Source organism: Pseudomonas canadensis (genome assembly GCF_030980095.1).
Taxonomy (GTDB): domain Bacteria; phylum Pseudomonadota; class Gammaproteobacteria; order Pseudomonadales; family Pseudomonadaceae; genus Aquipseudomonas; species Aquipseudomonas canadensis.
Window position 1 is genome coordinate 1,701,731 of record NZ_CP133298.1, and the last position, 55,505, is coordinate 1,757,235.

56 protein-coding genes and 4 pseudogenes (2 of these 60 running past the window's edge) are annotated in these 55,505 nt (G+C 58.4%); 36 read left to right on the top strand and 24 right to left on the bottom strand.

The annotated features are described in order from the left end of the window. From RB216_RS07915 to RB216_RS07985, 15 genes and pseudogenes are all read left to right on the top strand, one after another. Positions 1–410, top strand: the final stretch of a protein-coding gene (locus tag RB216_RS07915) for a baseplate assembly protein (RefSeq protein WP_308908514.1). Its footprint begins 478 nt before the window's first position; 410 of the gene's 888 nt are visible here — the last part of the coding sequence; the start codon falls outside the window, past its left edge; the stop codon is at positions 408–410. Beyond that, positions 407–1,012: a phage tail protein I gene (locus tag RB216_RS07920; protein WP_308908515.1), complete on the top strand. Its 606-nt coding sequence runs from the start codon at positions 407–409 to the stop codon at positions 1,010–1,012. The genes RB216_RS07915 and RB216_RS07920 overlap by 4 nt, the downstream gene beginning before the upstream one ends. Continuing rightward, positions 1,009–3,075 carry a phage tail protein gene (locus tag RB216_RS07925; RefSeq protein ID WP_308908516.1) on the top strand — a complete coding sequence of 689 codons (2,067 nt, stop codon included), beginning with the start codon at positions 1,009–1,011 and terminating at the stop codon, positions 3,073–3,075. The genes RB216_RS07920 and RB216_RS07925 overlap by 4 nt, the downstream gene beginning before the upstream one ends. Before the next feature lie 3 nt (positions 3,076–3,078). Then, the gene (locus RB216_RS07930) at positions 3,079–3,750 is read left to right on the top strand and encodes a tail fiber assembly protein (RefSeq protein WP_308908517.1); all 672 of its coding nucleotides are present in this window, start codon (positions 3,079–3,081) and stop codon (positions 3,748–3,750) included. A 98-nt stretch (positions 3,751–3,848) separates the two neighbouring features. Continuing rightward, positions 3,849–5,015 (top strand): phage tail sheath subtilisin-like domain-containing protein, encoded by a 1,167-nt coding sequence (locus tag RB216_RS07935; RefSeq protein WP_308908518.1) that lies wholly within the window; start codon positions 3,849–3,851, stop codon positions 5,013–5,015. A 13-nt stretch (positions 5,016–5,028) separates the two neighbouring features. Next, entirely contained in the window at positions 5,029–5,532 is a 504-nt protein-coding gene (locus RB216_RS07940; RefSeq protein ID WP_068932994.1) for a phage major tail tube protein, read from the top strand. 14 nt (positions 5,533–5,546) lie between these two features. Beyond that, positions 5,547–5,819 (top strand): annotated as a pseudogene (locus RB216_RS07945) (phage tail assembly protein); the annotation flags it as partial. 24 nt (positions 5,820–5,843) lie between these two features. Further along, entirely contained in the window at positions 5,844–6,149 is a 306-nt protein-coding gene (locus tag RB216_RS07950; protein WP_236321008.1) for a phage tail assembly protein, read from the top strand. Between the two features lie 140 nt (positions 6,150–6,289). Beyond that, a complete protein-coding gene (locus tag RB216_RS07955; protein ID WP_308908519.1) occupies positions 6,290–8,770 on the top strand; it encodes a phage tail tape measure protein in 2,481 nt (826 codons plus the stop codon). Positions 8,771–8,779: 9 nt separating this feature from the next. Next, positions 8,780–9,625 (top strand): phage tail protein, encoded by an 846-nt coding sequence (locus RB216_RS07960; protein WP_308908520.1) that lies wholly within the window; start codon positions 8,780–8,782, stop codon positions 9,623–9,625. Beyond that, positions 9,600–9,806, top strand: coding sequence for a tail protein X (locus tag RB216_RS07965; protein ID WP_074900729.1), 207 nt, complete (start codon positions 9,600–9,602; stop codon positions 9,804–9,806). The genes RB216_RS07960 and RB216_RS07965 overlap by 26 nt, the downstream gene beginning before the upstream one ends. Positions 9,807–9,822: 16 nt before the next feature. Then, complete coding sequence (locus RB216_RS07970; protein ID WP_308908521.1) at positions 9,823–10,866, top strand: phage late control D family protein; 1,044 nt, start codon at positions 9,823–9,825, stop codon at positions 10,864–10,866. 63 nt (positions 10,867–10,929) lie between these two features. Beyond that, positions 10,930–11,493 carry a glycoside hydrolase family 19 protein gene (locus tag RB216_RS07975; RefSeq protein ID WP_308908522.1) on the top strand — a complete coding sequence of 188 codons (564 nt, stop codon included), beginning with the start codon at positions 10,930–10,932 and terminating at the stop codon, positions 11,491–11,493. Continuing rightward, positions 11,475–12,017 (top strand): lysis system spanin subunit, encoded by a 543-nt coding sequence (locus RB216_RS07980; protein WP_236321005.1) that lies wholly within the window; start codon positions 11,475–11,477, stop codon positions 12,015–12,017. The genes RB216_RS07975 and RB216_RS07980 overlap by 19 nt, the downstream gene beginning before the upstream one ends. A gap of 149 nt (positions 12,018–12,166) precedes the next feature. After that, positions 12,167–12,961, top strand: coding sequence for a DNA adenine methylase (locus RB216_RS07985; RefSeq protein WP_308908523.1), 795 nt, complete (start codon positions 12,167–12,169; stop codon positions 12,959–12,961). 123 nt (positions 12,962–13,084) lie between these two features. Here the strand turns inward: RB216_RS07985 and RB216_RS07990 are convergent, their stop codons facing one another. Further along, positions 13,085–13,834: an SOS response-associated peptidase family protein gene (locus RB216_RS07990; protein ID WP_308908524.1), complete on the bottom strand. Its 750-nt coding sequence runs from the start codon at positions 13,832–13,834 to the stop codon at positions 13,085–13,087. Positions 13,835–13,935: 101 nt separating this feature from the next. Here RB216_RS07990 and RB216_RS07995 point away from each other — a divergent pair, with 101 nt between their 5' ends. Together RB216_RS07995 and umuC are read left to right on the top strand one after the other, a co-directional pair. Beyond that, on the top strand, positions 13,936–14,361 hold the full coding sequence (locus RB216_RS07995; RefSeq protein WP_044286813.1) for a LexA family protein: 426 nt from the start codon (positions 13,936–13,938) through the stop codon (positions 14,359–14,361). Next, positions 14,354–15,631 (top strand): translesion error-prone DNA polymerase V subunit UmuC, encoded by a 1,278-nt coding sequence (gene umuC, locus RB216_RS08000; protein WP_308908525.1) that lies wholly within the window; start codon positions 14,354–14,356, stop codon positions 15,629–15,631. Before RB216_RS07995 ends, umuC begins: the two co-directional genes overlap by 8 nt. A 169-nt stretch (positions 15,632–15,800) precedes the next feature. Here umuC and RB216_RS08005 read toward each other — a convergent pair whose 3' ends face one another. Further along, complete coding sequence (locus tag RB216_RS08005) at positions 15,801–17,231, bottom strand: IS1182 family transposase (protein WP_068932268.1); 1,431 nt, start codon at positions 17,229–17,231, stop codon at positions 15,801–15,803. A gap of 142 nt (positions 17,232–17,373) precedes the next feature. Continuing rightward, positions 17,374–17,592: a hypothetical protein gene (locus RB216_RS08010; RefSeq protein ID WP_068937482.1), complete on the bottom strand. Its 219-nt coding sequence runs from the start codon at positions 17,590–17,592 to the stop codon at positions 17,374–17,376. 267 nt (positions 17,593–17,859) lie between these two features. Here RB216_RS08010 and RB216_RS08015 point away from each other — a divergent pair. Next, positions 17,860–18,290: pseudogene (locus RB216_RS08015) on the top strand (bleomycin resistance protein). Between the two features lie 447 nt (positions 18,291–18,737). Here RB216_RS08015 and RB216_RS08020 read toward each other — a convergent pair. Beyond that, entirely contained in the window at positions 18,738–20,675 is a 1,938-nt protein-coding gene (locus RB216_RS08020; RefSeq protein ID WP_308908526.1) for an LTA synthase family protein, read from the bottom strand. 900 nt (positions 20,676–21,575) lie between these two features. Between RB216_RS08020 and RB216_RS08025 the strand changes: the two genes are divergently transcribed. Next, the gene (locus RB216_RS08025; protein ID WP_308908527.1) at positions 21,576–21,761 is read left to right on the top strand and encodes a DUF3606 domain-containing protein; all 186 of its coding nucleotides are present in this window, start codon (positions 21,576–21,578) and stop codon (positions 21,759–21,761) included. 34 nt (positions 21,762–21,795) lie between these two features. On the opposite strand, the gene RB216_RS08030 is transcribed toward RB216_RS08025, so the two are convergent. From RB216_RS08030 to RB216_RS08045, 4 genes and pseudogenes are all read right to left on the bottom strand, one after another. Beyond that, complete coding sequence (locus RB216_RS08030) at positions 21,796–22,554, bottom strand: COG4705 family protein (protein ID WP_308908528.1); 759 nt, start codon at positions 22,552–22,554, stop codon at positions 21,796–21,798. Between the two features lie 497 nt (positions 22,555–23,051). Next, positions 23,052–23,267 carry a hypothetical protein gene (locus RB216_RS08035; protein WP_308908877.1) on the bottom strand — a complete coding sequence of 72 codons (216 nt, stop codon included), beginning with the start codon at positions 23,265–23,267 and terminating at the stop codon, positions 23,052–23,054. Between the two features lie 291 nt (positions 23,268–23,558). Next, positions 23,559–23,842, bottom strand: a pseudogene (locus tag RB216_RS08040) (type II toxin-antitoxin system RelE/ParE family toxin). Next, positions 23,832–24,074, bottom strand: a complete 243-nt coding sequence (locus RB216_RS08045) for a CopG family ribbon-helix-helix protein (RefSeq protein WP_028619439.1) — start codon at positions 24,072–24,074, stop codon at positions 23,832–23,834. Before RB216_RS08045 ends, RB216_RS08040 begins: the two are co-directional and overlap by 11 nt. Positions 24,075–24,362: 288 nt before the next feature. Here RB216_RS08045 and RB216_RS08050 point away from each other — a divergent pair, with 288 nt between their 5' ends. Together RB216_RS08050 and RB216_RS08055 are read left to right on the top strand one after the other, a co-directional pair. Continuing rightward, positions 24,363–24,653 (top strand): DUF6124 family protein, encoded by a 291-nt coding sequence (locus RB216_RS08050; RefSeq protein WP_028619440.1) that lies wholly within the window; start codon positions 24,363–24,365, stop codon positions 24,651–24,653. 145 nt (positions 24,654–24,798) lie between these two features. Next, positions 24,799–25,020, top strand: coding sequence for a hypothetical protein (locus RB216_RS08055; protein ID WP_058424535.1), 222 nt, complete (start codon positions 24,799–24,801; stop codon positions 25,018–25,020). A 94-nt stretch (positions 25,021–25,114) separates the two neighbouring features. Here RB216_RS08055 and RB216_RS08060 read toward each other — a convergent pair whose 3' ends face one another. Continuing rightward, positions 25,115–26,302: an MFS transporter gene (locus RB216_RS08060; RefSeq protein ID WP_308908529.1), complete on the bottom strand. Its 1,188-nt coding sequence runs from the start codon at positions 26,300–26,302 to the stop codon at positions 25,115–25,117. A 482-nt stretch (positions 26,303–26,784) separates the two neighbouring features. Between RB216_RS08060 and mqo the strand changes: the two genes are divergently transcribed. Then, positions 26,785–28,431, top strand: a complete 1,647-nt coding sequence (mqo, locus tag RB216_RS08065) for a malate dehydrogenase (quinone) (protein WP_068936096.1) — start codon at positions 26,785–26,787, stop codon at positions 28,429–28,431. A 65-nt stretch (positions 28,432–28,496) separates the two neighbouring features. Here the strand turns inward: mqo and RB216_RS08070 are convergent, their stop codons facing one another. Further along, positions 28,497–29,168, bottom strand: coding sequence for an NADPH-dependent F420 reductase (locus RB216_RS08070; protein ID WP_028619443.1), 672 nt, complete (start codon positions 29,166–29,168; stop codon positions 28,497–28,499). 99 nt (positions 29,169–29,267) lie between these two features. Between RB216_RS08070 and RB216_RS08075 the strand changes: the two genes are divergently transcribed. Then, positions 29,268–30,164 carry a LysR family transcriptional regulator gene (locus RB216_RS08075; protein ID WP_122686613.1) on the top strand — a complete coding sequence of 299 codons (897 nt, stop codon included), beginning with the start codon at positions 29,268–29,270 and terminating at the stop codon, positions 30,162–30,164. 177 nt (positions 30,165–30,341) lie between these two features. Continuing rightward, the gene (locus tag RB216_RS08080) at positions 30,342–30,671 is read left to right on the top strand and encodes a YXWGXW repeat-containing protein (protein ID WP_028619445.1); all 330 of its coding nucleotides are present in this window, start codon (positions 30,342–30,344) and stop codon (positions 30,669–30,671) included. A 25-nt stretch (positions 30,672–30,696) separates the two neighbouring features. Here the strand turns inward: RB216_RS08080 and RB216_RS08085 are convergent, their stop codons facing one another. From RB216_RS08085 to RB216_RS08095, 3 genes are all read right to left on the bottom strand, one after another. Beyond that, on the bottom strand, positions 30,697–31,071 hold the full coding sequence (locus RB216_RS08085) for a hypothetical protein (protein ID WP_308908530.1): 375 nt from the start codon (positions 31,069–31,071) through the stop codon (positions 30,697–30,699). Between the two features lie 71 nt (positions 31,072–31,142). Beyond that, a complete protein-coding gene (locus RB216_RS08090; RefSeq protein WP_028619447.1) occupies positions 31,143–31,538 on the bottom strand; it encodes a type II toxin-antitoxin system VapC family toxin in 396 nt (131 codons plus the stop codon). Continuing rightward, positions 31,535–31,792, bottom strand: coding sequence for an AbrB/MazE/SpoVT family DNA-binding domain-containing protein (locus tag RB216_RS08095; protein ID WP_028619448.1), 258 nt, complete (start codon positions 31,790–31,792; stop codon positions 31,535–31,537). The genes RB216_RS08090 and RB216_RS08095 overlap by 4 nt, the downstream gene beginning before the upstream one ends. A gap of 145 nt (positions 31,793–31,937) precedes the next feature. Here RB216_RS08095 and RB216_RS08100 point away from each other — a divergent pair, with 145 nt between their 5' ends. Next, positions 31,938–32,330, top strand: a complete 393-nt coding sequence (locus tag RB216_RS08100; RefSeq protein ID WP_236320029.1) for a RidA family protein — start codon at positions 31,938–31,940, stop codon at positions 32,328–32,330. Position 32,331: 1 nt separating this feature from the next. Here the strand turns inward: RB216_RS08100 and ppnN are convergent, their stop codons facing one another. Both ppnN and RB216_RS08110 read right to left on the bottom strand, forming a co-directional pair. After that, complete coding sequence (ppnN, locus tag RB216_RS08105) at positions 32,332–33,705, bottom strand: nucleotide 5'-monophosphate nucleosidase PpnN (RefSeq protein WP_025856956.1); 1,374 nt, start codon at positions 33,703–33,705, stop codon at positions 32,332–32,334. Positions 33,706–33,855: 150 nt separating this feature from the next. Then, positions 33,856–34,680, bottom strand: a complete 825-nt coding sequence (locus tag RB216_RS08110; RefSeq protein WP_068936103.1) for an aspartyl/asparaginyl beta-hydroxylase domain-containing protein — start codon at positions 34,678–34,680, stop codon at positions 33,856–33,858. A 309-nt stretch (positions 34,681–34,989) separates the two neighbouring features. Here RB216_RS08110 and fabV point away from each other — a divergent pair, with 309 nt between their 5' ends. Then, positions 34,990–36,183 (top strand): enoyl-ACP reductase FabV, encoded by a 1,194-nt coding sequence (gene fabV / locus RB216_RS08115; RefSeq protein ID WP_016975302.1) that lies wholly within the window; start codon positions 34,990–34,992, stop codon positions 36,181–36,183. 155 nt (positions 36,184–36,338) lie between these two features. Continuing rightward, complete coding sequence (locus tag RB216_RS08120) at positions 36,339–36,962, top strand: HAD family hydrolase (protein ID WP_308908531.1); 624 nt, start codon at positions 36,339–36,341, stop codon at positions 36,960–36,962. Here RB216_RS08120 and RB216_RS08125 read toward each other — a convergent pair. After that, positions 36,959–37,864: a LysR family transcriptional regulator gene (locus RB216_RS08125; protein ID WP_068936109.1), complete on the bottom strand. Its 906-nt coding sequence runs from the start codon at positions 37,862–37,864 to the stop codon at positions 36,959–36,961. The genes RB216_RS08120 and RB216_RS08125 overlap by 4 nt on opposite strands. A 102-nt stretch (positions 37,865–37,966) precedes the next feature. Between RB216_RS08125 and RB216_RS08130 the strand changes: the two genes are divergently transcribed. Then, positions 37,967–39,136, top strand: coding sequence for an aspartate aminotransferase family protein (locus RB216_RS08130; protein ID WP_308908532.1), 1,170 nt, complete (start codon positions 37,967–37,969; stop codon positions 39,134–39,136). Here RB216_RS08130 and punR read toward each other — a convergent pair. Then, positions 39,117–40,040: a DNA-binding transcriptional activator PunR gene (punR, locus tag RB216_RS08135; protein WP_028619453.1), complete on the bottom strand. Its 924-nt coding sequence runs from the start codon at positions 40,038–40,040 to the stop codon at positions 39,117–39,119. The genes RB216_RS08130 and punR overlap by 20 nt on opposite strands. 167 nt (positions 40,041–40,207) lie before the next feature. Between punR and punC the strand changes: the two are divergent. Continuing rightward, a pseudogene (gene punC, locus RB216_RS08140) lies at positions 40,208–41,248 on the top strand (purine nucleoside transporter PunC); the annotation flags it as partial. A 141-nt stretch (positions 41,249–41,389) separates the two neighbouring features. On the opposite strand, the gene RB216_RS08145 reads toward punC, so the two are convergent. Beyond that, positions 41,390–42,223, bottom strand: coding sequence for a nucleoside-binding protein (locus RB216_RS08145; RefSeq protein ID WP_308908535.1), 834 nt, complete (start codon positions 42,221–42,223; stop codon positions 41,390–41,392). Between the two features lie 158 nt (positions 42,224–42,381). Here RB216_RS08145 and RB216_RS08150 point away from each other — a divergent pair, with 158 nt between their 5' ends. Then, positions 42,382–43,884 (top strand): nucleobase:cation symporter-2 family protein, encoded by a 1,503-nt coding sequence (locus tag RB216_RS08150; RefSeq protein ID WP_308908536.1) that lies wholly within the window; start codon positions 42,382–42,384, stop codon positions 43,882–43,884. A 43-nt stretch (positions 43,885–43,927) separates the two neighbouring features. Here the strand turns inward: RB216_RS08150 and RB216_RS08155 are convergent, their stop codons facing one another. Both RB216_RS08155 and RB216_RS08160 read right to left on the bottom strand, forming a co-directional pair. Then, entirely contained in the window at positions 43,928–44,860 is a 933-nt protein-coding gene (locus RB216_RS08155; protein ID WP_028619457.1) for a proline iminopeptidase-family hydrolase, read from the bottom strand. Positions 44,861–44,951: 91 nt separating this feature from the next. After that, positions 44,952–45,716, bottom strand: a complete 765-nt coding sequence (locus RB216_RS08160) for a LuxR family transcriptional regulator (protein WP_028619458.1) — start codon at positions 45,714–45,716, stop codon at positions 44,952–44,954. 184 nt (positions 45,717–45,900) lie between these two features. Between RB216_RS08160 and RB216_RS08165 the strand changes: the two genes are divergently transcribed. From RB216_RS08165 to RB216_RS08190, 6 genes are read left to right on the top strand one after another with little or no spacing between them, the layout of a single operon-like run. Next, entirely contained in the window at positions 45,901–46,788 is an 888-nt protein-coding gene (locus tag RB216_RS08165; protein ID WP_028619459.1) for a proline iminopeptidase-family hydrolase, read from the top strand. A 3-nt stretch (positions 46,789–46,791) separates the two neighbouring features. Then, positions 46,792–47,739: an ABC transporter permease gene (locus RB216_RS08170; RefSeq protein WP_236318890.1), complete on the top strand. Its 948-nt coding sequence runs from the start codon at positions 46,792–46,794 to the stop codon at positions 47,737–47,739. After that, on the top strand, positions 47,736–48,593 hold the full coding sequence (locus tag RB216_RS08175) for an ABC transporter permease (protein WP_308908537.1): 858 nt from the start codon (positions 47,736–47,738) through the stop codon (positions 48,591–48,593). Before RB216_RS08170 ends, RB216_RS08175 begins: the two co-directional genes overlap by 4 nt. Continuing rightward, complete coding sequence (locus RB216_RS08180; protein ID WP_308908538.1) at positions 48,590–49,546, top strand: ABC transporter ATP-binding protein; 957 nt, start codon at positions 48,590–48,592, stop codon at positions 49,544–49,546. Before RB216_RS08175 ends, RB216_RS08180 begins: the two co-directional genes overlap by 4 nt. After that, on the top strand, positions 49,543–50,514 hold the full coding sequence (locus RB216_RS08185) for an ABC transporter ATP-binding protein (RefSeq protein ID WP_308908539.1): 972 nt from the start codon (positions 49,543–49,545) through the stop codon (positions 50,512–50,514). The genes RB216_RS08180 and RB216_RS08185 overlap by 4 nt, the downstream gene beginning before the upstream one ends. Before the next feature lie 35 nt (positions 50,515–50,549). Next, positions 50,550–52,064 carry an ABC transporter substrate-binding protein gene (locus tag RB216_RS08190; RefSeq protein WP_308908540.1) on the top strand — a complete coding sequence of 505 codons (1,515 nt, stop codon included), beginning with the start codon at positions 50,550–50,552 and terminating at the stop codon, positions 52,062–52,064. Positions 52,065–52,263: 199 nt separating this feature from the next. Here RB216_RS08190 and RB216_RS08195 read toward each other — a convergent pair whose 3' ends face one another. The 4 genes from RB216_RS08195 to RB216_RS08210 all read right to left on the bottom strand — a co-directional run. Beyond that, positions 52,264–53,004, bottom strand: coding sequence for a YciK family oxidoreductase (locus tag RB216_RS08195; RefSeq protein ID WP_122686636.1), 741 nt, complete (start codon positions 53,002–53,004; stop codon positions 52,264–52,266). Between the two features lie 156 nt (positions 53,005–53,160). Further along, positions 53,161–53,832, bottom strand: a complete 672-nt coding sequence (mupP, locus tag RB216_RS08200) for an N-acetylmuramic acid 6-phosphate phosphatase MupP (RefSeq protein ID WP_028619466.1) — start codon at positions 53,830–53,832, stop codon at positions 53,161–53,163. A 4-nt stretch (positions 53,833–53,836) separates the two neighbouring features. After that, positions 53,837–54,535, bottom strand: coding sequence for a bifunctional 2-polyprenyl-6-hydroxyphenol methylase/3-demethylubiquinol 3-O-methyltransferase UbiG (ubiG, locus tag RB216_RS08205; protein ID WP_003189760.1), 699 nt, complete (start codon positions 54,533–54,535; stop codon positions 53,837–53,839). A 64-nt stretch (positions 54,536–54,599) separates the two neighbouring features. Continuing rightward, a protein-coding gene (locus RB216_RS08210; RefSeq protein WP_028619467.1) for a TRZ/ATZ family hydrolase crosses the window boundary here: on the bottom strand, positions 54,600–55,505 show its 3' portion. The gene runs 426 nt beyond the window's last position; only the last 906 of its 1,332 coding nucleotides appear in the window; its start codon lies beyond the right edge, outside the window; its stop codon occupies positions 54,600–54,602.

The window sequence follows — 55,505 nt, forward strand, 5'->3', positions numbered from 1 at the left end:
CCGTAGTGGTGGTGACTGTGCTGAGCCTCGCCGGCAAAGGCAAAGCCGACCAGGCTCTGCTCGACCAGGTATACGCCAAGCTTAGTGATGATGACATTCGTCCGGTGGGCGACCGCTTGACAGTGCAAAGCGCACAGATCCTGGAGTACCGGATTGATGCGGTGTTGCATATGACCGGTGCCGGTCCTGAAAACGACGCCTTCTTGGCTGAGGCGATCAAGCGCCTCGCGGCCTGGATCAATCCGCGTAAACGCCTGGCTCTGGAAGTCGCCCGATCTGCTATCGACGCGCAGCTGCATGTCGGTGGCGTCGGCCGAGTCGAGCTTAAAAACTGGGTCGACCTGAAACCGACCAAGTTCCAAGCCGCCTATTGCACAGGTTTCAGCGTCGTCCTAGGGGGCTCCACATGACCAGTCTGCTCCCCTTGAACAGCACGCAACTGGAGCGCGCCATTGAGGCCGCCCTGGCCGAGAAAACCGAGATCCCGCTGCGTACCCTGTACAACCCGGATACCTGTCCGGCGCATCTGCTGCCTTGGCTGGCCTGGACCTGGTCGGTCGACCGCTGGGACAACAAATGGACGGAAGCCGTCAAGCGCTCGGCCATCCGCTCCGCGTTTTACGTGCATGCGCACAAGGGCACCATTGGCGCGTTGCGCAGGGTGGTCGAGCCGCTCGGCTACCTGATCGAGGTGCTGGAGTGGTGGCAGACCACGCCCAAGGGTATTCCCGGCACCTTCGCGTTGAAGGTTGGCGTACTGGACACCGGCATCACCGAAGAGATGTACCTGGAGCTGGAGCGTCTGATCGACGACGCCAAACCCGTTAGTCGGCCGCTGACAGGACTCGCGATCAGCCTCGAAACCCAAGGCGCCATAAACATCGGTGTCGCCCTCTACGAAGGCGACGTAATCGACGTCTACCCACCCGTGCAACGTGACATCGAAGTCACGGGCTACATCGGCGTGGTCGGGCGCGAACACAGCATAGACACTCTGGACGTTTACCCATGATTGATCGCAACTCGCAATTTATGGCGATCCTCACCAACGTGGGGGCCGCGAAGCTGGCGAACGCCAACGCCCTGGGCATTCCCTGGAACCTCACTGCGCTGGGGGTAGGGGATGCCAACGGCACCGACCCAATCCCCAGTGCAACCCAGACCAAGCTGATCAACGAGCAGCGGCGGGCGCCACTGAATCAACTGCGCGTCGATCCGGTTAACGCGGCGGTGATCATTGCCGAGCAGGTGATCCCGGCAGACGTCGGCGGCTGGTGGATTCGCGAAATCGGTGTGTACGATTCGGACGGCGACCTGGTCGCGGTTTCCAATTGTGCGCCTAGCTACAAATCGTTGCTGGACCAGGGATCAGGCCGCACGCAGATTGTGCGGATGAACTTCATTGTTTCCAGCATCAACAACATCGTGTTGAAGATCGACCCCGCCATCGTCCTGGCGACTCGCGAGTACGTTGATTTAGCGATCACCGAGGCGATCAACAAGCAAGACTTCAAGCATTCGGTGCTTGTGGCTACCACGGCAAACATTGCCCTGACGGGTATCCAGACAATCGACGGTGTGTTGTTGTCGGCTGACGCCCGTGTTCTGGTGAAGAATCAGGCCCAGGCGAAGGACAACGGTATTTACCTTGTGCCGGCCAGCGGTGCCTGGAAACGTGCCCAGGATGCTGACACTAGTATTGAAGTGACGCCGGGCCTGTTTGTGCATGTCGAGAAGGGCACGGCCAACGGCGACAGCGTTTGGCAACTGGTGACGGATGCGCCGATTATGCTTGGCACCACTGCGCTGACCTTTGAAATGGTTGCGGGGCGTACAGGCATTGGCGCTGGCACCTACCGTAGCGTGACCGTGGACAAGCTCGGTCGCGTTATTGCGGGAACGAACCCCACGACACTCGCTGGCGCGGGTATTACGGATGCCATGCCGATTGGGACGGGTGGTTTGATGACCAGCGCTCCGATGGTCGCGGGCGCAATCTCAGGCCTTCCTACAACTCAGTTTTTTGCGGCTTCGGAAGGTAACACTACTGATATTCCGGCAAGTATGACCTATGCAGTAGGTCTGCATATAAAGTATCCGGGTCCGGCTGGGGCTTACTGTCTCGATATTGTATCAAGTGTTACTGCGGAGGATTTTAGAATTAGGTACACGGGCGCCGGTGGGCCCGCTGCTTATCGTGTTCTGTGGCACTCTGGCAACTTTACTCCGGACTCAAAAGTAAACGGGGATGACGCTACTGGCGTAGGGTTTGCGTCGGCAAACATTGAATACCCGTACATTTGGAGCAAGACTGCCAATGCTGCTATTTTTTTGCAAAGGCGTCTTGACTTTACACCTGTTCAACAGGGCGGCGGGATTGGGCAGGCCACTAATAAAGTTAAAATTGGGTGGTCCTCTAATGGACTTAAAGCAACAGTAGATGAAAGCGATCTTGGATTCATTTGGTGTGAAAACAACTTCAAGCCATCTGAATACATTAAAAAAGGACAAAACGTCCCCTCGTTTTCAAATCCGACCTTTGGTTCGGGGAATACTGGCGCTATAGGTACAGTTAACACGGTTAATACGGGTTCTTTTCAAGTTTCCAACGAGGGCAATGCAGCCGCATCAGCGTCTATATGCTTTCACCGTGCGGGCGTCTATGCAGCCTATTTGGGTCTTGATACGGACAATCAGTTTAAGGTTGGTGGCGCATCTATGGGCCTGGTGGCCCACACGCTTTGGCACTCCGGTAACAGGCCGAAAGACACTGCGCTTCTCGCTGCTAACGGCTGGAGTAAGAACGCAGACACTGGAGAAATCAAGCAATGGGTTGAGGTCATAGTCGATGATATTTCATCTACAAAAACCTTGAGCGTAGCGTGGCCTTTTAAATTTCCTACCCGATTTTTAAATGCGCAGATTACTTTTAGGATTCCTTCAAGTACTGGCTGGTGTACGGCAGTAGGCACTTATTATGATGCTACCCCCACGGGTTGCATGATGCGCGTGGAGGAGTGGGCGTCGGTGCTTCAAACGGGGATGGTTGCAATTGTTGAGGCGCGAGGTGATTAACACGTGAAAATATTCTATAGCTGTAAAGAAAATGCGTTCTTCAACGAGGTGTTACACGGAACTCGAACAATTACAGTTCCCGATCCGAATTGGATACAGCCAATTACCCGCGTTCCCGATCCTGAGTGGATTCAGCCAACTGTTTCAGTTCCAAACCCTGCTTGGATCGAGGGGGATGAGTCAGTAGGTCAAACTATTTTTGTGCCTGATCCTGACGCAGTGGTGCCGTTAATTGAAACGCCAGATTACAGCGCTGTACCGCCGTTGATTGTAGTGCCCAACCCCAAGTGTTTGTTGCCGCCAGAATCCGAGCTAGTGGACGTTTCTCAGGAAGAACATGACGAAATCTACCGGGTACTTTCGCTGGGCGGGTCGATCCTTGTACCTGACAAAAAGGGTCGTCCGAGTACAGCACCAGCGCCGCCGCCTACAGTAGAGGATCTGAAAAACCGCGAGCGTGCCCTCCGTGACCGGGCGTTGCTGCAGACTGATCCGCTGATCTCGCGTCATCGTGACGAACTGGAGGCCGAGCGCCCTACAACCCTCACTGCCGAGCAGTACAAGCAGTTGCAGGGCTACCGCCAGGATCTGCGCGACTGGCCCGAATCGGAACATTTCCCGGCAGTCGAGTACCGGCCGGTACAGCCGGCATGGCTGGCTGAGTTGATCCAATAACGCCCCGCACTGACGGGGCGTTTTCTTTTCCGTTACGCGTAACACGAACAACCTACGGCCTCGCTTATGCGGGGCTTTCTCGTTTCTGGAGTTCAATCATGAGTGGATTCTTTCACGGCGTCACCGTGACCAACGTCGACACCGGCACGCGGCCTATCGCGGTGCCGTCCTCGTCCATCATCGGGCTTTGCGACACCTTCACGCCTGGTCCCAATGCCAGCGCCTTGCCCAATCAACTGATGCTGATCACCCGCGAAAGCGAAGCCATCGCCGCCTGGGGGCCAGATGCGGCGATCACCAAGGCGGTCAAGGCCATCTATGTTCGCTCCAAGGCCGTGATCGTCGCCTGCGGCGTGGAGAAGCTGGCCGACGCCGCCGCGCAGACCTCGGCCATCATTGGTGGGGTCTTGGCGAACGGCACCCGTACCGGCATGCAGGCGCTGCTCGACGGCAAGAGCCGCTTTAACGCGCAGCCTCGTTTGCTGACCGCGCCCAAACACACCGCGACGCTGGCCGCCGCCACGGCGCTTGTCGCCCTGAGCGACAAGCTACGTGCCCTGGCGATCATCGACGGCCCCAACACCACTGACGAAGCGGCCATGGAGTACCGCAAGAACTTCGGCAGCAAGCGCGTGTTCCTGGTCGACCCTGGCGTGCAGTACTGGGACACCGCGCTCAGTGCCACCATCGACGCACCCAGTTCTGCCTGGGTCGCTGGGCTCTTCGCTTGGGCCGATTCGGAGTACGGCTTTTGGGCTTCTCCGTCGAACAAGGAGTTTGTTGGTCTCACCGGCACCGGTCGCCCAATCGAGTTCCTGGATGGCGACGAAACCTGCCGGGCGAACCTGCTCAACAACGCGCAGATCACCACCATCATCCGTGATGACGGCTACCGCCTGTGGGGCAACCGCACCTGTTCCAGCGATCCGAAGTGGGCGTTCGTAACCCGTGTTCGGACCATGGACATCGTCATGGATGCGATCCTGTACGGCCACAAATGGGCGGTTGACCGCTCGATCACCAGGACCTACGTCAGCGACGTGACCGAAGGCCTCGCGGCGTTCATGCGTGACCTGAAAAACCAGGGGGCGGTGATCAACTTCGAGGTGTTCGCTGACCCCGTACTGAACACGGCAAGCCAGTTGGAGCAGGGCAAGGTGTACTGGAACATTCGCTTCACCGACGTTCCGCCGGCAGAAAACCCCAACTTCCGCGTCGAGGTCACCAACCAGTGGCTGACCGAAGTTCTCGATACCAACGCATAAAGGAGAGCCGCCGATGGTTCCGCAAACGCTCTACAACATGAACGCCCATATCGATGGCGTCAGCTTTGCCGGGGATATCACCAGCGTGACCCTTCCCAAGATGACCCTGAAAACCGAGGAGCATCGCGCCGGGGGCATGGATGCTCCGGTCGAGATGGATCAGGGCATGGAGAAACTGGAGGCCAGTTTCGCCGGCAAGGGCGTACGCCCTGAGGCCATGAAGTTTTACGGCCTGGCTGATCAGACCGCCTTCAACGCGGTGTTCCGTGGCTCCTTTAAAGGTCAACGAGGCGCTACCACTGCGGTGGTTGCCACCCTTCGCGGCATGCTCAAAGAGATCGATCCAGGCGACTGGAAAGCCGGTGAAGCCGGCGAGTTCAAGTACGCCGTGGCGGTCAGCTATTACAAGCTCGAAGTCGCCGGTCGGCTGATGTACGAGATCGATCCGGTCAACTGCGTCCGGGTCATCAACGGTGTCGATCAACTTGCCAGCGTCCGTCGCGACCTGGGTCTGTAACGGAAAGGTATCTCATGAAAAAGCTGAAACAGCTTCCATCCTGGCTCACGGTCACCTCCGATAGTGCAACGGTCGTCCTCACTCGTCCAGCCGATATCAACGGCGAGAGGCTCGAGCAGTTGAGCCTACGCGCACCGACTTTGCGGGAAGTACGCGCCTCGGACGCGATAGGCGGCGATGACGCGGTATTGCGTGAAGTGACCTTGTTCGCCTCGCTGACTAATGCGGGCACCAAGGACATTGATGGTCTCACGTTGGTTGACTACGGACGGGTGCAGTCGGCCTATTCCCGCATACTTCAGGACAGCGGTATTCCTGAGAGGAAGGATGAAACACCTGGCTGGTTGGCCGTTGATCTTGAGCGGGCGGTGGTGACGTTGTCCAAACCCTGCGAGATCAAAGAGGTGAAGGTAGACCGCCTGATTCTGCGCGCACCCACGGTTCGCGACGTGCGCGCTGCAGCGTCCGCCTCCAATGGCGATGACGAACAACGCGAGACCATCCTCCTGGCCAACCTTACTGAAACCGACATCAAGGATCTGGAGGGGCTCAAGCTGACGGACTACCAGCGGCTACAAGCCGCCTACTTTCGCCTGGTGCAGGATGACGGGATTTAACGCCTCCCTGCAGAAGCGGGCCGCGAAACGCCTGGCTGCGGAGTTCTCCTTCGCGGCCAGCGAAATCGAGACCATGCCCTTTTCCACGATGATCTGGTGGCTCACGGACTGAGCCCCGCATCCCTGCCCGGAGTAATCCCATGGCAAACAACCTGGCGCTCGGCCTGGTCATCGGCGGCGCCGTCAGCTCCACAGTCGGCGCGGCCTTCAAGGACGTTGAAGGCCGTATCAAGAAACTCGGCGAAACCGGCACCAAGGCCCGCGTGCTGCAGAGCACCATCGGCGACACTATCCGCCTGCGGGACGAATGGAAAAAGGCCCACGACACCGGCGCCGCGTCAGCTGACGGCCTGCTGCGAAAGCTGGAAGGCAACCTCAAAACCCTGAAAGAGCAAGGTATTGAAGTTGGCAAACTGCGCAAGGAATACCAAGCCCTCGGCCAGGTAGCGCGTGGCGCGGAACTCAAGGCGCTGGGCCATACACAGATCCAGCAAGGCAAAGAGGGGATGAAGAACTCCCTCGGCAAAGCTGCGGCATTGACGGCATCGCTGGCGATTCCGACCAAGGTCTCCGGCGATTACCAGGCGCAGATCCGCCAGATGTCGTTGTGGGCCCACACCGCCGGTACCGACGATGAGGCCGAACTGGCAGCGAGCATCAGCAAGGTCGCGGCGGAGAAGGGCATGAGCCAGCAACTGCTGGCGAAGTCGGTCGGCGCCTTGATCGAAAAGGGCGTGGATTGGGATGTGGCCACCGCCTATGCGGGGCAGATCGCCGACCTGATCGACGGCCAGGGCATGGAGCCTGAAACCATCGCGACCCTGATCAACTCCTTCAAAGAGGCCGGGGTCAAGCAGGGGGATATGGCGGCGATGTTGGGCCAGGTTGCAGCGGCAGGCGACATTGGCGCATTCGGTCCCAAGGACATGGCGCGGTATCTGCCGTCCATGCTCGGCAACATCAAGCGCCTAGGCATGGAAGGCCCTGAAGCCGTGCGCTTCCTCGGTGCAAGCCTGCAGTCGCAGTTCTCGCAAACCCAGGACGCGGCGGCAGCGGCCACCAATATGGACAACTTGCTCAACGCCGTGATCAGCAGTACCAGCCAGGAACGGTTTGCCAAGGAAGGATACGACCTGGCCGGCTCGATCCTCGCCGCGACCAAAAGCGGCAAGGCAGCCAACCCGGTTGATGCTTTTATCATGCTCAGCGAGCAGTTGATCAGAAAGCAGGACCCGGCCAAGGCCAAGAAAATCGAGGTGCTCAAGGCCAAGATCAAGGCCTCGGCGGATGGCAGTGCCGAAGAGGAGCAGGCCATGATCGCCCTGACCGAAGCTGCCGGGTTGGCGAACATCGTCAGCGATCAAAGCGCCAGTGCGGGTCTGCTCGCGCAGATCAAATATGGCGACAAAATCAAAGCGGATATGTCGACCATCAAGGACACGGATGGCAAGGCCAAGATCGAGGCAGACGCGGCGAAAGCGCGAGAAACGTCCAACCGGAAGTGGGCCTCCGCGACTGCCGGCATTGAATCATCGATGACGCGTATCGGTGATGCGGTGCGGCCGCTGACGGACATTGCGGCAGACGGTCTGGCGAAAGTGGCGTATTGGCTTGGGGAGTTGGCAGGGAAGTTTCCGACCGTGATCAGCGGGGCTACGGTGCTGGCGGCTGGTGTTATCAGCCTCGGTGCTGCGATCAATGCGATCAAGATCGGTAAAGGTCTGCTCAACGTAGGACGTGGCTCGCTGATGGGCAACCCCAATGTGATCCAGCGGGTGTTCGTCACCAACCCATCCAGCGGCACGGGCGGAGTTGATGTCGGCGATGGGAAGCGTCGCCGTGGCAAGGGTAAGCGTGGTCGCGGTGGTCGAGGTCCTATCCCCGGCCCGGTACCCGCAACCCCGGTCGGAGCCGTCGCCAGTCGATTCGCGCCAAATGCCATGATGGGTAAGGGTCTTGGGTTCGCCAAGGTCGGCGCACCCATGGCGCTGATCGAGGCTGGATTGATTGCTGCGGACACTTATCAGAACGCCGATACCCGCGACGAAAAAGCCGAGGGCTACGGCAACGCCGCCGGTACCTTGGCTGGCACACTGGCCGGTGCTGCAGCTGGGGCCGCGATTGGTTCGGTGGTCCCGGTGATCGGCACGGTGGTTGGCGGACTGATCGGCGGATTCCTCGGGAGTTGGGGCGGCGGTGAACTAGGCAGTGCTGTGGGCAAGGCTGCGTTTGGTGGGCCTGATACGCCGATAGAACGCTTGGCTCAGCCTTCGCCGTTGCTGCTGCCGAAACCAAGCGGGCCGGGTATCTCCCGACTCGCGCAATTGGCGCCGACTCCTAACTCCGGCCCACTTATGGGAGATGTCGCTCGCTCGCTAGTGACGGCTCCCCCTGCAGCGGCAGTGCCCGCATTGCTCAGTGCCGGCGCAGCAGCAAAACCGGACCCGGCTCGCGTCGAGCAGGCCTGGACGTTCGCTCCAACCATGCCGGTGACCGTGCAGGGCGACGTCAAGGATCCACGGCAACTGGCGCAGGAAATGATGCCGTACATGCGTCAGCTGTTCGAGGAGTTCAGCCGGGAGCAGGCGCGGCGCAATCTGTTCGATGCCCCTCACGTTTAAGGAATAGCCATGGCTTATATGGAGCAACTGCAATCCGGCTTCAAATCCCTGGTCCAGGCCGGGGAGGCGGGCCGGCATAGCATCGACGGCATGATCGGCCCGGTGAACGGCGCCATTGGCGAAATTACCGGCGCGGCTGATGAGCTGTCCAGCATTCCTGGTGTGCCGCCGGCCGTTGGCGAAAAGTTGCAGCGGGTGATGCGCGGGATCGATGCGGCGCAGTCCAAGGTCGGCGCGGTCTTGTCGACCTACAGCAAAACGACCCGTGCGATATCGGCCATTGATGAACGCCTGGGCACTTTGAAGGAACAAGCCGCTCGAGCCAGCACGGCAATCAACCAGATCGTCGGCAAGGTCAGTCCGAGCCTGGCGAACATCTTACCCACCAGCGCCCTGGCGCCGAATGCCACGCCCTTGGCGGAGGCGGTCAAACCGTTCCCGCACCTGCTGATCCTGCAACCGCTGCAAACCAATGCCCAGCCGTTCTACTTCAACCTGGATACGGCGGCCTTCGACGAACTGCGCCGACAGACGGAATTCCGCTGGGCCTCGCAAGAGCGCCTTAGTCGTCGGCCGGCGCAGCAAGCCGTTGGGATGGGGGAGGAGAAACTCAGCCTTAAGGGGGCGATTTTTCCCACATTCAAGGGCGGCCTCAAGCAGTTGGACACCCTGCGTTCCATTGGTGCCCAACTGCTGCCGTTGAACCTGACCACGGGCTACGGTGTAGTCCTTGGCACCTGGTGCTTGCGCAGCCTGGAGGAGGAGCAGGGCGCTTTGCTGGCTGGCGGGATCCCGCGTAAGCAAACCTTTAGTTTGGAGTTCACACGTTATGGCGATGATATGCAGAGCGTCTGACGGCGACCTGCTGGATACGTTGTGCTACCAGCATTACGGGCACCTCAATGGCACGGTCGAGGCGGTGCTGGCGGCCAATCGATTGTTGGCGGATGAGCCGCAGCCTTTGCGTACGGGGCTGCTGATCACCTTCCCAGATCTCCCTGAGCCTTTGGGCGAGCAGGTGCAGTTGTGGGATTGAACCTCGGAGAGTATCCATGAAACCCATCTTTCGAATTGTGGCTGATGGGGCAGACATCACTGCCCTGATCAATGACCGCCTTTTGCTGCTGCGTACATTGGATAAGCCCGGCATGGAGTCGGACGAGTTCGAGTTGCGCATTGATGACCGCGACGGCGCCGTGTCCCTCCCCAAAAAAGGGGCAGCGATACAGATCTACTTGGGGTACGACAGCAAAGCACTGACCCGCCAGGGCCGCTACACGGTCGATGACATCGAGGTTTCCGGCCCGCCTGATACCCTGGTCATTCGCGGCAAGGCCAGCGACATGCGAGGCAGCGGCAAGACCACTCGTAGTGGTAGTTGGGAAAATATGCCGTTGTCCAGAATCGTCAGCGACATTGCCGCTCGCAACGGCTGGAAGCCTGAATGCCCGGTTGCTACGGTGGTGCCTCGGGCTGATCAGTTGAACGAGTCAGACTTCAACTTCATCACCCGGCTCGCCAAGGATCACGACTGCACGGCTAAGGTCGCCGACAGCAAGCTGCTGGTGCTGCCTCGCCAAAGCGGACAGACCGCCAGTGGCAAGAACCTGCCGGCGATCACTATCCGACGCAGTGACGTCAGCCGCTGGCAATTTCGCTTTACTGATCGCACCACGCAGAAAGCCGTAAAGGCCAGGTACCAGGATAAGAAAACCGGCGAGCTGGTCAATCTGACCCTGGACAACGACGACGTGCCTGCAGGGCTGCCACCCATTCATACCGACCGGCATATCCACCCGAACAAATCCGCTGCAGAGCAGGCTGCCAAGGCTCGACTCGCGGCGTTCAACCGCTCGACCGCCGAGGTTCGCCTGGAGATGGTAGGGCGCACCGATCTGTTTGCTGAGCGGCAGATCAACGCGCAGGGCTTCAAGGAAGGTTTGGACGGCGAGTTTCTTGTCGACTCGGTGGAACAGGTATTCACCCAGTCCGGCTGGAGCACCACAGCGGAATGCAACGCAGGGAAGAAGGGTAAGGCCAAGGCGGCCGGTAAGAAAACGAAGAAGTCCAAGGAGGTCAAAGTCCTGGGGCTGTAATTGGCCGTACCTACTTCATCACCCGCCGCCTTTGAGCGGTCTTTTTTTGCCTGGGGAAAAGCGATGTCCATTACCGAGCAACAACTCCAACGCATCATGCCCAACGCCCGCCGCCAAGCGGGCGTTTTTGTATCCGCGCTAAATGCAGCCATGACCAATCGCAAGATCGATACGCCAAAGCGTCAGGCAGCATTCCTCGCCCAGGTCGGTCACGAGTCCGGCCAACTGCAGTACGTGCGTGAACTGGGGAGCGATCAATACTTCAGCAAGTACGATACCGGCCCACTGGCTGCAAAGCTGGGGAACACGCCTGCTGCTGATGGTGACGGGCAGCGTTATCGCGGCCGTGGGCTGATCCAGATTACCGGCCACGACAACTATCTGCGTTGCAGCCTGGCGCTGTTCGGCGATGAGCGATTGCTGCGCACGCCGGAGCTGCTCGAACTACCGCAATGGGCCGCCGAGTCGGCCGCGTGGTTCTGGTCTATTAACGGATTAAACGCGCTCGCGGATCAAGAGCAATTCAACACCATCACCCGGCGGATCAACGGCGGGCTCAACGGCCTGGAGGATCGGCTGCAACTCTGGGCCAGGGCGAGGGCGGCGTTATGCGTCTCTTCGACCTGATTCCCGCGCAATACCGGATTGCGGCGGTCGGCCTGCTGCTGGTGATGTTGACCGCCGGATCTGCTGCCCTGGCCTGGACCGCTCAAGACTGGCGCTATGGTAAGCAGCTGGAGCACCAGGCCCGGCTCCATGCCGACACCCTCGGCGAGTTATCCCAAGCCGCTGCCGCCCTGCAGCGCAAAGAGCAGGACAAGCGATTTGCCCTGGAGCAGCGCCTGCACAACAACGACGAAACCCACCACAAGGAATTGACCGATGAGCAAACGAAGCAGGCTCGTCTGCGTGATCGCCTGGCTACTGCTGATCTGCGGCTGTCAGTCGTTCTCGCCGCCACCGAAACCACCGGCAACTGTGCAGTGCAAACCACCACCGCCACCGCCCGCGTGGTTCATGGCCCCACAAGAGCCCAACTTGACCCAGCGCATGCTCAACGAATTATCGGAATCACCGATGCCGGCGACCAAGGATTGATCGCCCTGCGGGCCTGTCAGGCCTACGCAAAAGAAGTCTCTACATCGAAGTAAAAGGAGCGGCCGGGCAGGATGCGTCAACATCCAACCCGGCCACCTTCCCCGCAGATCGACCCTGCAAGTCCAGCCAAGGCTCCTGCTTCGTGCACAAAGCGGAGCGAGCCTAGCACTGTTTATCCATACAGCAAAGGTCTTGCTTAAACATGTCCACACCCATCATCCCTTGGATGGGCGGCAAACGCCGTCTGGCCGACCGCCTTATTCCGCTCTTCCCACCCCACGAATGCTACGTCGAAGTCTTTTCCGGCGGCGCCGCGCTTTATTTCATGCGTCCCCAGGCTGCACCGGTTGAAGTCCTCAACGACATCAACGGCGACCTGGTGACGCTATACCGCGTCGTGCAAAACCATCTGGAGGAGTTCGTGCGCCAGTTCAAATGGGCGCTCAGCTCCCGCCAGGTATTCGAGTGGCAGAAGATGACCCGCCCTGAAACCCTCACCGACATCCAGCGCGCCGCCCGGTTTTTCTATCTGCAGCACCATGCTTTTGCCGGCAAAGTCACTGGGCAGACGTTTGGTACCGCGACCACAGGCCCGGCCATCAACCTGCTGCGGATCGAGGAGAACCTTTCTGCAGCTTGGCAGCGGTTGTCCGGCACCTATGTGGAGAACCTGCCGTGGCTGGACTGCGCTGAGCGCTATGACCGTGCACACACTTTCCACTACATGGATCCGCCTTACTGGCAGACGGCGGGTTATGGTGTGGATTTCCCCTTTGAAAACTACGAGCGCATGGCCGACTTCATGCGACGGTGTAAAGGAAAGGTGATGGTCAGCATCAACGACCACCCGGATATCCGTCGCGTGTTTGAAGGCTTTCACTTCGAGACGGTAGATATTCGATACAGCACAGCTAACCAGCGCCAAGGCAAAGCCGAGATCAGCGGTGAGTTGGTAATCATGAATTGGGAGTCGGCAGCGTTGGGTGGGCTGTTCTGATAGGTGCCCCCGTTTTGAACGGTGGCGCGTTGCCCTCACTGAACTAAAGTTGCCCCTGTAGCTCGTATTGCAGTCTTTTAACCTCACATTGGGTAGCAGATGGATAAGCAACTCGCGGGTCTTTCATTTCTGCTTACCCTGGTGTGGATCTCTGCAGTCGCCTTCGTGATGTGGTATCTGAGCTGATCTGTCTGGCTCAATCAGTTCTGGGCCCTGATTTCTAACATTCCCTACGGTCTTGCCTACGGGAAACCATTCAAACTCTTCCGTGGGTTGGCACAGCTCCTTTGCAATTTCCTCCGCTCGCGATGGGGTTATGCCGGGATCAAGCCACTCGTTGGCATGCTCTGGCGTCAGCACCAAAGGGCGCCGGTCGTGGATATCGACCATGCCCTGATCGCTTGCGGCGGTTATAATGACAAAACCATCGCCCTCATGAGGCTCCAACCCTGGATTGACCTGGGCAAGCGCTCCGAAGAACATCGGACGCCGGCTCTTCAGGCGGATAAAGTAGGGCTGCTTCTTCTTCGGATCGTCCGGATCTTTTACCCATTCATACCAGCCTTCACTGGGCACAATGGCCCGGCCATTCGGCCAGAGCTGTTTGAAGAACGTCCCGGTGGTGACCGTCTCAACCCTAGCGTTAATCGGATCCGGACGTTTTCCCTTCGCCCAGAATGGCGCCCATCCCCATTTCACTGCATCGATATGCAGCCCATCCTCTAAAGTGTGTAGAACCTGCACCCGCGTCGACGGTGCGACGTTGTAGCGATCAATAGGCTGAGCGTCATACCCGCTGAACAGCTCTATCTGCGGGCTCAGCTCTTCAATGAAGGTCGCCATCCCTTCGTATTGCACGAATCGCCCACACATACGCACTTCTCCGCTTGTCGAAATCCCCTACAGAAAAATTGACCGCAGGCGTCCTACAAAGTTAACTGTACATTCATACAGTAATTGTAAAAGGCCGCATCATGAGCTTCACCATTCTAGGTCCCATCGCTGAGGTCGGCGCGAAGTTGCCGTTGTGCTCGTTCCAGGTTCCGGCCGGCTTCCCGTCGCCGGCAGCGGATCACATTGAGCAGCACATCTCATTGGATGAGGTCCTGAATATCCGTGCGCCCCACGTGTACCTGGTGGCAATCACCGGTGAGAGCATGCAAGGCGTCGGGATCTTCGATGGTGACTTGGCCGTGGTGGATCGTGCCATCGAGCCGATCCATGGGCACGTGGTCGTGGCGCTGCTCAACAACGAGCCTGTGTGCAAGCGCCTATGCAAGCGCGGCCGGGAGGTGGTCCTGCTTTCCGAAAACCCCAAGTTCCCGGCGCGCTACGTTCTCGAAGGCGACGAACTGTCGATCTGGGGCGTGATCACCAGCACAGTGCGCAGCCATGTCTAAGCAGCAGCCAACCTTTGCGCTGATCGACTGCAATAGCTTCTATGCCAGTTGCGAGCGAGTATTCCGGCCCGACCTGACGAAGGTGCCCATTGTGGTGCTGAGCAACAATGATGGTTGTGTCATCGCCCGTAGCTACGACGCAAAGCCCTTCATCAAGATGGGCGAGCCGTATTTCCAGATCAAGCACAAGCTCAAGCAGCACGGCATCGTCGCGTTCTCCTCCAACTATGCACTTTACGGCGACATGAGCGAGCGCGTGATGAGCCTGATCGAGGCGATGGTGCCGGCGGTGGAGGTGTACAGCATCGACGAGGCGTTCGCCGACCTGACTGGTATCGGTGAGCTGGATGCATTAGGCCGGCAGATTCGCGCTCAGGTGCTTCGCTGCACCGGTATCCCTGTCGGCGTTGGTATCGCTCACACAAAGACGCTGGCGAAGCTGGCAAACCACACCGCGAAGCGCCTGCAGGCCCAAACCGGTGGAGTGGTCAACATCACCGATTCGGTTAAGCGTGACTGGGTGCTACGCAATACGGACGTGGCGGAGGTGTGGGGTGTCGGTCGCAAGATGAAACTCCATCTTGATGCCATGGGTATCAAGTCGGCTATGGACCTGGCTAAGGCCGATCCGTGGACGCTCCGTAAGAAGTTCAGCATTGTGATTGAGAAGACCGCCAGGGAGTTGGGCGGCACGCCTTGCCTGGAGCTGGATGAGCCAGATCCGCCAAAGCAGGAGATATGCTGCAGCCGCATGTTCGGCACGCGGCTGACCGAGCTGTCGCCCCTCAAGGAGGCGGTTGCCACCTACATGATGCGCGCCTCTGAGAAGCTCCGCGCCCAGGGCTCGCTGTGCAAGAAGGTGCGGGTGTGCATCCGCACTGGCATGTTCAACCCAGAGGAGGTGAAGTATGCCAATGGGGTGGTGGTGGATATGCCATATCCCACTGATGACGTACGGCTACTTACTCAAGCAGCGGTAGGAACGCTTGATCAAATATTTCGACCAGGCTTTAAGTACAGCAAGGCTGAGGTAATGCTGCTCAATCTTTGTCAGCCAGGTGAGTACACCGATGATTTGTTTGCTATATCTCAGCCGGCTGAGGCAACTCGGGTGATGACAGTCATGGACCAGATCAATGAGCGATGGGGTAGGGGCACTTTGCGTTCGGCTTGTGTGCCGGCAGATCCTGATTGGGGCATGCGTCGCGATATGATGAGCCAGAGTTACACGACGAAGCTTGATCAGCTCTGGTCTGTAGTCTGTAGGTAGCGGCAGCTTTCGGCCCAGAGTGTGTAAAAACGCTCATAACCTGATCGTCTTGGGTCATTTACGTTCGTGGCTGAGCGATCGCACGGTCAATGTCGCGGGTCGCATCAGTCGTAACTTGGAACACACCAGCCTGTTCTTACAGCTTCTGGGATGGGCCAAATCGGCCTTTTTAGGCAGTCAGCGCTTTCATCAAACCGTTGGCACCCATGATCTTCATGACCCGTTTCAAGTTGTAGGCGAGCACACTCAAGCTCATCTCTGCACTCACCCCGGCCAGCTTTCGCGTCAGGAAGTGCGCCGCACCCATCCATTGTTTGAGCGTCCCGAAGGGATGCTCAACCGTCCGTTTTCGGACTCGCATCATCTCTGGCGCGTTGCTCAGCCGAAGCTGCATTTCCTCTAAGACGGCTTCATGCTCCCAGCGTCGAACTCGTCGTTCCGTGCTCGGCGTGCACTGTGCTTTCAACGCGCAGCCCTGGCATTTCGAACTCCAGTAACGATGCAACTTCAGGCCTTTTTCAACGTTGGAATAGCGCCAGATCAGCGCCTCGCCAGCCGGGCAAATGTATTGGTTTTTTTCCGCGTCATAGATGAAGGCATCGTTATTGAAACGCCCGTCAGCCTTGGCTCCAGAGGTCATCGGCTTGGGCACGTAGGCGGTGATGCCTGCATCGTGACAAGCCAGGATTTGTTCGCTTTTGAAGTAACCTCGATCCGCCACCACCGACAATGTTTCTGACGCTATGGCCTCGCGGGCCTGCTTGGCCATTGAGCTGAGTTGATCGCGGTCGGAACCAACGTTGGTCACCTCATGTGCAACGATCAAATGGTGCTGCGTATCGACCGCTGTCTGCACGTTGTAGCCGACGATTCCCGTGCCGCGCGTCATCATGGAGCGAGCATCTGGGTCGGTCAGTGAGACCTGTTTATCAGGCGATTCATTGAGCTGGATTTCGATCGCCTGAAGCTCCTTCATTTGAGTTTTGAGCTTGGCGATTTTTTCTTCCAGCCGCACGACACTGGGCTCGGAAGCTGTTGGTTCTTGCCGATCGGCAGCATCGAGTGCCGTCAGGTAACGGTTGATGCTCGATTCAATTTCTTCCATTCGCCGCTTCAGTTTGGCGCTGGTGAAATTGCGGTCACGATTGTTGACGGCTTTGAATTTACTGCCATCGATGGCGACCAGATTTTCTCCGAACAGTCCCAACTGCTGACACAGCACAACGAATTGGCGACAGACGCCTCGGATGGCCTTGCTATTGTCTTTTCGGAAGTTGGCGATGGTCTTGAAGTCCGGCATCAAACGCCCGGTCAACCACATCAGTTCGACGTTGCGTTGGGCTTCTCGCTCCAAACGTCGGCTCGACTGGATGCGGTTGAGATAGCCGTAGATGTAGATCTTCAGCAAGATCGCGGGGTGGTAGGCAGGCCGGCCAGTATCGGCTGGAACGGCACCTTCAAAACCCAGATTGACCAAGTCGAGTTCGTCGACAAATACATCGACTACGCGCACCGGATTGGTATCGCTGACGTAGTCGTCGAGGCTAGCCGGAAGTAAGGTGCCTTGGCCTCGATATTCACCTTGGATAAAGCGCTTCATAGGCGATCCCTGCGATGAAATCCTCAGAAATCATAGCAAGGGTTCGCAAAAGCGTTTACACACTCTGAACAAACGCAGTCTTTTATGAGAGGTAACTATTGACCCAAGGCTGACCCTGCTCTCGCGAAACGCGGGGTCGGAGTTATCTGATTTGGAACAGGCGGGAGATCGCGGTCATGGCCTTATCTCCGTCAGTTTCATAGAGACCGAACAGGCGCGTTTGGTCGCTCAGACGATGAAGCCGAAAATGGTTATAGAACGCTTGGCCTAAGCGCTGATTATCGAATGCTCCGCGTTCCCAAAGAGTTAAAAACTCTTGATACGCAACGCGCTCAATTTCCAGTCTCGGCATGCTTTCCATATACACATCCATTTATGTCAGCGATGACCGAATCCTACTGGCGCCGGACAGATGCGGCAATGCGCGTTTGGGAGCGATTTTTAATCATCCGAGCTGGCTTTGGAGTTTTTACACACTCTGGGCCAGAAGCTGCCCCTCAACCCGACTCGATAACTCCCACCCAACCCTGCATCATCATGCTCACCACGATCCCGCCCTGGCAGCGAAGCCGTAGGTGCAGAACCTGCACGCCCACAAAAACAAGCATTTTGAAATGGAAGTCATCTCATGTTCGAACGTAACAAACTGGTTCCGGAGTTAATGGTCACCAACCTGGATAGCAGCCTGGCTTTTTGGGTTTCTCGTCTGGGTTCAAAGTAGCTTATCAACTTTCGGATGACGGATTTGCGTACCTTGATTTGAATGGTGCTCAAGTAATGCTGGAGCAGATTGATGCGGACGCGGGTCAATGGCTGACTGCGCCGTTGACCAAACCGTTTGGAAGAGGCATCAACCTACAGATTGATGTTGAGGCTGTCGCACCCATCATCCAAAAACTTGTTCAGGCTGGATGTCCACTCTATCGAGAATGCAAAGACACCTGGTTTCGGGCTGACGATATAGAAGTAGGCCAACGCGAATTCATCGTTCAGGATCCCGACGGTTATCTCGTAAGGCTGGTAGAGCGGTTGGGTGAGCGACCGGCTTGCTCAATGTGAATCTGAGCCAAGCCGACCGCCAGCTCTGGGTCGATTCCTGCCCTCAGGAAATGGCAGCATTGGGTCCAGACTGAGTGAAAACGGCTTCGGTGGGACGTGTCGCCGGTTTGTCAAAAAATGCGGCGCCCTGTAGGCGCTCCCACTTTTGCGCAAGGATTCGTTATGACTAAATTTATTCCAAGCAATCGCCATCATCATCACGGACCTCGCTCAGGGTGCCGCGGTTGCGTACGCTCATGGATTAATCAGAGTTCGAAACATCGACTCTGACGACTCAGTGAACCAAACCAAAGCGCCAATGGCGCCTTTTTTATTGCCTGTAAATTGGAGATTTTGAAAATGACTATGCTTCGTGGAACTTGAATATTGTGCCGTCACCAAGCCTGGTGGAAGCAGGCTTGGGATCATTGTCTCAATCAATCGCGAGTGGGAGCGATCTGAGAGAAGTTATTGCCTGGCAATATTTTCGCTGACGGCCCAGTTCAACAAACGATGGGTGAAGCCATAGCTCGCAGCCTGGTAATAGCTAATTGCGCGTACGATTAGAGGGTCGTCGAGTTGAACCGTAACCTCATGACTTGCGCCTAGCGCGTCATCGTGGCGTCGCAACAAAGATCGAGGGCTGAGAATAGCCAAATCTTTACCATCGAACAGACCAAGGTGCTGATAATTGCCTACCAACACGCGGGGTGGCAAGATGGACGGTTGAAGCAAGTCACGACCGAAAAAAGTCGACTCGTAATTAATGTTTAATAACCCAAGTATGGTCGGAGCTAAGTCGATCTGACTGGCAAGTTGACCATCTTCACGCGCAGGAATGAGCTTAGGTGCGTAGATGAACAATGGGATTTGATAGTTACGTATCGGAAGATCTTCCTTACCTGCGCTACCAGCGGTGTGGTCAGCGACAAAGACAAAGATAGTGTCGTCGAACCAGGCCTTCTTTCGGGCTGCTTCAAGGAACTTTCCGATTGCATAGTCGGTATATTTCACAGCACCGTCGCGGCCGTCACCGGATGCAATATCAATTCTGCCCTCGGGATAAGTGTATGGACGGTGATTGGAGGTTGTCATCAGCTGCAGCAGGAACGGTTTTTTTTGAACGAAATTCTCGTCTGCCAACTTCAGCGTCAGTTGATAGAGATCTTCGTCAGCCATACCCCAGGCATTTTTAAAATGGATCTCTGCTTCATCCACGCTGCTTTGATCGACTACCTTATAACCATTTCCGCCGAAGAATGCATTCATATTGTCAAAGTAGCCACGGCCGCCATACACAAACGCACTGTCGTAACCGACATGATTGAGCTGCTGGCCCAGGCTGGCAAAACCACTTTCACGGCCTACTCGTTTGACGATCGAGCGGCCCGGCGTTGGTGGAATAGACAACGTAATGGCCTCCAGTCCACGGTCTGTCCTGGTGCCAGTGGCATAGAAATTGTTGAAGTACAGACTTTCTTTGCGCAATTGATCGAGATTCGGCGTCAAGTTGCCAGGGTTACCATTGCTACCCATATACTTGGCGCTGAAGCTTTCGATAGTCACCAAAATAATATTATGTCGCTTGGTCTTTTCGTTATGCGTCACGATTCGACGGACATCAAGCGAATCCTTACCGACGAATCTTACGTCGCTTTCCGCCAACTCTTGATGGATCTTCTTGCCGACTACGTTATTCGGCAAGGTGCCGTAAAACTGTTCGTAATCCAACTCGTTATTACGAAACGCGGCAAAGAACTGGTAGGGACCATTGCTGGCCAACTCATGCTGATAGGTGTTGCCGCCTTTGCCACGGGGAGTGTCTTGATCAACGACAAAAAAAACGGCAGCACTCAAGGCAAAAACCACAGCGATATTCAATAAACGTTCGCGCCAGGTCGGCAACCGCGCACTGATCACCCGTTTTAAAGGTCTGTGCAAAAAAATGCAAATAACAATGGCGATCACGCCCAACCCGCTGAGCAATTTACCGATGGGGTAAGACTCTAGGATGTTATTCAATACCTCATCGGAGTACACCAAATAATCCACGGCAATAAAATTGAAGCGTACGCCGAATTCGTCCCAGAACAGCCACTCTGCTGCAGCAGTGAACAACATCACGAAAACGCTGAGAGTTAACAGGCCTTGCAAAAACCAGCGGTGCGCACGGGTACGCCACAATGAGGGGGGACAAAGCAGTCCATAAATGCTCATCGGCAAAGTTGCGTACACCAGAAAGCTCAGGTCATACAAGGCGCCTATACCGAAAAGCGCAGCATATGCAGTACCCGACTCCGAAAGGTGAGTGGTAAGTAATACCAAGCGGGTGAGGAAAAAAACCACTAACCACAGGCCTGTGACCATTAGAACTAAACGCAACGGAGCTGAAGCGGGAAAGCGCATTGAAAATTCCTTGTTATTATCCTTCAGATTTGAAATTGTTGTGCTAATGGATCTGCGCATTGTGAGGCTTAAGCCTTGGACATGCCTTCCTTCGAATGCACTGAGCGACGACATTCTTGAAGGGTTGGACTGAATTTATCCGATGAAGCAGCAAAATTACGTCAAAGCGAAATTTGCTGTTCACAATAGCTGGAAATCGCCCCAATGCACACGGTGGTCATGAGAAAGGAAGGTGCCAGCATTGGCATAGAGATTTCAAGTGTTGCACAGATTGAACACGTTGGTGCGGTCTCGTGAGCATAGTCGGGTAGCTCCCGATACGTCGCAAGCTGTTGTTGTCCAGCGCAATTTTACCGTTACTGGTTGGAAATTTGAGGAGTCCTTGACCTCCGTCTTTTAACGTCCTGAAGCGAAATAAGCTGCTCACTGTGATTCTGTAAACGGCACCTTGATCCTCGATCGGCACTTGATAGGTATCCTCGAAGATTCACGTCAGCCCCCTGGTGGACGCAATTAAGATCAGATGAGCGGGAAATTCTGACGAAAGAATAGTGTTTTTCCTACAGACCCTCTCGAAGGTACGTGTTAGTAATGCATAGTCAGAAAAAGGATTTTGATAATGGGATTACGATGGATTGCTGTTACCGCTCTGCTAGCATCAAGCTGGATTTTATTTTTATTAATTCTATTGGTCAGAACTTTTCGATATTCAGAGTTTTACAGTTCTGCCACTTTCATCTATTGTCAACTTGTTTAGTATTGTCTGTATCTCCGGGAAATTTTAAACCTTCATATGATCTGCGGAAGCTTGTCTAAATATCTGGCGACTCGGTTTTAGCTTTCGAGCACTAAGTGACTTTTAGTGTTTGCGTAGTGGTGAATTATTAGTGCGAGGTGGCCGTGATTGTTAAACAGAAATATACGAAAGGTACTGACGATATAAGAATAAATTCCGGTGATGGTTCGGAGCTGAAATATTGGTCGACTAAATTTGGGGTTAGCAAGGCTGATATTAAAGCCGCTGTCAACGAAGTTGGAAGTTCACTAACAGCAGTAATAGTTTATTTTAAGGCCCGTGAGTCTTAGCTGGCTTACGGGCTTTTATATGTCTTGAGTTATTTTAAATTCGAATAGCCTCTGTTGCGTTTTCTTTAGGTTTACGGGTGTAGTAAGTGGCTATTGCCACTAAGGCGAGCAATATGGACAGTAAAACTATTGATGAGCCAACTGTACCGAAATCAAGACCACCTTTAGCCGAGGGTTTTGTGAGTACATCTCCCAGAGTCGCACCAAAGGGGCGCGTTAGCACGAATGCCAGCCAAAATAACAGCACTGAAGAAATTCGCGTTGCATAGTGTAGAAGTACGACAACTGCGATTGATCCACCGATTAGCAATGCTCCGCCCGCGAACCCTAGGCCTGAGTCATCTGCTAGAAAGTCTCCAAGTGCCGTGCCTAGTGTGTTTGAAAACAATATCGCGAACCAGTAAAAAAGCTCCCCTTTAGTACTAGTAATGCGGTGCACAGATAGTGATTTCTCGCTGCGGTACCACATGCAAAATGTTACGACCAATATTGAGATCAATAGTGCTGATCCGGCAGCGTAACCTAGCCCTAAACTTCGATCCATGAAGTCGGACATTGTTGTGCCTGCGGTGCTCGTGGTCAAAATGACCGACCAGTATAGAGCGGGCTTATAACGGTCGGAAACCACCTGGCCGAAAAGTGATATTGCAAAAAAGCTTATCAATATTATAGAGCTAACTGCATAACCCACATTGAGAGTCATTGACAGCAAATCACCTGCCGTCTCCCCTAGTGTCGTTGCGCAGATTTTCATTATCCAAAAAGCAAGTGTTATCTGAGGCAATTTATTCATATTTGAGCCTTGTCGTAACGGGTGGAAGAAATTCCCCCGCCGAGGGAGGTTGCCTTATTTTTAATCGGCTCCTGTAAAAAATATGTGATAAATACATCAAAGTAATGCGGCGTTTAGTGAGAGGATATCGCGGGCCTGAGATCCGCCTTGCTAAAGACTATCCCTTGGCACTTCGCAAAAAACAGCGCGGTGGTCGAGAGGGCCGCGCTAGAGCGTTCTGGAAGTCTAAACGGCCAGAGCTTCCTACTACTAAGTTTTACCTCTGAATTAAACACGCGTCCCCTGCTGTAACCGCTAACGATATCGCTCTGTCAATAACTGACTTGAGCGTGCCACGAAACCGCGCTTGATTTCCTGAACGTATCTGACTGGCTCCTTTTTGGCTGAAGCTGGCGCTCGTGAGGGGCCGCTTCTAGCCGAAAGCAGACCGTCATACAAATTAATATTGATCATCACTTGGCTTGCCCGCTGCGATTCTGACAGTGCAGAGAAGTGGCTTAGCTGGTACTCGACCCCTTGAGCTTGGCTATGCCCTGTTTGATGTGGCCAGCGTTTTCACCAATCGTTTGCAGTGCCCCACAGACACTCTCCCCCACATCTGACTCCCCATGCTGTTCGACATGTAGTGTCAGCTCCATCAAGGCGGCCTCAAGGGCCAGCTGGTTGGTGTACATCCTCTGCAGAACATCTGACATGGAATAATCACCTGGAATGGCGTCGACTCTTTTCAAGAAAAGTTCAAGCATAGTACCGGTAGTACCTTTGTCAGGCAGGAATCGCGGATTGCTTAGAAATTGCTACAAAGCAAAGAGACTACGGCAGGTTAGCCAAGTTGGCTGGTGTGTTGGAGGAGGGCTTCGCCCAATCCATCATCGGTGCGACGGAGAAGCGGCGGGAGAGTGGGGCGGTTTGTAGGGGCATTGGGGGATCTGAGTCAACGAGGCGAATGTCGAGCAGTTTATCAGGGAAGCATCTTGGCTGTCTGAGAGCTCTGTTTCATGCATTCACCACTTTGAACGTGGACGCTGCCGTGTATGGAATACGCCGAGGATTTGCAGGCGATCACCGCGTACCCGATACGGAATCAGATATGACCAATTGGGTACTGCCCATTCTCGGGTGTTTTTGACCCGGCCTCACGACCCATAGAGAGAAATTGAGCCAGTTTGTCGACGCTGGCGAAAATGGCATCGGAGAAGTCGTCAGCGGCCCTTGGATTTTCGAGAGCGATATAGTTCGCTTCGTCTTCCAGATGTTTGAGCGCTTTTTCAAGCCACTCAACCCGCATTCCGACTCCAGCGTCTAGCACGCATGGCTGCCACTTGGTCGTCGGTGGCAAATTTGCCTTGGTCGGCTTCTTTCACTGCCAACTCGATCTGAGCGGTCAGGGTTTTTTCATGCTCGATGTAGTCGCGAAGAACGTCCATCGCCAGGTAGGTCGCAGTCTGGCCGTTGCTTTTGGCCAAGTCGGCAAGAGAGTTGGGCAGGTCTTCCGGCAGGTTTAGGGAGATTCCAGTCATGGCGATCTCGGTGGTGGATGGTTGTGGGCATCTTACACTGTGGATCGTTGGCTTGAATCAGCAGGTCGTCGCGAGTTGTATCCAGAGCTATTAACCTCAATTCAGAGCATCGTGGTTTTATCGATTTGGTCTGAGGGCATTCGGGAAAAACTTCCTACTCTTCTTTCGGCTTGCCCCTCAGACCACCCATCGCTAACCTCCGCAAGCCGCTGTAAACCCGGCGGTCGGAGGTGGAAGTCCGTATTGCTAAGGCGTTTTTAACTCCCAGAAATATTTGGAGCTTCGCCCATGCCTAACAAATCACACAATCCTTATGTCGATCAAAACAGTGCGCCCGCCGAACACCCAACCGGCAACTTGTTCCTGGTCAGCCCCAACATCGACACCGAAACCCTCCTGGCCAACGCCGCCGAAAACCTCGCATCCGCGAACCAAATGGCCGCCAATCTGGCCTTCGACCTCGAAGACCCGCACCGCGCCATTGTCCTGGGCATCCAACAACTCATCGATCTAAGTGCTCTACTCATCGACCGAGCCCAGGAACACGTCGCACCTGCCGCCTGCAAGGCCACCGCCTGACACCCAACCCCGCCGTCTTACCCCAAGGGGCAACCTGAACCCATCCTGTCACGCCGCAAAGTTTCATCATTCCCGGCGCTTTTGAGGTCTACGATCCTCTTCAAGAGAGGACCTCCGCGCCTCCATTCCACAGGGAACTGAAACCATGATTTCGAACCTCGTTAAAGTCGTGATGGTTGCTGGTACGTTGCTGTTGGGCGCGTGTTCGACAGGGTCGGCCGGCGTGAGCAGTGACCCTTGTTTTTCAGGCGGATGCCAGGCGTTTGGGGACCATAGCCCCAGCAAAGCCGCCAAGATGAATTTCGGTGGCAGTGGGCTGGGAAGTAGTTATGGGGAGTATGGGTCAGGGCTGTTGCATGATGATTGATGGGGTGGTTGGGCAGTCACTGGGGTGGTGACTGACCCATTGCTATCGGCGGCAAGCCCCTCCCACATTGGAACTGAGGTTGGGACGGGAAATGTCAGTGGCCGCCCTTCATGCGGCGGGCGATGAGGTAGATGCCCAGGCCGATCAACGCTGTAGCGGCACCAATATAGCCGGTGCTGGTCCAGCCATACCCGGCTGTAATCGCCATCCCGCCCAACCACGGGCCCAGCGCATTCGCCAGGTTGAACGCCGCGTGGTTCGACGCCGCCGCCAAACTCGGCGCTTCATGGGCAATATCCATCAGGCGGATTTGCAGCGGCGCAGCCATGGCAATCATGGTGCCGACCAGGCCAATGCCCAGCAGCACGCTCCACAGTGAGCTGGCAGCGAAGGTGAAGAAGATCAGCACGGCCATTGACCACACCATAATCCAGCCCACCGCCCGAAATTGCAGGCGGTCAAACAGCTTGCCGCCCGCAATGTTGCCGATAATCCCGCCGACACCGAACGCCGCCAGACCAAACGGAATCCACTGCGGCGACACTTTGGTCACTTCCAGCATGGTCGGCGCCAAATAGCTGAACACGCAGAACATCCCGGCAAAGCCAATGGCGCCGATGGACAGCGCCATCCACACCTGCGGTTTGGTGAACGCACGCAATTCCTTGCGTGGGTCGCTGCGCGGTTCGTCGCGGCGATCCGGCACGAACTGCCAGACTAGGGCAATGGTGCACAGGGCAATCACGCTGACCAGTGCAAACGCCGAGCGCCAGCCCAGGTGTTGGCCGAGGAAGGTGGCGATGGGGTTGCCGAGCAGCATGGCCAGGGTCAGGCCCATCATCACGCGGGCTACGGCGCCGGCGCGTTTGTCGTTGGGCACCATGCTGGAGGCGACCACGGCGGCGATGCCGAAGTAGGCGCCGTGGGGCAGGCCGCTGATGAAGCGGAAGGCCACCAGTGAGCCGAAGGTCGGGGTGAAGGCGGTGGCGAGGTTGCCCAACGCGTACAGGCCCATCAGCAGCAACAACATGTGTTTGTGTAGCAGCTTGGCGCCAAGAATGGCCAGCAGTGGCGCGCCAACCATCACGCCCAGGGCGTAGGCGCTGATGGCGTGGCCGACCTGAGGCTCACTGAGGTTCAGGTTCTGCGCGATGTCGGGCATCAGCCCCATGATGGCAAATTCGCCAGTACCGATCGCGAAGGCGCCCACGGCCATGGCCGCTTCCATTTTGGCGGCGCTGCGCGCAGGCAGCACGTGCCCGGGTGTTTGCTGGATAGTCATGGGTAACTCTATTGGGATGGATTGCACGAAGGAGAGCCGCCGATGCTACGCAAGCAGCGACAAAGGTGTCTAGAACAGCCTTTTGCGTGAGAGTTCCTGGCCTGTGACCCCACGTCGCGCCTGCCAGGCTTGACATCGACGTGTTAAAAGCCGCGATTTAGAGCTGTCAATTGGCCAAACGGCGCATAAACGCTGTTTGCCGTGATATTCTGCGCGCCGTCTTGGGCTAGTCTCTCTCTGGTGCGTACATCCGTATACGTCCCAGCGATTGGCTGTCGCCCAGGTAGCTGAAGCCAATAATGATAAGAAGTCAGCGCAGAAGGGACATAAAAGTGAGGTCGATACGTCGGCCTTGTGTGCCCACCCTGCGGTCCCCGAGTGAATGTGCAAACCCCGCGGTGCGTTGCCTGGCGCAGCGTGATGGAGGGTTGCCCATGATCAGGGGCGGTAGGGCGGATGGCGTTTTATCATAGGTGCTACTGATGTTTAAAAAAGTAAACACTGCCCTGCTGGGGCTGGCTTTGTCGCTGGGGATCAGCTCCGTTCACGCGGAAGAGGCAAAGAAAGTCGATGTGCTGCTGATTGGCGGCGGCATCATGAGTGCAACCCTGGGTGTCTGGCTCAATGAGCTGGAGCCGGGCTGGTCGATGGAGATGGTCGAGCGCCTCGATGGCGTGGCCGAAGAAAGCTCCAACGGCTGGAACAACGCCGGTACTGGTCACTCGGCCCTGGCCGAGCTGAACTACACCCCGGAAGACAAGAACGGCAACGTTGAGATCCCGAAAGCGGTCGAGATCAACGAAGCGTTCCAGATTTCCCGTCAATTCTGGTCCTGGCAGGTCCGCCAGGGTGTGCTGAAGGACCCGCGTTCGTTCATCAACACCACACCGCACATGAGCTTCGTGTGGGGCGATGACAACATCAAGTTCCTGAAAAAACGCTACGAAGCCCTGAAGGCCAGCCCGCTGTTCGCTGGCATGCAGTACTCCGAAGACCCGGCGCAGATCGCCAAGTGGGTTCCGCTGATGATGGAAGGGCGTGACCCGAACCAGAAAATCGCGGCCACCTGGAGCCCGCTGGGGACCGACATGAACTTCGGCGAGATCACCCGCCAGTTCGTCGCTCACCTGCAGACCACGCCTAAGTTCGACCTGAAACTGTCGAGCGAAGTGCAGGACATCACCAAGAACGCCGACGGTTCGTGGCGTGTGAGCTACAAAAACCTGAAAGACGGCACCAAGACCGAAACCGACGCCAAGTTCGTGTTCATCGGCGCCGGCGGCGGTGCACTGCACCTGCTGCAGAAGTCGGGCATTCCTGAAGCCAAGGAATACGCTGGCTTCCCGGTAGGTGGGTCGTTCCTGGTGACCGATAACCCAACCGTTGCCGAGCAACACCTGGCCAAGGCCTACGGCAAGGCTTCGGTTGGCGCGCCACCGATGTCGGTTCCGCACCTGGACACCCGCGTGCTGGATGGCAAGCGCGTGATCCTGTTTGGCCCATTCGCGACCTTCTCGACCAAGTTCCTGAAAGAAGGCTCGTACCTGGACCTGCTGACCAGCACCACCACCCACAACATCTGGCCAATGACCAAAGTCGGTATTCGTGAATACCCACTGGTCGAGTACCTTGCCGGCCAACTGATGCTGTCGGACGACGACCGCTTCAAGGCGCTGCAAGAGTACTTCCCGAACGCCAAGCAATCCGACTGGCGCCTGTGGCAAGCCGGTCAGCGCGTGCAGATCATCAAGCGTGACGAGGAGCAGGGCGGTGTCCTGAAACTCGGCACTGAAGTGGTCAGCTCCGCCGACAACACCATCGCGGGCCTGTTGGGTGCATCGCCAGGCGCGTCCACCGCGGCCCCGATCATGCTGACCGTGCTGCAGAAAGTGTTCAAGGACAAGGTCGCGACCCCTGAGTGGCAGGCCAAGCTGCACCAGATCGTACCGAGCTACGGCACCAAGCTGAACGACAGCCCGGAAGCGGTTGCCAAGGAATGGGCCTACACCGCCGAAGTCCTGCAACTGCCTACGCCGCCTGTGATTCCGCAAATGGCTGCACCCCAGGCCACCGAGGCTGCCAAGCCCTCGGCTGAGCCGAGCAAGCCGGCGTCTGATCTGGCGCTGTAAGCCAGGCTGATGCACAAAGCCCGCTGAACCGGTAACGGTCAGCGGGCTTTTTTGTGGGGCGGTGTTTAAGCGCGGGTGTGCTCGCGGTCGACCGGCGGCAGTTCGACCGTACGCTCGGCCGCGGCCAGGGCCGCCTTCAGCCCGGGCTGGTCCAGCGGCACGCAATACGCGGGCTTGGCCCGCTCGAACCGCCAGCTTTCATCCAGGCTGCCGGCATCGACGGCGTCAAAGCCCAGCTCGTCGAGCAGGGTGATCACCTGCGCTTTGGCGACAGCGTCGTCGCCGGCCACCGGCAATGCGCGACGGTCAGGTGCGCCGTGGGGGCGAGCATGATCGGTAATGTCCGCGGCGAAAATCGCGTTGAACACTTTGATCACCTTTGAGTGGGTGAAGTGTTCGGCGAGCAGTCGGCTGGTGGTGGTTTCAAATCGATCCAGCGCGGGGAAATGACCGTCGCGCTCCGGGTAGTAGTTGTTGGCGTCGAGCAAGGTCTTGCCTGCCAGCCACTGCGCCGGGACTTTTCGGTAGTGTTCAAACGGAATCGCCACCAGCACCACGTCACCAAACTGTGCGGCATCTTCTGCGCTGCCCACTTTGACGCCGCGTATGCCACTTACCACGCTGCTCATGGTCTGCGGGCCGCGAGAGTTGCTCAACATCACTTCATGCCCGGCCGCCAGTGCCCGCTGTGCCACGGCGCGCCCGATAAAACCGGCTCCAATCACGCCAATCTTCATGGTCTTGCTCCTGATAAAGGGGGAAGCCGCTATGATGATTGGCAACCAAATGGCGATAAATAAGCACTATGGCGTGAGTGTTGTTACTGGGAGTAGGGAATGATGGACCGTCTATCGAGCATGAATGCCTTTGTGATCGCCGCCGAGTTGGGCTCCTACGCTCGCGCCGCCGAGCGTTTGCACATGTCGGCGCAAATGGTGGCCAAACACGTTGCCGCGCTGGAGCAGCGCCTCGGTGCGCGGTTACTCAATCGCACCACGCGCAGGCAGAGCCTCACGGAGTTGGGGAGCGCGTACTACGAACGTTGCAAACATATCCTTACGGAGGCCGAAGCTGCGGACTCGCTGGCGCAAATCATGAATGACACGCCGCGTGGCAAGCTGAAGATCACCGCGCCTGTGACCTTCGGTTCCTACAGCCTGATGCCACTGATTACTGCATTCCTGCGCGATAATCCGGACGTGGAAATCGACCTGCACCTGACGGATCGCTTCGTCGACCTGGTGGAAGAGGGCTATGAAGCAGCCTTCCGGATCGGTCCATTGGCGACCACCGGCCTGACAGCCCGGCCACTGGCGCCTTATCGCCTGGTGGTCTGTGCTTCGCCTGCGTACCTGGCTGCGCGGGGTACGCCGCAGGTGCCGGCAGACCTGGAACGTCACGAATGCCTGGGCTATGCCTTCTGGTCACGCCCGGCGGACCGCGAGTGGATGTTTCATCAAGGCTCGACGCTGTATAGCGTACAGGTGACCAGTCGTCTGCAGATCAACGAAAGCCGGGCATTGATGTCGGCGGCGCTGGACGGTTTTGGCATGGTTCTCGGCCCCCAGGATTTTTTGCGTACGGCAATGGCCCGCGGTGAGTTGGTGCAGGTGCTGCCGGACTTTGAGGCACCGAGCCGGCCAATGCATCTGGTCTACACCGCAAATCGGCAGCGCACCGCCAAGTTGCGGCGATTTGTCGAGGCAGTGCTGGCGCGTTTCGGTCCGGTTTGAGCATTCAAGTACCCGACGAGCCTTTCGTCTACCTCATGAACGCAACGCCCTCAGGTTCAGCAACCTGACAGACGCCACCTGTTAAAAATACTCCAGAGCCAAGCAGGAGCGAGGCTGCAACAAGGGGGCATTTTCTAGCGGTGCAGGTACTGGGCGTCAGCGTCCGAGGGTTTTTCTATGTGGCTACGTTATGGGGCATTGGCGGCCATGGTCGTCGCGGCATCCGGGTGTGTTCAAGAGCGCATCGTGCATGAGCGCAGGCCGGTGCAACATGAGTATGTGGAAGTCATCGCGCCGCAACCGCCGCCGATGCAAGTGATCGAAGTCGAGCCACCCGTACGCTACGGCTATATATGGTCGCGTGGTTATTGGCGCTGGGACGGCGGGCGATATGTGGCTGTACATGGTCACTGGGAGCCGGTACGCGAAGGCTATCGCTACGTGCATCCGCATTGGGTGCAGCGTAATGACGGGTATCACTGGCAGGGTGGTGGCTGGGTTCGCTGAGCCCAGGTTTCATTGGCAAGTAGCGTTAGGTCGGCTTGTGGGTACCCAGCAGCCGAACCTCTCGCAACAATGCGGCACCGAGTTGATCGGTGCCCAGTTCCCGGTAGCCCACGGCCTTGACCTCGCCGTTCTCCTCCGCCTGGATGAGGATAACCGGGGTTTCCTTGCCGGTGGTTTCGTCGATGTGCAGCGCGTATTGGGGAATATCCAGCTTGATCGGCGTGCCCGCGGCCTGGCCTTTCACATTGATCAGGAAGGCGGCGCAACCGCTGTCGACATCCGCACTGGTGGCGGAGCGGCCGCTGACGAAGCAGGTTTTTGGCATATCGGGCCAGGTGATGGCATCGGCCAGGGCGAGAGTGGGAGCCATAGCCAGGGCGGCGAGTAGAAACGTGCGCACGTCGGTCTTTCTCTCGATCAAGGTAAAAAACGGTTTGTATCAAAGCCCGTCCGCTGCCGCAATGCTGCGGTTCAGACCAGTCGCTTCATGCCTGTGGTCTTGATCGCATTGAGGTCGAAGGTTGCCGTGTACTCGCAACCGGCGGCATGGGCGCAGCGCTCGATCAGGCAGTCTGCAAAGTCAGCCTTGTTCGCCACAAACTTGCGCAGCGCCTGCCAGATGATCTCGGCATGTTCTACGGTCAATTCGCGGGTGCGCAGCAGGGTCTCCAGTACCATCACCACATCACTTTTGGCCGACTGGTAGCAGCTTTGCAGCACCCACACCAATTCCAGGATGGAGACCAGGCTGACAAAGCCCGGCGAGGCAGTGGTCAGCGATTCGATCAGTTCGGACGCCTTGGCAGATTGAACGGGATCATCCTGGGTGACGTAGCGCACCAGCACATTGGTATCCAGCCCGATCATCCGGCTTTTGCCCCCTGCGCTGCGATGGCTTGGTTCATCTCTTCGATGGAGACGGCCCTGGCGGAGCTGCGGATCAATCCTTTGAGGTCATGCACCGTTTTGCTCGCGGCAATGATGGAAAACTGCCCAGCTTCCATTTCTACGAATTCAACCCGATCCCCTGTTTCCAGGCCGAGGGCAGTCCTGACCTGGACAGGAATGGTGATTTGACCTTTTGAGGTGAGTGTAGCGATAGCCATGTTGAAGATCTCCATCGTGATATTCCTTACCTTAGGGTAAGGAATGACAGAGGACAATATCCGTCGGTCCATAGGGTGCTCATCTGGTGTGGGTTAGTCGGAACAGGTAAAACACTAGTCCCCACTGTGCCCGCCTGCCGGGCTTAAAGAGATACAAGCCATGACCGACCGCCAACTCATCATCCCTCGCGCCATGCACTCAATCGTCGAGCGCGCCGGCTACGTGCCCGCGGTCAAGGTGGGCAAGACGTTGTACTGCGCCGGTCAGGTCGGGCGTACGGCTGCATTGGCGGTGATCGAGGACCCCGAGGCGCAATTCATCGCGGCCTGGGAGAACCTGAGGCAGGTCCTGGAGGAGGGTGGCTGCACCTTCGACGACGTGGTGGACATGACCACCTACCACGTCAACATGAGCCAGCACATGGCGGTTTTCCGTGACGTGAAAAACCGCCTGTTCCCACGCGGGCATTGCGCCTGGACCACCATTGGGGTGTCCGAACTGGCACACCCCGGCCTGCTGGTGGAAATCAAATGCGTGGCGGTGCAGCGCTGACTTATTGCACCACGCGATAGCACGGCACATACGCCGCGCCGCCTGGCAATTTCATGCGGTGCTGGGCGACAAACGCCTGTAGCAGCTCGTCCAGCGGCTTCATGATGGCCGGATCACCGTGGATTTCGTACGGGCCGTTCTGCTCGATCAGGCGGATGCCTTTGTCCTTCACGTTACCCGCCACGATCCCGGAGAACGCTCGGCGCAAGTTGGCGGCGAGTTCGTGGGGCGGCAGTGCGTGGCTCAGTTGCAGGCTTGCCATGTTCTCGTGAGTCGGATCGAACGGGCGCTGGAAGCCTTCGTCGATCTTCAGCAGCCAGTTGAAGTGGAAGGCGTCGTTGCGCTCGCGACGGAACTGCTTCACCGCCTTGAGGCCGGCGGTCATCTGGCGCGCCACTTCGGCGGGGTCGTCGATGATGATCTGGTAGTGCGCCTGCGCCGCTTCGCCTAGGGTGGCGCCGACGAATGCGTGCAACTGCTGCAGGTACGGCGCTGCGTGTTTCGGCCCGGTGAGGATGACCGGGAACGGCAGGTCGCGGTTGTCCGGGTGCATCAGGATGCCCAGCAGGTACAGGAACTCTTCGGCCGTGCCGGCGCCGCCTGGGAAGATGATGATGCCATGGCCTACACGCACGAAGGCTTCCAGGCGTTTTTCGATGTCCGGCAGGATCACCAGCTCATTGACGATCGGGTTCGGCGCTTCGGCAGCGATGATGCCCGGTTCGGTCAGGCCCAAGTAGCGCCCGCCGGTAATGCGTTGCTTGGCGTGGGAAATGGTCGCGCCCTTCATAGGACCTTTCATGACGCCAGGGCCGCAGCCCGTGCACACGTCGAGGCTGCGCAGCCCCAGTTCATGGCCGACCTTCTTGGTGTATTTGTACTCTTCGGTGTTGATCGAGTGCCCGCCCCAGCACACCACGATCTTCGGCTCGACACCGGGGCGCAGCGTACGGGCGTTGCGCAGCAGGTGGAACACGTAGTCGGTGATGCCCTGGGAGTTGCTCAGGTCGATGCGCTGGCTGTCCAGTTCGTTCTCGGTATAAACGATGTCGCGCAGGGCGCTGAACAGCATTTCACGGGTGCTGGCGATCATTTCGCCATCGACGAAGGCGTCGGCCGGGGCATTCAACAGTTCAAGGCGTACGCCACGGTCTTGCTGGTGGATGCGCACTTCAAAGTCTTTGTACGCGTCGAGGATGGTCTTGGCGTTGTCGATGTGCGCGCCGGTGTTGAGGATCGCCAGGGCGCACTGGCGGAACAGGGTGTAGATGCTGCCGGTACCGGCTTCGCTCAGTTGCTGGACTTCACGCTGGGACAGGGTTTCGAGGCTGCCCTTGGGGCTGACGGAGGCATTGATGACTTGACGTTGGGGCATTCTGATTCCTTGAAAGCGCAGCCACCGCACCCGCGAGGGGCTGCGATGGCTTGAGAATGATGGGCGCCGAATTCGGTCGCACGAGACGGATATTTACCTCAGGCGCAGGGCCGAGCGCAAACACCGTCCAGCACCATCATGCCGCAGAACTCACTGAATCAGCTTCCAGTTTTTGTAGAAAACCCGACGCAGGGTAAAGGCCATGCCGGCAAACCCAGTGATCACGGCGTTGAGAACCAAGGGCACCGGGGTCGGCCGCACGATATCGATAAACAGGCAGTAACGCTTGGCATCATTTTTGTTGAAAGACGCGTGCATCAGCGTGTCATCGAAAATAAACAGCGGGTCGTCATGCCAGTAATGCTTGTGCTTGCCCACCTGGATGTAGACGCCCTCATGATGGGGCGCCGGAGCCATGTTGTAGAGCACGCGGAACATCATGCGCAGGGGGCCGAAGTGAAAGGAGGTGGAGCGGTTTTCATTGAATACCGACACACCGATGGTCTTCACGAACGGTAGTTTTTTGCGCAGCTGCGGGATGTCGAGCGTGGTCTCGATGGGTTGGCCATACCACTGGAAAAACAACATGCCGCGCTTCTTCTCGGCCATGCGTGCGTCCAGGTAACCGATGATTTCGTCCTTGTGGGCCATGGCGTCATCGAGCACCTGTTGCAGGTCTGCACGCCAGGCAGGCGGCAGGTCGTTCATCCTGTAAACGTGTCGGTTACGTGAACTCAACAGGTCGAACAGGGTGTTGAACGGTGCCAGCAGCCAGGTATTGCGGCCACTGCCAATAAAGTACTTCTTGGCGGTGGGCGCGTCATACAGACCATTACGCAGAAAGTCGTAAATGCCGCATATCACGACCAGTCCAAGAAATACCAAGGTGGTTTCGGGGAAGATATCCATAATCAGCAGCACGCCGAATACCCAGGCGACCGATACCGCTTTTTTACGCAAAGCAGGCTTATTCATGTAACTCAGCTCCAGCAGGACGCCATTCGACAGGTCCGGATCCCTGGCTGCGAGTGGTAGGGGTTTGAAACATATTGAAACAACTACGTCATGATAAGGCGTTCGGCGCTGGATAGGCGTTTTAAATATTGCGAAATTGTGAAGGCTTTACACAGTTTTTAACCCTTGTAGCGCTGAGTGGATTGGATTTTGTAAACAGAAGATTTGCGACTATCGTGACGCTTCGGTTTTTTGGACGTCATAGACCGGTACGATTGAAGTTGAATGGCCACCATTGGCCTTCGGCACCTTGGAAGAGGCAGAAATTTTATGATCATCAAACCGCGGGTTCGTGGCTTCATCTGTGTGACCGCTCACCCTGTTGGCTGTGAAGCGAACGTCAAAGAGCAGATCGACTACGTGACTCAACACGGCGTCATCGAAGGCGGCCCGAAAAAGGTGCTGGTCCTCGGCGCTTCCACCGGCTACGGCCTGGCCGCGCGCATCAGTGCTGCCTTTGGCTGCGGCGCCGACACCCTGGGCGTGTTTTTTGAGAAAGAAGGCGAAGAAGGCAAGCTGAGCTCCGCCGGCTGGTACAACAGCGCCGCGTTCGAGAAGTTTGCCGTCGAGAAAGGCCTGTACGCCAAGAGCATCAACGGCGACGCGTTCTCCGACGAGATCAAGCGCCTGACCATCGAAACCATCAAGAAAGATCTGGGCAAGATCGACCTGGTCGTCTACAGCCTGGCCGCGCCACGCCGTACCGACCCACAAGGCGTGGTGCACAACTCCACCCTCAAGCCGATCGGCAAGGCCGTGACCCTGCGCGGTATCAACACCGACAAGGGCGTTGTGGTCGACACCACGCTGGAGCCTGCGACCCAGGAAGAAATCGACGGCACCGTCAAAGTGATGGGCGGCGAAGACTGGCAGCTGTGGATCGACGCCCTGCGTGACGCCGACGTGCTGGCCGAAGGCGCCAAGACTACGGCGTTCACCTACCTCGGTGAAAAGCTGACCCAGGATATCTACTGGAACGGCTCCATCGGCGAAGCCAAGAAGGACCTAGACAAGAAAGTCCTGACCCTGCGCGATAACCTCGCGGCACTCAAGGGCGACGCCCGTGTGTCGGTGCTCAAGGCTGTGGTCACCCAGGCCAGCTCGGCCATCCCGATCATGCCGCTGTACCTGTCGCTGCTGTTCAAAGTGATGAAAGAGCAGGGCACCCACGAAGGTTGCATCGAGCAGGTCTACGGTCTGTTCAAGGACAGCCTGTACGGCAGCCAGCCGAAACTCGACGCCGACGGCCGCCTGCGTGCCGACCTGGCCGAGCTGGAGCCGAAGGTCCAGGACGCCGTGGCAGCTCTGTGGAACCAGGTCACCGACGACAACGTCAATGAGATCAGTGATTTTGCCGGCTACAAGGCGGAGTTCCTGCGTTTGTTCGGTTTTGAAATCGACGGCGTGGACTATGACGCTGACGTGAACCCGACCGTGAAGATCAACGGCCTGATCCAGGCCTAAGCGATCCGGTTTGAGAAAACGGCCCTTCGGGGCCGTTTTTTATGGCCTGCAAAAAAGGCTGATCTCATAACCCTCCTACACATTTTTGATCAGCGCCTGATCCCTCCGATATGCCAGACTCCGTGCGCTATCAACGCGTACTAACGGAGGATCTAATGACGATTCGTGCAGTGGTTTTTGATTTCGGCGGTGTCCTGTTCGATTGGAGCCCGCAGCACCTGTACCGCAAGCTGATTGCCGACGATCACAAACGGCAATGGTTTCTCGACAACATCTGTACCCAGGCCTGGAACACCGAGCAAGACGCCGGTCGCTCCCTGGCCGACGGCACCCTCAGCCTGATCAAGCAGCACCCAGACCATGAGCACTTGATCCAGGCCTATTACGACCGCTGGCACGAAATGCTGCGTGGTCCGCTACCGGAAGGCGTGGCGATTCTCGAGGCACTGCACCAGGCCGATATGCCGCTGTTCGGGCTCACCAACTGGTCCGCTGAGACCTTCCCCTACGCGCGGGCCAACTACCCCTTCCTCCAATATTTTCGCGACATTGTGGTGTCCGGCGAGCTGAAACTGATCAAGCCCGACGCTGCGATCTACAACGCCAGCCTAAACCAGGTTCGTGCGCACCTGCCGGATATCCAGCCGACGGAAGTGGTGTTTATCGATGATGTGGCCGGCAATATCGAAGCGGCCATCGCCCTTGGCTGGCAGGGGATCCACCATGTGTCGGCCGAACGCACCGCTGCGCGCCTGCGTGAGTTGGGCGTGGGCTTCTAGCGCGCCCACTTCTCCATGGCGAAATCCACGAAGGCGCGCAGTTTGGGCAGCCGATAACGGTCTTGGCCGTAGAGCAGGTGCATGGGGCGGCTGGGCAGTCGATAGGTGGTGAGCAAGGCCACCAGTTTGCCGCTCTCCAGATCCGGTTGTACCAGGGCATCGGCCAGCATGATGATGCCCATGCCGTTGACGGCCGCCTGGCGCAAGCCTTGCGAGCTGTTGATGGTTAATGAGCCGGAGACCGGTACCTCCACCTCGCCGCCCTCGCCGGTCATGCGCCACAGTTTGTCGGCGTCGCGCCAGTTGTCACTCGCTGGGTAGGCGAACGCCAGGCAGTCGTGCTGTTGCAGGTCATCGGGCGTTTGCGGCGTGCCCCGTCGCGCCAGGTATTCAGGTGAGGCGCAGAGGGTGAGGGTGTAGTCCTGCATTGGCCTGGCGATCAGGCTGGAGGTTTCCAGCTCGCCGAGACGGATCGCCACATCAAAGCCACTGTCGACCAGGTCCATCCGCTCATTGCTCAGTACCACGTACAGGTTGATCAGCGGGTAGCGTCGGGAAAATTCACTCAAAGCGGGTGTAAGGCGTTCGGTGCCGAACACGGGAGGTGCAGTGATGCGCAGATTTCCTTTGGGCACATCGCTGTGAGCTTGCTCGGCGAGTTGCTCTGAATCGGCCACCAGCCCCAGCACTTCCAGGCAACGCTGGTAATACTGCCCGCCAAACTCCGTGAGGCTCTGTTTGCGCGTGGTGCGTTTGAGCAGGCTGACGCCGAGTCGCTGCTCCAAGGCACGCAGGTGATTGCCGACCATGGTGGTGGACATCCCGCAGGCATGAGCCGCGGCGGTCATGCTGCCGGTCTCGACCACCTTCACGTACACCGACATTGCCTGGAACAGATCCATTATCAAGCCTTGATTTAAAGTCATTGCAGGAATGCGCAGTTTATCCAGCTAAGGTGGCTAACGATACTGCAGCCATCACTACGATGCACTGGAGACCGCACCATGACCGCCGCCTGTCTGATGACCACTTACCAACCCATGGCCCTGAGCTTCATACGCGGCCTGGGCACGCGCTTGTGGGACCAACAGGGGCGTGAATACCTGGACGCGGTCGCCGGTGTGGCGGTAACCAATGTCGGACACTCGCACCCCAGGCTGGTGACGGCGATCAGCGAACAGGCGGGCTTGCTGTTGCACACCTCCAACCTCTACAGCATCGACTGGCAACAGCGGTTGGCCCAGCGCCTCACTCAGCTGTCGGGCCTGGATCGCGCCTTCTTCAACAATTCCGGCGCCGAAGCCAACGAAACGGCGCTCAAGCTGGCGCGCCTGCATGGCTGGAAGAAGGGCATCGAAGAGCCGTTGGTGGTGGTGATGGAGAACGCCTTTCATGGCCGTACCCTCGGCACCATGGCCGCGAGCGATGGGCCCTCGGTGCGCTTGGGCTTCCAGCGGCTGCCGGGGGATTTTCTCAAGGTGCGCTTTGGTGATCTGGCGGCGCTGGAAGCGATCACCAAGGCATTTGGCCCGCGTATCGCCGCAGTGCTGCTGGAGCCCATCCAGGGAGAAAGTGGCGTATTGCTGGCGCCGCCGGGCTATCTGTTAGCCTTGCGCGATCACTGCACACGCCATGGCTGGCTGATGATGCTGGACGAGATCCAGACCGGCATCGGCCGCACCGGCACCTGGTTCGCCTTCCAGCATGAGGGCATTGTCCCGGACGTGATGACCCTGGCCAAAGGCCTGGGCAATGGCGTGCCGATCGGCGCCTGTGTGGCACGATCTGCCGTGGCCCAACTGTTCACGCCGGGCAGTCACGGCAGCACCTTCGGTGGCAACCCGCTGGCGTGTCGTGTGGGGTGCACTGTGCTGGACATCATCGAAGAACAAGGTTTGCTGCAGAACGCTGCGCAACAGGGCGAGCGCTTGCTGACGCGGTTGCGCGTGGAGTTGAGTGAGCATCCGCAGATCCTGGCGGTTCGTGGCCAGGGGTTGATGATCGGTATCGAGCTGGCCAACCCGTATCGGGACCTGGCGCAGCGTGCCGCCCAGGAGCATGGGCTGTTGATCAACGTGACGCGGGGCAAGATCATTCGCCTACTGCCGCCGCTGACCCTGGATACCAAGGAGGTCGAGATGATCGTACGGGCCATTACTCGGTTGCTGGCGTAGGGCCGTTGAGCCACTCCTGATTCATTGTTTCGGTGTCGCCCAGGTATTCCAACAACCACGCCATGGCCGGTGAAAGCTTGTTCTGCGCCCAGGCCACACACGACGGGCTGGCCGGAAACGGCCGGCTCAATTGCAGTGCCACCAGCTCACCGCGCTCGATCCACGGCAACACCTGATGCGCTGGCGCCATGCCGACGCACAGGCCGTCGCGCAGGCAGTCGAGGGCAGAAGCCCAATTGGGGACCACCAGGCGTCGCTGGTTATCCAATGTCCAAGTGTCGCGCTTGGGCAGGTTGCGCGAGGTGTCGGTCATGCACAGCGAGGCAAAGGGGCGCAGTTGATCGTCGCTCAACAACCCTTCGAGACTGGCTAGCGGGTGTCGCGCGCTGACCACGCACAGCCAGTTCAGCAAACCCATATCGCGGAAGGTGAAGTGACTGGCCACCGGTACTGCGCTGGTGGCGCCGATCACAATGTCGGTACGTTCATCTGCCAGGGCATCCCACACGCCGTTGTACACCTCGTACTCCAGCAGCAGCTCGACTTCGGGAAACTGTCGATAGAAATCCAGCACCAACTGCCGGCAGCGCTGGGGTTTGACGATGGAATCCACGGCTACTTTCAACTGGCCGCTCCAGCCATTGGCGACCTGCTGACACAGGCGTCGGGTGCCGAGCATTTTTTTCATCACGCCACGGGCTTCGTCGATGAACAGGCGGCCAGCGGGCGTCAGCTCCACATCCCGGTGGCGTCGCACGAACAATGGCACCGCCAACCATTCTTCCAGCTGGCGCACTGTATAACTGACGGCCGACGGCACGCGATGCAGTTCCTGAGCGGCGGCGCTGAAGCTACCATGGCGCGCCACGGCATCGACCACATCCAGGGAATATTCAGACCACATGGCGGCTGCCTTCAAATTTATTGATAAGAGTGTCCAATTATTATCGCTTCACAGAGAAACTGTCAGCCTCATAATGGGCGCCAGTCAGCAAATAGTTTGATGGCAAGATCAACAAGGCTTCAATGAAAAATTCTTTTGGTTTCACTTGGTATTTGGCGGGGCTGAGCATGCTCGGTTACCTCGCCATGGACATGTATCTGCCGGCGTTCGGCGCTATGGGCGAGCAGTTGCAGGTTGGCGCAGGCGCGGTAGGCGCCAGCTTGAGTATTTTCCTCGCCGGATTTGCCGTGGGGCAGTTGTTGTGGGGGCCATTGTCCGACCGCCTGGGGCGTAAGCCCGTCCTGCTCGCCGGCCTGAGCCTGTTTGTACTGGGCTGTGCGGGGATGTTCTGGGTCGAGACCGCGCCGCAATTGCTGGCGCTGCGCTTCATCCAGGCGATCGGCGTGTGTTCCGCCGCCGTCAGTTGGCAGGCGCTGGTGATCGATCGCTACCCGGCAGATAAGGCTCATCGTGTGTTCGCCAGCATCATGCCGCTGATGTCGTTGTCGCCTGCGTTGGCGCCGCTGTTGGGCGCGATGGTGCTGAATCACTTTGGTTGGCAGGCGATCTTCGGTGTATTGCTGGGCGTCTCATTGCTGTTGCTGCTACCGACGTTGTTTTTGCGCACGGTGGCGAAACATCCGTCAGAAAAGAGCGAGCGTTCGCGCCTCGGTTATGGGCAGTTACTGACGTCTCGCGTGTTTACCGGCAACGTTATGATCTTCGCCGCTTGCTCGGCCAGTTTCTTCGCCTGGCTGACGGCTTCGCCCTTCATCCTGGGCGACATGGGCTACAGCCCAAATGACATTGGCCTGAGTTACCTATTGCCGACATTGGCGTTTTTGGTCGGTGGTTACAGTTGCCGCAGCGCGTTGCAGCACTTCCAGGGCAAGACCTTGTTGCCCTGGTTGCTGCTGGCATATTGCATCAGCATGGTGGCGTTGTATCTGGTTGCCACGCTGACGGTGCCGACCCTCACCACCTTGCTGATTCCGTTCTGCCTGATGGCGCTGGTCAACGGTGCCAGTTACCCCATCGTCGTGGCGAATGCGCTGATGCCGTTTGCGGAAAATTCCGGCAAGGCGGCGGCATTGCAAAACACCCTGCAACTGGGTCTGTGTTTCCTCAGCAGCCTGCTGGTGTCGTCGATGATCGAGCAACCGCTGCTGATTACCGTAATCGTGATGCTGGCGACCGCGCCACTGGCGGTGTTGGGTTACTGGCTGGCGAGGCCGAAAACCGATCGCTCCGAACTGGCTCGAATCTGAAGTGACAACGCGGTCAAAACTGTGGGAGCTGGGTTTCTGCAGTCAGAAGGTGATTTCCATATTCACCGTCGGCGTCGATGTGCGGCTACCCCGGCCGCCATCTACGCCGAACTTGTTATGCCAATACTCGTAACCCACCCCAAGGTAAAGGTTTGGCTTGACGCTTTTGCCCGGTCGCACCGCCACCATCAGCGCGGTGCGCATCAGGGCTTCCGGCGCAGTATTGCGGCCATGGTAGTCCTCGCCTTTTTCCCCGACGTAATTGATGAAACCCTGGAATTTCGCCGCATGGTTGGCGATTTCGAAGGGCCGCATCCACGTCAGGTTGAGCATGTAGGTGTCGTCAAACGTGTGGTTCGACTCCTTCGCGCCGGGGATGCCGGTGTGGTTTCTTTCCTTGTAGTACATCAGGCTCAGGTCAAGTACGCCGACGGTGTTGAACTTCAACGTCGGGCCGATGACCAGTGCGCGTTTCTTGGCTGAGGCGAAGTTGTTGTTACGGTTGGCGTCAAACCCCAGGGTCAGCGCGTAATCCTTGACCAGGCCGGTGCCCAGCGGCACATCGAATACCCGCGATGCATACAGCTGATGGCGATATACCGCGTACACCTCACTCCCACCCTGATCGGTGCCCTTGCGTGGGTCGCGGCTGTCGGACAGGAACACATCGAGGTTGAGGAAATTGCTGCCGTACTGGTAGCCGCTGGCGTGGGTGAAGCTGTAGATACGCTTGCTGAATTCGTCGGGGTTATTCGGATTGGTGAACTGCTGGCCGTAGCGAAATCCTACGCTGTTATTCATCCATTCCAGCGCGACGGCCTCCCCGCCGCCGAGCAGGGTGAGTGCGACGGTTGCGCCCTGTAGTGCCTTTTTCATTGTTCTGGGTCCTTTGGCGTTCTGGCTCATCACGGCCGGATTGTTTTTGTAACGCCGATGGAGGGTAACTTGTTCGATTGATTGTATACAACTCTATGGACATCCAGTCCAAAAATTGCATACAGTGACCGCACAACAAAAACAGAGAACCCCTCACCATGACTATCCCGAAGGCGTCACCGCAGCGGCCAGAAGATGAGAATCTCGGCGTCGCCGCCAACATGGCTTACGGCCTGCAGCATGTGCTCACGATGTATGGCGGCATTGTTGCGGTCCCCTTGATTGTCGGCCAGGCGGCCGGGTTGTCCCCGGCGGATATCGGCCTGCTGATCGCTGCGTCGCTGTTTGCCGGTGGCTTGGCCACGCTGTTGCAGACCTTGGGTCTACCGTTTTTTGGCTGTCAGTTGCCGCTGGTGCAGGGCGTGTCGTTTGCCGGTGTGGCAACCATGGTGGCGATTGTCGGCAGTGATGGCGCCGGCGGGGTACCGGCGATTCTCGGGGCGGTGATGGCCGCGTCGTTTATCGGGTTGCTGATAACCCCGGTGTTTTCACGGATCACCAAGTTTTTCCCGCCGCTGGTGACGGGCATTGTGATCACGACCATCGGCCTGACGCTGATGCCCGTTGCGGCGCGCTGGGCCATGGGTGGCAACAGTCGCGCGGCGGATTTCGGCAGCATGTCCAACATCGGCCTGGCTGCGCTGACCCTGGTGCTGGTGTTGCTGCTGAGCAAGATCGGCAGCGCAACCATCTCGCGACTGTCGATTTTGCTGGCGATGGTCATCGGCACGTTGATTGCGGTGTTCCTCGGCATGGCCGACTTCTCCGGCGTGACCCAGGGGCCAATGTTCGGTTTCCCCACGCCATTCCATTTCGGCATGCCAACCTTCCACGTTGCCGCGATCATCTCCATGTGCATCGTGGTGATGGTGACCCTGGTCGAGACCTCGGCGGACATCCTGGCCGTAGGCGAGATCATCGACACCAAGGTCGACTCCAAACGCCTGGGCAACGGCCTGCGCGCCGACATGCTGTCGAGCATGTTTGCGCCGATCTTCGGTTCATTCACCCAAAGCGCCTTTGCCCAAAACGTCGGCCTGGTGGCGGTTACCGGAGTAAAGAGCCGCTTCGTGGTGGCTACCGGTGGGCTGTTCCTAGTGATTCTCGGCTTGTTGCCTTTCATGGGCAGGGTGATCGCGGCAGTGCCGACTTCCGTACTGGGCGGGGCCGGGATTGTGCTGTTTGGTACGGTGGCGGCCAGTGGCATTCGCACACTGTCGAAGGTGGATTACCGCAACAACATGAACCTGATCATCGTGGCCACTTCCATCGGTTTTGGCATGATCCCGATTGCCGCGCCAAGCTTCTACGATCACTTCCCGAGCTGGTTTGCGACCATCTTCCACTCGGGGATCAGTTCGTCGGCAATCATGGCGATTTTGCTGAACCTGGCATTCAACCATTTCACCGCCGGTAACTCGGACCAGCAGTCGGTGTTTGTGGCGGGGACCGAGCGCAGCCTGTGCTTCCGTGATGTGTCGGAGCTGCGTGATGGGGATTACTTCAAGGGCGGCAAGTTGTTTGATGCCGAAGGGAGGGAGATCCCGCTGGTGGCGGATGTCCCGAGGAAAACAACCAAGCCTGAGACCTCCGAAGTCTAACGCTACCCCTGTAGGAGCCGGCAAGCCGGCTCCTACATTGGGGTCAGCTGGCCTTGCGTTCCTTGTAATGCACGGAACACACCTCATCCAAAAACTTCACCACAGTCCCCATGCACGCCTGGCGTTCTTCCACATGGGGCATGTGGCTGGAGTCTTCAAACAGTGCCCAGCGCACATCAGCGATTTCATCCAGGAACGGCTTGACCACCAGCGGTGTCGCCTCGTCGTGCCGGCCGGAGATCACTAACGTCGGCACGTTGATCGCCGACAGGCGCCCGGTGGATTTCCAGTCCTTCAAGCTACCAATCACATGGAATTCAGTCGGGCCGCTCATGGCGTGGTACACGGTTGGGTCTGAATCGACCTGGGCGAAGGTGCGCGCCACTTCTTCCGGCCACGGGATGACCCGGCACACGTGATGGTCATAGAACACCCGCGACGCGGCGAGGTATTCCGGGTCCTGATAGTTGCCGACGGCTTCGTGCTTGAGCAGGGTTTCATGCACACCTTCCGGCAACAATTTGCGCAGGCGGTTGGCTTCGCTGACCCAGGTGCGCATGCACGTCGGCGAGTTGGCGGGGATAAAGGCACGCAGGCCCTTGGGTTGCAGGATCGCGTGTTCACTGCCGAGCATGCCGCCCCAGGATTGGCCGAGGATAGCGTAGTTATCGCTGATCTCCAGATGGTCCAGCAGGTTGTTGAGTTCTTCGAGGAACAGGCCCACGGTCCAGAAGGACGGGTCTTTGTCGGGCAGATGGGTGGAGCGGCCGTTGCCCAACTGGTCGTAGTGGATCACGGCGTGACCGCTGGCGGCGACGTCCTTGAACGCGTCAACATAATCATGGGTGCATCCGGGGCCGCCGTGGATAACCACCAGGGGCGTGCGACCGCTCGACAAGTCACCGGTGACGCGGTACCAGGTTTGGTAGGCGCCAAACGCCGCATACCCTTCGCGGATTTTTTCGATGAATTCCATTTCGTACCCTGCTCTGAAAAAAGGATCAGGGACACGATAATGCGTGGCAGAAATTTAAGTAACTAGCAAAACAGCTAGGTTTTCCCGCCGGTCAGTCTTCGAGCAGGCGGTAATGGGTGGCGCGCACCACCGCCTGGACGCGGTTCTTGGCCCCCAGCTTGTGCATCGCCGAGGCCAGGTGCAGGGTGACCACGGCCAGTGAGCGGCTCAATTGCGTGGCGATTTCGGCGGCGGTCAGGCCGTCGGCGGCCCATTTGAGGCACTCGCGTTCACGTTTGGTCAGGTGAATATGCGGGTAAGTGCGTAGCTCTTTGCTGAACAGCGGGTAGGCCGCTTCCTGCAAGGCGTGGGAAATCAGGCTGAAGTCCGACAAGGTCTGCTGCGCATCCTGCAACACACTGCGGGCCTTGCCGGTACGCAGGCCGGTCAGCGAGGCGAAGCCACCGCGGGGCAGGTGGATCGGCACGCTGACGCCGCAGGTCAATTGCTGGTCGTGCAGGTAGGACGAAACCGGCGCATGGCAGGGATCGATGATCTTTTGCAGGGGAGTATCGGCCTTGACGTCGTAGGACCATACGAACGGTGACACCGTACTCAGGGCCAGGTGTTGCACCGGATCGATCTGGTAGAACCCTTCGCTGCACCACAAGGTGTGCCAGTCCGGCGGGGTGTTGCGCAGTTCCAGCACCGAAGGAGTGATCAATGCACCATCCTGGTCGATCGGCACCGGGGTGTAGTCATACACCAGTGCATCGAAGCCCAACTGTTGGGCGAGGACAAAGGTGTTATCCATCTGCTCGTCCAGGCTCCTGCCCGGCATCAGACGGTGATTTAAGGCAGTCAGCTTGGCCAGCATCCGTTCTGCTCCCGAATTCATTTGAATCTCGACTTGCTGCAAGTAGAATGCCACGCCCCGGCGAAGGACTGCCAGGCCAAACCTATAAGAAATGCTAGGTTATGGACGCGCGGCATCCTCGGTAGTGTTGGCCTGATCAGCGGCCCGCTACCTGCCAGGCCGACACTACACAAGGAATGTATGCATGTGGCGTGAAATTGCCCCCGACCAGCAGTACAACGTGCAAGTCGACGGCCATAACCTCGTGGTCTACAGCTTCGGCGAAGGCGATGAGGTGCTGCTGTGCCTCAACGGCGGGCCGGGCCTGCCGTGTGACTACTTGCGCGACGCCCATGGCTGGCTCAAGGACCATAACCTGCGAGTGGTTGCATTCGACCAGCTTGGCACGGGCGCATCAGCCAGACCCACCGATATTTCCCTGTGGGAAATCCGCCGTTATGTCGAAGAAGTCGAAACCGTGCGCCAGACCCTGGGCCTGGGCCGCGTGCATTTGCTCGGGCATTCCTGGGGCGGCTGGCTCGGCATCGAATACGCCATCCATTACCCCGACGCCCTGAAAAGCCTGATCCTCGAAAACACCGTGGGCGACATTCCGCACCTGTCCCAGGAGCTGGAGCGCCTGCGTGGCGCCCTCGGCAGCGAAACCGTGGCCATGATGCAGCGCCACGAGGCCATGGGCACCCTCGACCACCCGCAATACCAGGCCGCGATCACCTTGCTCAACTACCGCCACGTGTGCCGCCTCGACGAATGGCCCGAGCCGGTCAAGCGGTCCCTTGGCGACTGGAACATGGGCCCCTACGAGACCATGCAGGGCCCCAACGAATTCCTCTACATCGGCAACCTCAAGGACTGGAACCGCATCCCCGAGATGGCCGAGTTCAAGATGCCGATCCTGATCACCACCGGCCAGCACGACGAACTCACCCCCGCCTGCGCCATGCGCATGAAACTCGCGGCCCGGCACGCCGAACTGCACGTCTTCCCCAACAGCAGCCATATGCCGTTCTATGAAGAACCCCAGGCATATTTCCCGGTGCTGCTGGACTTTCTCGCTCGTCATCGAGGCTGACGGATGAACCTGGCGCGCTACCGTTTTGTGCTGTCCCGGCCGCTGCAATTGCTGCCGGTGCTGTTTGGCATCAGCCTGATCACCTTTGTGCTGGTGCGCTCGATTCCCGGCGACCCGGCGCGCGCGCTGCTGGGCTCGCGCAGCACGCCCGACGCCTTGCTGAAGATCCGCGCCCAGTACGGCCTCGACCAGCCGTTATGGCTGCAATATTTCTACTTCCTGAAGAACCTGCTCAAGGGCGACCTCGGCCAATCGCTGCTGTACAAGGTCGACGCCCTCAAGCTGATCGTCACGCGCATTGAACCCACGTTGGTCTTGGTGCTGGGCAGCGTGGTGCTGGCGCTGCTGATCGCGTTGCCGCTGGCGACGCTGGCCGCCCGCAACAAGGGCGGCTGGGCGGACAACCTGATCCGCGTGTTTACCACGGTTGGCCTGGGCATGCCGGCGTTCTGGCTGGGCTTGATGCTGATCCTGTTGCTGAGCGTGCAGTGGGGCTTGTTTCCCGTGTCCGGTTACGGCCGCACCTGGCTGGACAAGGCGCATCACATGGTGCTGCCATGCCTGACGATAGCCCTGGCGTTGTCGGCGGTGCTGGTGCGCAACCTGCGGGCGAGCATGTTGATGGAGTTGCAGGCTGACCATGTCACCGCCGCTCGCGCCCGTGGGCTGTCAGAAGCGGCGGTGTTTCGTCGCCATGTGTTGCCCAACTCCCTGGTGCCGGCGGTCAACCTGCTGGCGGTGAACATCGGCTGGCTGATCAGCGGCACCGTGGTGATCGAAAGCCTGTTCGCCATCCCCGGCATCGGCCAACTGCTGGTGCGCGGGATCTTTACCCGCGATTACATGGTGGTGCAGGGCGTGGCCATGGTGCTGGCCTGCGCGACGGTGATCGTCAACTTCATCGCTGACGTCGTGACGGTGGCCCTTGACCCCCGGGTGAAGATGCAATGAGCAGCCGTCCGTTGACTGCTCCTTGGCGTTTGCGCCTGCGCTTCGGCTTTCGCAATGGCCGGCTGACGGCTGCGTGGGGCTTGTTGATTCTGCTGGCGTGGCTGGTGCTTGCGCTGTTTGCGCCGTGGATCGCGCCTTATGACCCGATTGCGCAGAACACGGATTTCAGTTTGCTCGGGCCCAGCATGGCTCATCCATTTGGTACGGATAACTACGGAAGGGACATCCTTTCGAGGGTGATCTGGGGGGCGCGCATTGACCTGCAACTGGCCATCGTCGGGGTGATCTTCCCATTCATGATCGGCACGTTTATCGGTGCCGTCTCGGGCTACATTGGCGGTCGTTTCGACAGTGTCTGCATGCGCGTGATCGATGTGATCCTGGCATTCCCGTTCCTGGTGTTGATGCTGGCGATCATGGCCATCCTCGGGCCGGGCCTGAAGAGCTTCTACATCGCCATGGCGCTGGTGGGCTGGGTGTCATATGCGCGGCTGATCCGCTCGCAGATCCTGGTGCTCAAGGAAAGCGACTTTGCGTTGGCCGCCAAGAGCCTGGGCTTTGGCCATGGGCGGATTCTGTTCCGGCACCTGCTGCCCAATGCGATGTTCGGCTCCATCGTGTTTTCCATGTCGGACGCGGTGTTGGTGCTGCTCAATGGCGCCGCCGTGAGTTACCTGGGCCTGGGCGTGCAACCGCCGACCGCCGAGTGGGGCACGATGGTGGCCGAAGGGCAGGCCTTCATTACCACCGCTTGGTGGATCTGCACCTTTCCGGGCCTGGCCATCGTGACCTTGGCCATGGGTTTCAGCCTGCTCGCTGATGGCGTGGCGCAAGTGTTGGGGGATCGCTCATGAGCCTGTTGCAAGTGCGCGACCTCAGTGTGATCGCCAACAACACCGGGCGTGATGTGACCCTGGTCGATCGCGTGTCGTTCGATTTGGCCGAAGGCGAAATCCTCGGCCTGGTCGGTGAAAGCGGCTCGGGCAAGACCATGGCCTGTCGCGGCCTGATGCGTTTATTGCCTTCCCCCAATTTGCGGGTTCACGGCGGTGCCGTAAGGCTGGCTGGCCAGGATCTTTTGTCACTGGATGACGCCGGTATGCGTGCCGTGCGCGGCGGTCAGTTAGGCATGATCTTCCAGAACCCCAGCAGCCACCTCGACCCATTGATGCGCATCGGTGAACAGATTGCTGAGGGTATTCGCCTGCACCAAGGCGCCTCGAAAAAAGACGCGCGGCTGCAAGCCATCGACGTGCTGCGCCAAGTGGGCATCCCTGATCCCCAGGCCCGAGTCGACAATTACCCTCACGAGTTTTCCGGCGGCATGCGCCAGCGCGCGATGATCGCCGTCGCCCTGGGCTGCAACCCGAAAGTGCTGATCGCCGACGAACCCACCACCGCCCTGGATGTGACGGTGCAGGCGCAGATCCTGCGGCTGTTGCTGGAATTGCGCGACCAGCGGGGTCTGTCGATCATCATGATTACCCACGACCTCGGCGTGGTCGCGCAAACCTGCGACGCCATCGCCGTGATGTACGCCGGGCGCCTGTGTGAGCACGGCAGCAAATATGAGCTGCTAGCCCACCCGCAACATCCCTACACCGCTGGCCTGATCGACTGCCAGCCCGCCCACAGCAGTGGCCACGCCTTGCTGCGCACGATTCCCGGACAACCGCCGTTGCTGGACGCATTGCCTGCCGGTTGCCGGTTCAACCCGCGTTGCCCGCAGGTAGGCGCCTTGTGCACCGAGGTGCTGCCGGAAGGCGCGCGAGTCGCCTGTCATTACCCGTTGGGAGTGCACCCATGAGTCTGTTGCAGATCAAGGACCTTGAGGTGAAGTTTGCCGCGTCCGGCACGGGTTTGTTCGGCTTGAACAAACACTGGGTCAGGGCGGTGAACGGTGTGTCGCTGAACCTGGCGGCGGGTGAAACCCTGGGGTTGGTGGGCGAGTCCGGTAGCGGTAAAAGCACCTTGGGCCGCGCCATTTTGCACCTCAACCCGATCAGCGCCGGGCAGGTGTTGTTTGATGGCATCGACATGGCCCATGGCAGCACCATCGACATCACCCGCCTGCGCCATGAAACCGCAATGATCTTCCAGGACCCGTATGCCGCGCTGAACCCTCGCCACACTATCGGCGAAACCATTGCCGAAGTATTGCGGGTGCAGCGCAAGGTCACGCCGGAGCAGATCCCCGCGCGGGTGAATGAACTGCTCGACCTGGTCGGCCTGCGCCCCGAACTGGCCAGCCGCAAACCCGGCTCCCTCAGCGGCGGCCAGTGCCAGCGCGTTGGCATCGCCCGAGCGCTGGCGGTGGAGCCTCGGCTGATCATCGCCGATGAGTGTGTGGCGGCGCTGGACGTGTCGATCCAGGGCCAGATCATCAACCTGTTGCTGGAACTGCAACAGCGCATGAACCTGGCGATCCTGTTCATCGCCCATGACTTGGCCATCGTGCGCCGCCTGTGTGACCGTGTGGCGGTGATGTACCTGGGCAAGATCGTCGAGGAAGGCCCGGTAGAAGCGGTCTTTACGGCGCCACGTCACCCGTACACGGCGGCGTTGATCCAGGCGATTCCCGAGATCGATCCCCATCGGCCATTGCCTACCGAACCCTTGCCGGGTGAACCACCGAGCCCGCTGAATTTGCCTACAGGCTGTGCCTTTCACCCGCGTTGCCGGCATGCCCGAGCCTTGTGTTCCGTGGTGTTGCCGCCGACGCATTTCCTGCACGAGCATCGGTACAGTTGCGTGCTTGAAGAACCTTTGCTTTGACCCTTCCCTGCCATTCATGAACAAGGAGTTATGACATGCAATCGCGCCACTTGAAGTTGCTCGCCGCCGCCACATTGACCGCATGGTCCCTCACTGCCGGGTTGGCACACGCCGCCGGCGTCCTGACCATCGGCTGCCGTGAAGACAGCACCACGTTCGACCCGATCAAAAGCGCGCAAAACCGCGACACTTGGGTATTCGCCAACGTCTACGACACCCTGGTACGTGTCGACAACCTGGGCACCAAGATGGAGCCGGGCCTGGCCGAAAGCTGGGACATCTCCAAGGATGGCCTGACCTACACCTTCAAACTGCGTGATGCGAAGTTCTCTGATGGCTCGGCGATCACCGCTGACGATGCCGCGTTCAGCCTGTTGCGCATCCGCGACAACAAGGCTTCGCTGTGGGCTGATCCGTTCAACCTGATCAACACGGCCAAGGCGTCGGACCCGAAAAGCCTGGTGGTCACGCTGAAGACCCCGGCGGTAGCCTTCCTCTCGCAATTGGCGTCGCCGACGGTGTCGATCCTGTCGGAAAAAGCCATGACCAAAATGGGCGAAGACGCCTACTCGGAAAATCCGGTGACTTCCGGCGCGTTTACCGTGGACGAGTGGCGCAAGGGTGATCGGGTGATTCTGAAGAAGAACCCGAACTTCTGGCAGGCCAAGAACGTGAGCCTGGATGGCGTGGAGTGGGTCTCCGTGACCGACGACAACACGCGCATGCGCATGGTGCAGAACAATGAGCTGGACACGGCGATCTTCGTACCCTTCTCGCGGGTTGAAGAGCTGAAGAAAGACAAGAACGTGGTGATCCACGCCGACCCCTCCACCCGTGAAGATCACCTGCTGATCAACCACGATCACGGTCTGCTGGCCAAGCCGGAAGTGCGTCAGGCGCTGGACATGGCCATCGACAAACAATCGCTGGTGAAGACCGCCACTTACGGTCAAGGCACCGTGGCTTATTCCTACATTCCAAAGGGCTCGTTGTACCACTACGCCAACAACCTGCAACGTCCGTATGACCCGACCGCTGCGAAGAAGCTGCTGGAACAGGCCGGTGCCAAGGACTTGAAGCTCAACTACGTGGTCAACGCCGGCAACGAAGCCGACGAGCAGATTGCGGTGATCATCAAGGACCAATTGGCCAAGGTCGGCGTGACCGCCAACCTGCAAAAGGTCGACCCGACCCAGAGCTGGCAGATGCTGGTGGACGGTGAGTACGATATTTCGGTGATGTACTGGACCAACGACATCCTCGACCCGGACCAGAAGACCACCTTCGTGCTGGGCCATGACACCAACCAGAACTACATGACCCGTTACAAGAACGACAAGGTCAAGGCACTGGTGGCGCAAGCGCGCATCGAGGCGGACCCGGTCAAGCGTGAGCAGATGTATGTGGAACTGCAGAAGCTGGCGAAACAGGACGTAAACTGGATCGACTTGTACTACAGCCCGTACATCAACATCTCACGCAAGAACGTGAGCAACTTCCTGCAAAACCCGCTGGGCCGTTTCACCCTCGAAGAAGTGGTGAAAAACTAACCCTGCGCACCTGATGTGGGACGAGACCTGTGGTGAGCGGGCTTGCCCCGCGTTGGGCTGCGAAGCGGCCCCATAGAGTCACCGCGATCTAACAGAAAGACCGCGGTGTCAGATTTTAGGGCCGCTTCGCAGCCCAGCGCGGGGCAAGCCCGCTCACCACAAAAGCCCGCTTCCACAGCGGCTTCGCGGTGTTCAGGGCCTATTGCGCGTCGAACGCCTGGCCGTTGATGCCGGTACTGTCCGGCCCCATCAGGTACAGGTACACCGGCATGATCTCTTCCGGAGCAGGCCGCTCCATCGGGTTTTCCCCGGGATACGCCTGGGCGCGCATGCTGGTGCGCGTGCCACCTGGATTGATGCTGTTGGAGCGAACCGCTGCCACATCCTCAAGCTCATCGGCCAAGGTTTGCATCAAGCCTTCGGTCGCAAACTTCGACACGCCATAAGCGCCCCAGTAAGCCCGACCCTTGCGCCCGACACTGCTGGAGGTGAACACCACCGACGCATCCTGGGACAATTTGAGCAGCGGCAACAGCGTGCTGGTCAACATGAACATCGCGTTGACGTTCACGTGCATCACCCGCATGAAATTCTCACCGGACAACTGCTCGATCGGCGTGCGTGGGCCGATGATCGAGGCGTTGTGCAGCAGGCCGTCGAGGTGGCCGAATTCCTTTTCGATCATCGCGGCCAGCTCATCGTATTGATGGGGCAGGGCGGTCTCCAGGTTGAACGGAATCACCACCGGTTGCGGCTGGCCGGCTGCTTCGATTTCGTCATACACCTTGGCCAGGTTGGCTTCGGTCTTGCCCAGCAACAGCACGGTGGCGCCATGGGCGGCGTAGGTTTTCGCCGCCGCCGCGCCAATCCCGCGACCGGCACCGGTTACCAGGATCACCCGGCCTTTGAGCAGTTCTGGACGTGCGGAGTAATCAAACATAAACAACCTCGACAGAATTCACAGAAAATCCAAGCACCCCTTGTAGGAGCGAGCTCGCTCGCGAAAAACGTCAACGATAACGCGGGGTATCTGGATCAACGCGGCGATCTCGGGTTCTTCGCGAGCAAGCTCGCTCCTACAGAGGGGAGCGAACCATCAGCAACTGCACAGTGCGTTATCCAGCACCTTGCGCAGTTCCAGCGGGTGATCCACCACCACATCGGCGCCCCAATGGCGCGGATTGTCGTCCGGGTGGATGTAGCCGTAGGTGACCGCTGCAGTGCGCGTGCCGGCGTCGCGGCCGGACTCGATATCGCGCAGGTCGTCGCCCACGAACAGCACGCTGGCCGGGTCCAGGTCGAGCATCTTGCACGCCAGGATCATCGGCTCCGGGTCCGGCTTGCTGTTCTTCACATGATCGGGGCAGATCAGCAGCGCCGAGCGCTCGGCCAGGCCCAGTTGCTGCATGATCGGTTCGGCAAAGCGCAGTGGCTTGTTGGTGACCACGCCCCAGACCAACTTGGACTTCTCGATGTCCTCCAGCAGCTCGGCCATGCCGTCGAACAGTTTGCTGTGGACCGCGCACCCTTTGAGGTAGCGCTCGAGAAACTCTTGGCGCAGCTCCTCGAAGCCTGGGGATTCCGGGTCCATGGAAAAGGTCACGGCCACCATCGCCTTCGCACCGCCGGAAATTTCATCGCGGATGTGCTGGGGGTTGATCGGCCCCAGGCCGCGGTCGGCCCGCATGGCCTGGCAGATGGCGATAAAGTCTGGCGCGGTATCCAGCAGGGTACCGTCCATGTCGAAGAGAACCGCTCGCAACTTCACAGGCTCACTCCTCGCGCAGGGTCTGGATCATGTAGTTGACGTCAACGTCGTTGGCCAGCTTGTAGTGCTTGGTCAGCGGGTTGTAGGTCAGGCCGATGATGTCCTTGACGGTCAGCCCGGCCTGGCGGCTCCAGGCGCCCAGCTCGGACGGGCGGATGAATTTCTTGAAGTCATGGGTGCCGCGGGGCAGCAGCTTCATGATGTATTCGGCGCCGATGATCGCGAACAGGTAGGCCTTGGGGTTGCGGTTGATGGTGGAGAAGAACACTTGGCCGCCGGGCTTGACCATGCGGAAGCACGCGCGGATCACCGAGGACGGGTCCGGTACGTGTTCGAGCATTTCCAGGCAGGTGACCACGTCGAACTGCTCGGGCATTTCTTCGGCCAGGGCTTCGGCGGTGATCTGGCGGTATTCCACGCTCACGCCGGATTCCAGTTGATGCAGTTGGGCCACGGCCAAGGGCGCTTCGCCCATATCGATGCCCATCACGGTCGCGCCGCGCTGGGCCATGGCTTCGCTGAGGATGCCGCCGCCGCAACCCACGTCCAACACCTTCTTGCCGGCCAGGTTGACGCGCTCGTCAATCCAGTTGACCCGCAGCGGGTTGATATCGTGCAGCGGCTTGAATTCGCTCTCGCGGTCCCACCAGCGGTGGGCCAGGGCTTCAAACTTGGCGATTTCGGCGTGGTCGACGTTGCTCATGGTGAATCCTCTAAACCTGATAAATCGTTTGGTCAGTCCTGAACCCAGGGGTTCAAAACCTTCGTTATTCGTTGTGCCCGCTGATGCGTTGGCCCCAGGCGATGGCCGTGGCGGTCAACTGTTGTTCATCCATGCGGGTCAATTGCCGGTCGTCGAGCAACTGCTTGCCGGCGACCCAAAGGTGTTTCACACAATCGCGTCCGGTGGCATATATAAGCTGCGAGACCGGATCGTAGATCGGTTGTTGCGCCAGCCCCGACAGATCGAAGGCGACGATATCCGCCGCCTTGCCGACCTCCAGCGAGCCGATCTCGCTTTCCAGGCCCATGGCCCGTGCACCGTTGAGGGTGGCCATGCGCAGGGCGCGATGGGCATCCAGCGCGGTGGCCGAACCGGCGACAGCCTTGGCCAGCATCGCTGCGGTGCGGGTTTCGCCCAGCAGATCGAGGTCATTGTTGCTGGCGGCGCCATCGGTGCCGATGGCCACGTTCACGCCAGCCTGCCACAGCCGCTCCACCGGGCAAAAGCCGCTGGCCAGTTTCAGGTTGGATTCCGGGCAGTGAATGATGCTGGTGTTGCTTTCTACCAGCAAAGCCAGGTCATCCTCGCTGATTTGGGTCATATGAACGGCCTGGAAGCGCGGGCCCAAGAGCCCGAGGCGACCCAGGCGCGCTAATGGCCGTTCGCCGGTCTGCTCGACCGCTTGCTGTACTTCAAAGGCGGTTTCGTGAACATGCATGTGGATCGCGGCGTCCAGCTCTTCGGCGATCACGCGGATTTTCTCCAGGTTGTCATCGCACACGGTGTAAGGCGCGTGGGGGCCGAAGGTAATCTTGATGCGCGGGTGGTGTTTAAGGTCGCCGAATAGCTCGACGCCCTGGCGAATCGCCTCGTCGGGCGTGCTGGCGCCGGGGATCGGAAAGTCCAGGATCGGGATCGCAATCTGCGCGCGCATGCCACTGTTGTGCAC

What these genes read in the sequence shown, in the direction of transcription:
- RB216_RS07920 (WP_308908515.1), top strand. Translation starts at nt 407, where the DNA reads ATGACCAGTCTGCTCCCCTTGAACAGCACGCAACTGGAGCGCGCCATT.
- RB216_RS07925 (WP_308908516.1), top strand. Translation starts at nt 1,009, where the DNA reads ATGATTGATCGCAACTCGCAATTTATGGCGATCCTCACCAACGTGGGG.
- RB216_RS07935 (WP_308908518.1), top strand. Translation starts at nt 3,849, where the DNA reads ATGAGTGGATTCTTTCACGGCGTCACCGTGACCAACGTCGACACCGGC.
- RB216_RS07940 (WP_068932994.1), top strand. Translation starts at nt 5,029, where the DNA reads ATGGTTCCGCAAACGCTCTACAACATGAACGCCCATATCGATGGCGTC.
- RB216_RS07955 (WP_308908519.1), top strand. Translation starts at nt 6,290, where the DNA reads ATGGCAAACAACCTGGCGCTCGGCCTGGTCATCGGCGGCGCCGTCAGC.
- RB216_RS07960 (WP_308908520.1), top strand. Translation starts at nt 8,780, where the DNA reads ATGGCTTATATGGAGCAACTGCAATCCGGCTTCAAATCCCTGGTCCAG.
- RB216_RS07965 (WP_074900729.1), top strand. Translation starts at nt 9,600, where the DNA reads ATGGCGATGATATGCAGAGCGTCTGACGGCGACCTGCTGGATACGTTG.
- RB216_RS07970 (WP_308908521.1), top strand. Translation starts at nt 9,823, where the DNA reads ATGAAACCCATCTTTCGAATTGTGGCTGATGGGGCAGACATCACTGCC.
- RB216_RS07975 (WP_308908522.1), top strand. Translation starts at nt 10,930, where the DNA reads ATGTCCATTACCGAGCAACAACTCCAACGCATCATGCCCAACGCCCGC.
- RB216_RS07980 (WP_236321005.1), top strand. Translation starts at nt 11,475, where the DNA reads ATGCGTCTCTTCGACCTGATTCCCGCGCAATACCGGATTGCGGCGGTC.
- RB216_RS07985 (WP_308908523.1), top strand. Translation starts at nt 12,167, where the DNA reads ATGTCCACACCCATCATCCCTTGGATGGGCGGCAAACGCCGTCTGGCC.
- RB216_RS07990 (WP_308908524.1), bottom strand. Translation starts at nt 13,834, where the DNA reads ATGTGTGGGCGATTCGTGCAATACGAAGGGATGGCGACCTTCATTGAA.
- RB216_RS07995 (WP_044286813.1), top strand. Translation starts at nt 13,936, where the DNA reads ATGAGCTTCACCATTCTAGGTCCCATCGCTGAGGTCGGCGCGAAGTTG.
- umuC (WP_308908525.1), top strand. Translation starts at nt 14,354, where the DNA reads ATGTCTAAGCAGCAGCCAACCTTTGCGCTGATCGACTGCAATAGCTTC.
- RB216_RS08005 (WP_068932268.1), bottom strand. Translation starts at nt 17,231, where the DNA reads ATGAAGCGCTTTATCCAAGGTGAATATCGAGGCCAAGGCACCTTACTT.
- RB216_RS08010 (WP_068937482.1), bottom strand. Translation starts at nt 17,592, where the DNA reads ATGGAAAGCATGCCGAGACTGGAAATTGAGCGCGTTGCGTATCAAGAG.
- RB216_RS08020 (WP_308908526.1), bottom strand. Translation starts at nt 20,675, where the DNA reads ATGCGCTTTCCCGCTTCAGCTCCGTTGCGTTTAGTTCTAATGGTCACA.
- RB216_RS08030 (WP_308908528.1), bottom strand. Translation starts at nt 22,554, where the DNA reads ATGAATAAATTGCCTCAGATAACACTTGCTTTTTGGATAATGAAAATC.
- RB216_RS08045 (WP_028619439.1), bottom strand. Translation starts at nt 24,074, where the DNA reads ATGACTGGAATCTCCCTAAACCTGCCGGAAGACCTGCCCAACTCTCTT.
- RB216_RS08050 (WP_028619440.1), top strand. Translation starts at nt 24,363, where the DNA reads ATGCCTAACAAATCACACAATCCTTATGTCGATCAAAACAGTGCGCCC.
- RB216_RS08055 (WP_058424535.1), top strand. Translation starts at nt 24,799, where the DNA reads ATGATTTCGAACCTCGTTAAAGTCGTGATGGTTGCTGGTACGTTGCTG.
- RB216_RS08060 (WP_308908529.1), bottom strand. Translation starts at nt 26,302, where the DNA reads ATGACTATCCAGCAAACACCCGGGCACGTGCTGCCTGCGCGCAGCGCC.
- mqo (WP_068936096.1), top strand. Translation starts at nt 26,785, where the DNA reads ATGTTTAAAAAAGTAAACACTGCCCTGCTGGGGCTGGCTTTGTCGCTG.
- RB216_RS08070 (WP_028619443.1), bottom strand. Translation starts at nt 29,168, where the DNA reads ATGAAGATTGGCGTGATTGGAGCCGGTTTTATCGGGCGCGCCGTGGCA.
- RB216_RS08075 (WP_122686613.1), top strand. Translation starts at nt 29,268, where the DNA reads ATGATGGACCGTCTATCGAGCATGAATGCCTTTGTGATCGCCGCCGAG.
- RB216_RS08080 (WP_028619445.1), top strand. Translation starts at nt 30,342, where the DNA reads ATGTGGCTACGTTATGGGGCATTGGCGGCCATGGTCGTCGCGGCATCC.
- RB216_RS08090 (WP_028619447.1), bottom strand. Translation starts at nt 31,538, where the DNA reads ATGATCGGGCTGGATACCAATGTGCTGGTGCGCTACGTCACCCAGGAT.
- RB216_RS08095 (WP_028619448.1), bottom strand. Translation starts at nt 31,792, where the DNA reads ATGGAGATCTTCAACATGGCTATCGCTACACTCACCTCAAAAGGTCAA.
- RB216_RS08100 (WP_236320029.1), top strand. Translation starts at nt 31,938, where the DNA reads ATGACCGACCGCCAACTCATCATCCCTCGCGCCATGCACTCAATCGTC.
- ppnN (WP_025856956.1), bottom strand. Translation starts at nt 33,705, where the DNA reads ATGCCCCAACGTCAAGTCATCAATGCCTCCGTCAGCCCCAAGGGCAGC.
- RB216_RS08110 (WP_068936103.1), bottom strand. Translation starts at nt 34,680, where the DNA reads ATGAATAAGCCTGCTTTGCGTAAAAAAGCGGTATCGGTCGCCTGGGTA.
- fabV (WP_016975302.1), top strand. Translation starts at nt 34,990, where the DNA reads ATGATCATCAAACCGCGGGTTCGTGGCTTCATCTGTGTGACCGCTCAC.
- RB216_RS08120 (WP_308908531.1), top strand. Translation starts at nt 36,339, where the DNA reads ATGACGATTCGTGCAGTGGTTTTTGATTTCGGCGGTGTCCTGTTCGAT.
- RB216_RS08125 (WP_068936109.1), bottom strand. Translation starts at nt 37,864, where the DNA reads ATGGATCTGTTCCAGGCAATGTCGGTGTACGTGAAGGTGGTCGAGACC.
- RB216_RS08130 (WP_308908532.1), top strand. Translation starts at nt 37,967, where the DNA reads ATGACCGCCGCCTGTCTGATGACCACTTACCAACCCATGGCCCTGAGC.
- punR (WP_028619453.1), bottom strand. Translation starts at nt 40,040, where the DNA reads ATGTGGTCTGAATATTCCCTGGATGTGGTCGATGCCGTGGCGCGCCAT.
- RB216_RS08145 (WP_308908535.1), bottom strand. Translation starts at nt 42,223, where the DNA reads ATGAAAAAGGCACTACAGGGCGCAACCGTCGCACTCACCCTGCTCGGC.
- RB216_RS08150 (WP_308908536.1), top strand. Translation starts at nt 42,382, where the DNA reads ATGACTATCCCGAAGGCGTCACCGCAGCGGCCAGAAGATGAGAATCTC.
- RB216_RS08155 (WP_028619457.1), bottom strand. Translation starts at nt 44,860, where the DNA reads ATGGAATTCATCGAAAAAATCCGCGAAGGGTATGCGGCGTTTGGCGCC.
- RB216_RS08160 (WP_028619458.1), bottom strand. Translation starts at nt 45,716, where the DNA reads ATGCTGGCCAAGCTGACTGCCTTAAATCACCGTCTGATGCCGGGCAGG.
- RB216_RS08165 (WP_028619459.1), top strand. Translation starts at nt 45,901, where the DNA reads ATGTGGCGTGAAATTGCCCCCGACCAGCAGTACAACGTGCAAGTCGAC.
- RB216_RS08170 (WP_236318890.1), top strand. Translation starts at nt 46,792, where the DNA reads ATGAACCTGGCGCGCTACCGTTTTGTGCTGTCCCGGCCGCTGCAATTG.
- RB216_RS08175 (WP_308908537.1), top strand. Translation starts at nt 47,736, where the DNA reads ATGAGCAGCCGTCCGTTGACTGCTCCTTGGCGTTTGCGCCTGCGCTTC.
- RB216_RS08180 (WP_308908538.1), top strand. Translation starts at nt 48,590, where the DNA reads ATGAGCCTGTTGCAAGTGCGCGACCTCAGTGTGATCGCCAACAACACC.
- RB216_RS08185 (WP_308908539.1), top strand. Translation starts at nt 49,543, where the DNA reads ATGAGTCTGTTGCAGATCAAGGACCTTGAGGTGAAGTTTGCCGCGTCC.
- RB216_RS08190 (WP_308908540.1), top strand. Translation starts at nt 50,550, where the DNA reads ATGCAATCGCGCCACTTGAAGTTGCTCGCCGCCGCCACATTGACCGCA.
- RB216_RS08195 (WP_122686636.1), bottom strand. Translation starts at nt 53,004, where the DNA reads ATGTTTGATTACTCCGCACGTCCAGAACTGCTCAAAGGCCGGGTGATC.
- ubiG (WP_003189760.1), bottom strand. Translation starts at nt 54,535, where the DNA reads ATGAGCAACGTCGACCACGCCGAAATCGCCAAGTTTGAAGCCCTGGCC.